Source organism: Bacillus cereus group sp. BfR-BA-01522 (genome assembly GCF_022662635.1).
Taxonomy (GTDB): domain Bacteria; phylum Bacillota; class Bacilli; order Bacillales; family Bacillaceae_G; genus Bacillus_A; species Bacillus_A cytotoxicus.
In genome coordinates, this window is record NZ_JAKUDY010000001.1 from 173,015 (window position 1) to 230,685 (window position 57,671).

Below are 57,671 nucleotides of genomic sequence, written 5' to 3' on the forward strand. Positions count from 1 at the left end.
TCCAATATTCCAATAAGACCAAGAAATGAGAGAAGCGCTAATCCATTAATAAAAGCAGTTGTCATCCAAGCAATGCTTTTAATCAGCTTTCCATTTTCATTTATGTAAGGACGATATAATATCGTACGTACACCAGCTCCAACTAGACCACCAAAGCCAAGAAATCCATTTAAAGTGTTAGCAGTCCAAGAAACACGAAAGATTTTTTTGACAGGTATATCTGTTTTCAAGTGCCGGAGCATAACGAAGTCATAAAAGAACATTGTTGATACAGCTAATGCACCAAGTGTAATCGCTAAAAAGACCCCTCCCGTTGGGATGTTTTTAATTGTTTCGATTGCGTCGCGAAATGAAATCCCCGCTAGTTCTTTCCGTGCTTGAAAGAAAACAATTGTCAGTACAACAAACGGGAAAATAAATTTTCCAATTTGTAATAAACGTTTCCATGAAAACGACATAAATACAACTCTCCTTGTTTAAGAAAACTGAGACAACAATATACTTTATTATGACAAACTTCAAAGAAAATAAAAAGGTGAATTCCAAAATAGTGCAGTGGTTTTTTCTATTTTTCATTTAATATTGATTCAGAATGTTTTTTTTATTCTGGAAATAAGTTAAACTAAAGCAAAAAGAAGGAAGAGGGGCCGGAGATGATTATAACAGGTTATGCAGGATGGGAATTAGAAAAAGCGCAACCGAATACGTCTGAGGATTTTTTCAATAGATCTGAGTTTACATATATATGTAATGGGAAGGAAAAAACATTTTCTATATTATATGTCCGATACTTTGAAGAAATTTTGCATGAAATTACCCCCTTTGAAGGAAAGCCAGTTTTTAAAATAGAAGGAAAAGACATATATTTACGCGATATCGCTGCTCTTGCATATTTTCTCAAAAATCCAGATATATATAGACAAAAACGCGTGTATATCAATAGAATAGAGGATTTTCAAGACATTTTTGATGAAAGTGTAGTGGGAAAAGTACAAGAGATTTTGGTTGAACTACATGAGAAGAAACAAGTAGAGATTGTGTAAAATGGCAAAGGGGAGAAAAGGGTATGTCTAATTCAATGGTTGAGAATCAAACAGAACAGGTTTCAGCATTTTTAGAGGAAGTAATTGCTCTGATGACAAACTATGTGAACTATCATTCGCTACCTTCTTTATTAAAAGAGGCACCAACAGGTGATAAAAATTACTATGAAGGATTACTAGCAGCTGTAAGAAGATTACTTGTTTTTTGTGAAGAAGGATTAGATGCATGTCTCATTTTGCTAAATAGTCAACCATTTCGAAAAACAGCCGCTGAAAAAACATTGTACAAAATTTATCATCAAGTTATTGCTGAATTTTTTTCACCAAAAAATGATCAGTGGTATGAAAATAGTCGATCAGCATACACTGGAAAAAATTCGATTGTATTTCAACGAACACCACCTTCTTCTATGGTAAAGGTGATGAAAGAATTAGAAGGGAAATTCCAGACAATGCGTGAGGAATTAGAATATTATGAAACAGATTATCAGACTAAAATGCTGCACAAATATTAATATGGGATGCCAAAGGATAGAAACAAGGAAAAGAAGCTAGAAGAAACCTAGCTTCTTTTCCTTGTTTAGACGGTATATAAGAGAATGATGGTGAATATAGTTAAAGTGGATAGCATCGAGGAGGTGTGACATGAGCCAACAAGGTGTATTTACCGATTACTTTCATGAAGTAGAGAGCTGGTGTGAAAGTGTTCTAGATGTATTAGATAGCCGTGCAATGGAAGTATACGATGTCCATATGCTTGCTTATAAAATTCAAAGCTTGTTAGAACGTATGAAAGAAAATGAATACGAGACAGACGCAGAATTTCTATATGAAATTAGCGAGGATGTAGAACATATACAACATCATTTACAAGAAGTATTTATGCAAGAAGAGGAACAATGTGAATTATATGAACGAACGTATTTAGATAGATCGGTTCCAATTGGAGGACATACATTGCCTCCATTACCGTATCCATATCATGATTTGGAACCTTATATTTCCAGAGAGGTTATGATGTTGCATCATGATAAGCATCATCGTAGTTATGTAGAAGGGTTAAATAAAGCGGAGAAAATGATGGAGGAAGCACGGAGGACAAATAAATTTGATTTAATTAAACATTGGGAAAGAGAAGCTGCCTTTCATGGTTCAGGGCATTATTTACACACGATATTTTGGAATAATATGAAAAAAGATGGCGGCGGGAGTCCAAGGGGGGAATTATCAGAAGAAATCGAAAAAAATTTCGGGAGCTTTTTACGTTTTCAAAAGCATTTTACAGAAGCTGCATCAAAAGTAGAAGGGGCTGGTTGGGCGATTCTTGTTTGGGTCCCGCGTTCAGGAAGGTTAGAGATTCTACAGAGTACATTGCATCAATTATTTACCCAGTGGGATACAGTACCATTACTGGTGCTTGATGTATGGGAACATGCTTATTATTTACAATACAAAAATAAAAAAGAAGAATATATTAAAAATTGGTGGAATGTTGTAAATTGGCCAGATGTACAAAAGAGATTTGAGCAAGCGAAACAATTGGAATGGATTCCGTATTAGACGCATGTTTGTGCGTCTTTTCTTGTGGTGGCAGAAAGAATATTTTATTCATATTTTAAAAGGCCAAGCATACACTTGTACAAAAAAGTGCCAAAAGGACGTGGGGGAAGTATGAAACGAGCTTGGGTGATAGTTGCACTTCTTATTATGTGTATGCATACGATGCCTAATTCTACATATGCACAAATGAACAATGTGAGTGCCCATAATGCTGTATTAATGGAAGAACATTCAGGGCGTGTTTTATATGGGAAACGTGAACATGAACCACAAAAAATTGCTAGTATTACAAAAATCATGACAGCGTTACTAGCTGCTGAATCGGGAAAAATGAAGGAAATGGTCTCTATTAGTAACAAGGCAGTTCGTGTAGAAGGCTCAGCGATTTATTTAAAACCTGGACAAAAAGTGAAATTAGAGGACTTAGTTTATGGTTTAATGCTTCGATCTGGTAATGATGCAGCGCAAGCGATTGCTGAAAAAGTTGGTGGAAGTATAGAGGGATTTGTGTATTTAATGAATGAAAAAGCAAAAGAAATTGGAATGAAAGATACTCACTTTTCGAACCCACATGGTTTAGATGGTGATGGCACGCATTATTCTTCTGCTTATGACATGGCACTTTTAACAAAGTATGCAATGGGAAATGAAACATTTCGAAAGATTTTTGGGACAAAAACATACCAATCGGAATCGTGGGATTACCCATGGAAAAATAAACATAAGCTTGTTACGTCATATTATGAATTTGCAACTGGAGGGAAAACAGGATTTACAAAAAAAGCAGGGCGTACCCTTGTAACGACAGCATCAAAAAATGGTTTGGATTTCATTGTAGTAACGCTAAAAGCCTCGAGTGATTGGGATGATCATATGTATTTATTTGATCAAGGATTTAAACGATATAAGTTAACAAAAGTGTTAGCACAAGGGGCATTTCCGGAATTGAAAGAAAAGAAGTATGCTCATCATGTTTATACAAAGAATGGTTTTGCAGTGCCGTTAGCAAGTGATGAAAAAAATAAAGTTTTATTAAGAGTCGAATTGGATAAACGTGCAAATTTAAAAGATGGAAACAAAGTAGGGAAAATAGTTATTTATGTAGGAAATGAAAAAGTAGGGGAACGAAATTTATTTTATAGTAAGAGGAAATTAGTAGCTACAACAGGGGCGTACTGGAATAATGTGAGAGAAATTTTTTCTCATATGATAGGTGTGAACGGCGATGGTTAATCTTGTATGGGTGGCAATGGCAGTTATTGGAATTGTATATGCGATGGTAAATGGAACGATGGAAGAAGTAAATAAAGCTGTTTTTGCAGGGGCAAAAGATGCTGTAACAATTTGTATAGGGTTAATAAGTGTTTTAGTATTTTGGTTAGGTTTAATGAAGATTGCAGAAGAAGCAGGTTTGTTAAAAAAGTTAGTTTCGTTATTTATGCCAATTGCAAAAAGACTATTCCCGGAAATACCAAAAAATCATCCGTCAATGGGGTTCATCTTATCCAATATGATGGCAAACTTTTTTGGATTAGGAAATGCAGCGACACCGCTTGGGATTAAAGCAATGGAGCAGTTAAAAGAATTGAACGGCGGGAAAGATTCTGCGAGCCGCTCTATGGTAACATTTTTAGCGCTAAATACTTCTGCCATTACACTAATTCCAACGACTGTCATTTCAATTCGAATGACATATGAATCGGCGAACCCAACTGAAATTGTAGGGGTAACATTTATAGCACAAGTCATTTCTATGATTGGAGCAATTTGGATTGACCGCTATTTTTACCGAAGAAGAAGTAGGAAGGGGCGGAAAAAGTGAGTATTGTTAACACTATATCACTATGGATTATTCCATGTGTGATCGGATTTATATTATTATATGGGACAATCAAAAAGGTTCCGACCTATGAATCATTTGTAGAAGGTGGAAAAGAAGGAATTCAAATTGCGATTTCTATTTTACCATTTATGGTAGGGATGCTTGTATCTATTTCCATTTTTAGAGCATCAGGCGCGCTAGATGCGATGATATCGGTTATGAAGCCCGCATTAGATATAATTCATGTACCTGCAGAGATTGTTCCGCTTGCGCTTATACGCCCGATTTCTGGATCGGCAGGTTTGAGCATTACGACCGATTTAATTGCTACATATGGACCGGATTCTTTTATTGGTAGATTAGCGTCTACGATGCAAGGAAGTACAGATACGACATTTTATATTTTAACAGTGTACTTTGGTGCTGTCGGAATTCGGAAAATGGGGGATGCACTAAAGGTTGGTTTGTTTGCTGATTTAATTGGGATTATTTGTTCGATTGTATTTGTTTCATTATTATTTCATTAAAGTTATTCATTTTTTTCTCCTATTCACTTATAATACGTATACAGCCGCTATTAAGGTGTCGCTTAATAGCGTTTTTTTTATGCGGTAAATTTGACAAAATAATGAACTTTTGTTGTAAACAACTAGTAGAACATCAATAATAATAAAGGGGAAAATTTGCTATTGACCCTTTGAAGTTTACACTATACCTATGTTGTTTGGAGAAAACTAGAGTAAATCGCTACAAGACTTGGGCGGTTGCCAAGTGTTTCTAATGAAGGTAAGATAAATTTGAGGTGAAAAAAGGAAATGGAACGACTACAAAAAGTGATTGCACAAGCAGGTATTGCATCAAGAAGAAAGGCTGAGGAGCTTATTCAACAAGGGAAAGTGAAAGTTAACGGAAAAATTGTGACCGAATTAGGCACAAAGGTAACTCCTCAAGATAAAGTAGAAGTAAATCATATTCCTCTTGAGAAAGAAGAGCCTGTTTATTTCTTATTATATAAACCGACAGGAGTTATTTCGAGTGTATCAGATGATAAAGGACGAAAGGTTGTTACAGACTTTTTCCAAGATATCCCGCAACGTCTATTTCCGATTGGGCGTTTAGACTATGATACATCCGGTGTGTTATTGATGACAAATGATGGTGACTTTGCAAATATATTAATGCATCCAAAGTACAAGGTGGAAAAAACATATGTTGCAAAGGTAAAAGGTCCGCTGACAGGCGAAAAGATTCGCATGTTGGAAAAAGGCGTTATATTAGAAGATGGAAAAACATCACCGGCACGTGTGAAAATTATTTCTTGGGATAAGCGTAAAGAAATGTCAATTGTACAATTGACAATTCATGAAGGACGCAATCGTCAAGTTCGCCGTATGTTTGAGGCGATTGGCTGTAAAGTCATGAAGTTAAAGCGTGAACGATACGCTTTCTTAGAAGTAGGTAGCTTGCGCCCTGGTGACGCACGAGAATTGACGCCGCATGAAGTGAAACAACTGCGTGCATTGGCATCTACAAAGCCAAGATAACGAATCACCAGTGGATTGTTCCACTGGTGATTCGTTACATGAGACCATTTTGTGAAAATAAGTGGGAGCCTTACTGACCATAACAACCCGATTGGCGAGGGCTCATAATGAGTGAGGGATGAAGAAAACCTCACTGATTAACGGTTCACTTTATGTGATTTTGTACCTATATAGATATGAACTAGAGAGAGGAGTGGGGAGATGAAAAAGAATCGTTTACTATTTCGCGTTCTGATCTTACTGATTTTAAGCGTGGCAGTTGGTTTTACATTATATCAAAACTTTTTTGCAGATAAAGAAAAAATGCAAGTTGGAAAAGTTGCACCTAATTTCGTTGTGACAACTTTAGACGGAAAGAAAATAGAACGAAAAGACTTAAAAGGAAAAGGAATATTTTTAAACTTTTGGGGAACATGGTGTAAGCCTTGTGAAAAAGAGATGCCTTATATGAATGAGCTATATCCGAAGTATAAAGAAAAAGGTGTAGAAATCATTGCGTTAGATGCAGATGAAACAGAAATCGCGGTGAAAAATTTTGTAAATCAATATGGATTAAAGTTCCCTGTTGCAATTGATAAAGGATCAGAAGTTATTAATACATATGGAGTCGGTCCACTACCAACTACGTTTTTAATTGATAAAGAAGGAAAGGTAATCCAAATGATTACGGGGACACAAACAAAAGAACAAATGGAAGAATATTTAAAGAAGATTACTCCATAATTGGGTAAGCCTTTACATATTTAGCGAGGTACTATAAGTATAGTACCTAAGTTGAAAATTCTGAGTATTGCGTGAAATTTGTTTCAGATTATACAATAGTGATAGAAACAAGAGGCGGTGAAAGTGTTGGAACAGGTGAAATGTGAATGCGGACATGTGAATCCGATAGGAACTATTTTTTGTGAATCTTGTGGTAAGCCTTTTGAAAACAATGAAAGTGCCAAGCTATTAGATATGCGTTACGAGGGAAGTGCAAGGCGCTCTATTACACAAACGAAAACGATTGTTGATAAGATTTGGAGTTTCTTTTCTTCTGTCAAAGTCGGAGTATGGCTCATTGTGATTACGCTATTAGCGTCTGCTATAGGGACAATATTCCCGCAAGAAATGTATATTCCTTCAGGTGTAACACCGAGTGAATATTATGAACAAGAGTATGGTTTTTTAGGAAAATTATATTATCAATTAGGTTTTAATCACTTATATAGTTCATGGTGGTACATAATTTTAATTGCGTCAATTGGAGTTTCGCTTGTGATATGTAGTTTAGACCGAGTGATTCCACTTTATAAAGCTTTAAAGAAACAAGGGGTCAAAAGACATCCGAGTTTTTTAAAAAGACAGCGATTATATGGAACGGCTTCACCGAAAGAAGGAGAATTGGACACGATTCAAGCGAATTTAAAAAAAAGAAATTATAATGTAAGAGTCGACGGTGAAAACATTTTAGCGGAAAAAGGACGTTTTTCCCGTTGGGGACCATATGTGAATCATGTTGGTCTTATCATTTTTTTATTCGGAGCAATGCTTCGTGTCCTTCCTAGTATGTATGTAGATGAATCCGTTTGGATAAGGGATGGAGAAACGAAGGAAATCCCGGGAACAAACGGGGAGTATTACTTAAAAAATGAGAAATTTATAAAAGAAGTTTATGATAAAGAAAATGAGGAAGATAAGAAATTTGATACCGCTATTGATCGAATCGGAGATAAAATGATTGCGAAAAACTATCAAACGAATGCTATTTTATATAAAGCGGTTGGGAAAAAAGTGGCAGGACAAAAACCAAAATTAGAAAAAGTAAAAGAAGCGAAAATCCGCGTAAATGAACCGCTTAAATTTAATCATTTCGCCCTTTATCAATATTCTTATAAAGAAAGTGAATTTCGGAGTATGTCCTTCCATTTACAGAATAAAGAAACAAAGCAAAAATGGGGACCGATTAAGGTTGATTTAAACCATCCTAAGGAATCATATGACTTAGGAAATGGATATTCTCTTACACTACTAAGCTATTTCCCAGATTTTTATTTTGATGAGAGCGGTAAACCGAATACAAAAACGAAGCTTCCCAATAATCCGGCGTTTGTGTTTAAAATGTTTACACCTGAAACACCCCAAGGAGAAATTAGTTTCGTTGGAATTCAACAAAATATAGAGCCAGAAGGAAATAATAAATATAAACTGGCATTTGCAGGAGTAGAAATGCAAAACGCAACAGCACTCGTTGTTCGAAAAGATTTAACGTTATGGATTCTTGGAGTTGGAGGATTTATATTTATGGTTGGTGTTATTCAAGGGATGTATTGGAATCATCGCCGTATTTGGATACAACGCGTAAAAGATGAATGGTGGATTGCTGGTCATACGAATAAAAACTGGTTTGGTTTACGTAAAGATATTGAAAGAGTACTAGAAGGGACATCTATTCCGCAACCATACGATAAAGTGAATGATAAAAAAATTAGCTAAGGTGGGGAGAATATATGGTGCAAATAAGCAGTAATTTCTTATTTATCGCTTTTATTTTATATTTAATCGCAACGCTTTTTTTTGGAGGAGCAATAAAAGAAAAAGGCCGAAAGTGGGCAAATATAGGGATAGCGATAACAATTTTAGGATTTGCCTCACAAACAGTATATTTTGTAACAAGGTGGATTGCTTCTGGACATGCGCCAGTGAGTAACTTCTTTGAATTCGGTACATTTTTTGGCATGATGCTTGTTGGTGCATTTATTATTATGTACTTTATGTATCGCATAAGTATAGTTGGCTTATTTGCCTTACCGGTAGCGTTATTATTAATTGCCTATGCCAGTATGTTTCCGAGGGAAATTTCACCGCTTATCCCATCTTTGAAAAGTAATTGGTTACATATTCATGTGACAACAGCGGCAGCTGGACAAGCTATTTTAGCGATTAGCTTTATTACAGGAGTTATGTATTTACTGAAAAATGTCGATCAATCTAGGAGCACAAAGCGAACATTTTGGCTAGAAACCGTTGTATTTACACTTGTTTGTGCTGTTGGATTTATAGCGGTAACAACAACTTATTCTGCAATGAAATATGAAGCGAAGTTTCAGTGGGTGGATAAGAACAAACAAAAGGCTGAAATGGAGTATCATTTACCTGCTTTAGTTGGGCCGAATGAAGGAAAATTAATAACAGATGGAAAGTTTGAGCCGGTCATAGATATGCCAGCGCTAATAAATGCAAAAAAATTAAATACGGTAATTTGGTCATTTCTTATTGGAACAGGATTGTATGTCATAGCAAGGCTTGTATTACGAAAAAGAATATCAGCAGCCCTTCAACCGATTTTAAAAAATGCTAACAGTGATTTGCTTGATGAAATTGGGTACCGTTCGATTGCGATAGGTTTTCCGGTTTTTACTCTAGGTGCGCTAATTTTTGCAATGATTTGGGCGCAAATTGCGTGGACGCGTTTTTGGGGATGGGATCCAAAAGAGGTTTGGGCACTTATTACATGGCTTTTTTATGCAGCAGTTTTACATTTACGCTTATCGAAAGGATGGCATGGTGAGAAGTCTGCATGGCTCGCAGTAATCGGTTTTGCGATTATTATGTTTAATTTTATTGCCGTAAATTTAATTATTGCCGGGCTGCATTCTTACGCATAACGTACCTTTTTATTATAAGGAAAATAGAATCAGTCGTATAAGAGAAAAAGTTTTAATAGTAGCTAGTAGGAAAGTGAGCGTCACTTTCCTACTATATTTTTATCAAATGTTTTTCTTTTTTGAGAAAAACATGACAAAGTACAGGTCAATTTTGTAAAATAATGTCGAGGCCGAAATGCTTGTTCAAGAAAAATACATAGTTTTAGAAAAATAATGAACAAACTTTATTATTCTTGTGAAGTATAATATTTAAAGTGAAGAATGGATCATTTTAGCATGATTCCTTATGAAATGAGAATAAGCATAGGATTATATTGGAGAAAGGTAGGTGTGAACCGCAGCGGTCATTTTGAAACATAAGCCGCAGCGGGTAGCAATGGAAAACGAACCAAGAATTTTAGTTGTAGATGATGAGGATCGAATTCGTCGTTTATTAAAAATGTATTTAGAAAGAGAGAACTACGTAATTGATGAAGCTGACAATGGTGATACAGCTTTAGAAAAGGCACTGCAAAATGATTATGATTTAATTCTATTAGATATTATGATGCCTGGAAAAGATGGAATAGAAGTTTGTAAAGGAATTCGTGAGAAAAAAGCAACACCAGTTATTATGCTGACAGCTAAAGGTGAGGAAGTAAATAGAGTACAAGGATTTGAAGTTGGATCTGATGATTATATTGTAAAACCATTTAGTCCGCGCGAAGTTGTTCTTCGTGTGAAAGCTGTATTGCGCCGTTCTGTATCGACAACATTCTTTACACAAGATACAACCACGAAAGATGTAATTGTATTCCCGCATCTAACAATTGATAATGATGCTCATCGCATTACAGCAGATGGACAGGAAGTAAATTTAACACCGAAAGAGTATGAATTGTTACTATTCTTAGCGAAGTCTCCAGATAAAGTGTTTGATCGTGAACAATTATTAAAAGAAGTGTGGCAATATGAATTCTTTGGAGACTTACGTACAGTGGATACACATGTGAAGCGTTTACGCGAGAAGCTCAGTAAAAAATCACCTAATGCAGCGAAGATGATTGTAACTGTATGGGGCGTGGGTTATAAGTTTGAGGTTGTGAACGACTGATGCTTTGGCGGAGTGTAGTAGGTAAGTTATGGATGACCATATTACTGCTTGTTTCGTTTGTTCTTGGCTTTGTAGCGATTTTACTTTCCCAGTTTTTTAGAACGTATTATGTCGATTTGAGTGAGACTAGACTGACGAAAGTAGCTCAAAGTGTCACAGAGCTTGTTGAAGAAGGTGCGGATGTAAAAACGATTGAGAATATCGCATATAAGTTTAGTGACCCGCTTTCACGCATTATTATTGTGAAAGATGGTAAGGAATTCTCTGCTTCTCCGAAACAAGAAGGATTGGTCACACTTACGATAGACGATTTAAAAGCAGATAAAGAATTAGCAGCTGTTTTTATCAACCAGAAAGAAAATAAAAATAAAATTAGACAATTTCCTGATGGGAAAACAAAACAAAGTTCCGAAAATGATATTATGATTGTCGGTAAGCCGTTGAAAGGAACAAAGAATAGCGCGGTATTTGTATATGAATCATTACAAGTTCCAATAAAAGGTATGGAAAAGGCAACGGATTTTATTTTTCTATCAGCCGGAATTGCGATTATTTTAACAACATTCTTTGCTTTCTTCTTATCAACACGAATTACAGCGCCGCTCCGTAAGATGCGTGAAGTAGCATTTGAAGTAGCGCGCGGTAAATTTGATGCGAAAGTGCCGATGGTTTCCCAAGATGAAATTGGAGAGTTAGCTACAGCTTTAAACCAAATGGGAAAGCAATTGAAGTTTAATATGAATGCGCTGCAACAAGAAAAAGAACAGCTATCGAGCATTTTAAGTAGTATGGCTGATGGTGTAATTACGCTAAATCAAGAAGGGGAAGTTGTTGTCATTAATCCGCCAGCGGAACATTTCTTGCAAGTATGGCAAGAAGAAAACGACCTGGAGTTAAGTAGAAACTTGCCGCCTGAGCTTGTGGAACAGTTCCATTTTGTTGCTGAGAGTGAACAACAGCAAGTCATTGAAATGAATCTCCAAAAGGGAAATTATGTTGTTTTAATGACGCCTCTTTATAATCAAACGAAAATTCGTGGAGCAGTGGCTGTACTTCGAGATATGACAGAAGAGCGCCGCTTAGAAAAAATGCGAAAGGATTTTATCGCGAATGTATCACATGAACTACGCACGCCGATGGTGATGCTACAAGGATACAGTGAGGCAATCTTAGATGATGTTGTTCAAACAAAAGAAGAAATAAACGAATTTGTACAAATTATCTACGATGAATCTGTTCGTTTAGGGCGTCTTGTAAATGAACTTTTAGATTTGGCTCGAATGGAAAGTGGACATGTGGAATTGCATATGTCTGAAGTGGAGATTCACCCGTTTGTTGAGAAAATCGGACGTAAATTCCAAGGGATTGCACAGGATAAAGGGGTCAAGTTAACTGTTGATTTTCGCACGGAGGTTACAGAGCATACTTTTGATCCAGATCGACTAGAGCAAGTGTTGACGAATTTGATTGATAATGCAATTAGACATACAAGTGCTGATGGGCATGTGAAACTTGTTATTGACAAGAAGGATGCTGGAATTGTATTTGAAGTGCAAGATACGGGTGCAGGTATTCCTGAAGAAGATATTCCATTTTTATTTGATCGATTCTATAAAGCGGATAAAGCAAGAACGAGAGGAAAAACAGGTGGTACTGGTTTAGGTCTTGCGATTGCGAAAAATATTGTTCAAAGTCATGATGGAAAAATCTCGGTATCAAGTGTTGTTGGAGAAGGAACAACCTTCTTTGTATACTTACCAAATCATGCGTTGTAATATATATAACATGGGCATTATATAAGGAATAAGGATAACAGTTCTACTATTTTATTTATTCATTTTGAAGATTGTTTCTCGATTGAATAAAGGATAGTAGAACTTTTTATCCCGCTATTTTAGGGTAGTAAGACTCCATCTTAAGATTCAGAAAGAAGAAAGGAAGATAGGTGGGAGTAGGGCTACCCGTAACAGCCCGATTGGTGAGGGCTCATAATCAGTGGGGGATGAAGAAAACTCCACTGATTAAAGTTTCACTGTATTGAAGAGAGGATGAGCTGAACTGAGACTGTACACTAAAACGGGAGATAAAGGACAAACAAGTGTTGTTGGTGGACGAGTGGATAAAGATCATTATCGTGTGGAAGCATATGGTACGATTGATGAAGTGAACTCTCATATTGGATATGCTATGACTTTCTTACAAGATGGAAAATTTCAAGACATTTATCAGGAATGTGAAAATATTCAACATGAATTATTCGATTGTGGAGGAGATTTGGCCATTGTTGGGCAGAAAGTACCTTATAAAGTGACAGATGAGATGGTGGAATATTTAGAAGAACGTATTGATCAATATATAGAGGAAGCTCCTCCGTTAGAACGTTTTATTTTGCCGGGGGGAAGCAAAGCGGCTGCTGCGATTCATATTGCTCGAACAGTAACGCGAAGAGCGGAACGAGCGATTGTATCATTAAGAAAGCAAGAAGAAATAAATGAAGTTGTTCTGCGTTATGTGAACAGGTTATCTGATTATTTATTTGCGATTGCGAGAGTAGTGAATGCACGTTTGCAAATTGCTGATGTTGAATATAATCGAAGTGCGATTGTGTTTCGGAATAACGGAAAAAAGGAAGTGGACTAAATCACTTTCTTTTTTTTGTATACTTTTTTCCGTATTATACCACAATAGAGAAAGGATAACGGCTAATAGAAAGCGGAGGATACATATGAAAGTTTTTAAAATTGGTATCATCATAACAGGATTATTCTTTTGTTCCCAATTATATGTTTATGCTGATGAAAATCAGTGGACATGGCCTGTCGACGGTAGAATTAGTGACTACTTTGGGACTAGACATGGAAAACATTATGGGATTGATATTGCCGCTCAAGTTGGAACTCCTGTTGTAGCGATTCGAGATGGCATCGTAACAAAATCGTACTTTTCCAATAGTTATGGACATGTTGTATTTGTAAAACATGGGAAATATGAAGCTGTTTATGCTCATTTAAATAAGCGATATGTTATTCAAGGAGATCGCGTTCGAAACGGTGAAGTCATCGGTGAGGTTGGAAATACAGGTGAATCGAGAGGAGCGCACTTACACCTAGAAATTCATCAAGGAAATTGGACAATTGAAAAAAGAAATGCAATGAATCCATTACTTGTTTTAGATGAAAAGTGGGATCAAGTCGTTTCATCGTCTTTATATGTTGTCCAAAAGGGGGATACGCTCGTTAAAATTGCACATAAGTTTGGGACTACGGTAGACAAAATAAAAAAGAAAAATGCACTGCGGCAAGATCAAATTTATCCAAATCAAAGATTATATATTAATTAAAACAAGAGCTAGCTTCAGCTAGCTCTTGTTTTACCAAAAAATAAAGACACATATAAATCCGGAAATAGCTAAATAGCTATAATAATAAAAGACTTTTGCTCTTGTTTTTTCTTTCGTTCGAAATAAAACAATCGTCGGTTCAATTAAACCGATTGTAAGGCATAACAAACCGAGAAGCATGCACCCAATTGAAAAAGAGTACAGGGCAATTTGTACTTGAAATGGGATAAGCCATTTTAATAAAAATGCAATAAGTGCGGTATAACAAATACTGCCGATGTATTGATTTAATGTTACATTCGAACGAAAGCCTGGTAGTTTTTTTAAAAAAGAACGAGAAACAACCTCTGTTTGTAGAGAGGTATGTTCTTCTATTATTTTTTGAGCATCTTTTCCTTTATGGAACAGAGAAAGAATCCAATTTCGTTTCCCTTGGAAGATGAATCGTGAAGTAGTTAAGTAATGATCGATTTTCACTTTTCTCCAATTGCTCCATGCATGGCGCTCGCATAGCTTTAGTTTACTTTCCGCACTTTTATCATATTGATAAATACTAATTCCTTCTTTATCAAAGGTAGCGTAGTATGTTTCTGTCGAAAATGTGCCTAGGTCAATTGGACAATAGAAAAGCAATTCTTTTTTTAAATAAAAGTATTCTTTTCTTAAGTTTTTTTTCATCGTTTCGCGAATTGAGTGTCTTTTCTCTTTTTTCATGACATTTCCTCCATATTAAGAAAATGCTCTTATCTTAACACTTCAACATCTTATCACTTTTCTGTATGGATAGCTAGAGAATTGAGCTGGAAAATATGAAATAATTGGTTTGAATTGTAAAGTAATAGGTGGTAGAAGATGTGGATTAAAAATAAATAACTTATTTTTAATAAGTTACAATCTTTTTATTCACAACAGCCACATGTTGTTGTATAATGAAGAAGAAAATAGAATATCGGTCTATCTTCGGGGCAGGGTGAAAATCCCGACCGGCGGTAATGAATGAGTATATGAATATGTGAGTTCTAAGCCCGCGAGCCGTTAAGGCAGGATTTGGTGCGATTCCAAAGCCGACAGTACAGTCTGGATGGGAGAAGATGGAGGTTCAAGCGTTCAAAAAAGATTAGTATTTGGACGTCTGTTTGAGGTGCCTAAAATTTCTCCCTTTGTGTAAAACGCAAAGGGTTTTTTTATGATAGGAAAAGCAGGCATAGCAGAACCTTTCTACTTTCCATGAGATGATCGATGGAAAAGGAGAGAGCAGGATGAAACAAAAAAACAGTGTAGTACAAATGGTGAGTGTGGCAATGCTTAGTAGTATTGCGTATCTACTTATGATGTTGGATTTCCCATTCCCAGGATTTCCACCTTTTTTAAAAATTGACTTTAGCGATATACCGGCATTAATTGCAGCGATTGTTTTTAGTCCGATTGCAGGTGTAGTTGTAGAAGGAATCAAAAACATTCTGTATTATGGAGTTCAAGGGAGTTTGACCGGGGTTCCAATTGGAGAAATCGCAAACTTTATTGCGGGATGCTTATTTATTGGACCAGCGGCGTTCCTATTCCGAAAACACCGTACAATCAAAAGTTTAACAACGGGTTTGATGCTAGGAACAATTATGATGGCTCTTATCATGAGTGTGTTAAATTACTTCATCATTTTACCAGCGTACACGTGGTTTTTAAATTCGCCAGCTATGTCGAGCGGTGCTATGCGACAAATGATTGTAACGGCGATACTGCCATTTAATTTAGTAAAAGGAATTGCTGTAACAGTTGTATTTGTAGCATTGTTCTCACGTTTGAAAGTATGGGTATTTGCGAAAATGAAAAATGCATAAAAAGTCATGAGTGGTGAAGATACCGCTCATGACTTTTTAGTATCCACCTATTGATGAGAAGCTAGATGGAAGAGGTTCGTGGATAAATTGAAACTTTAATTAGCAGAGAGGCTTTTTTGTCTTATGCTGAATTGAGCTGCATCACAAAAAATCCCCCTCATTTCCATGAGGGGGATTTTTTGAAGTTAATAAACGGACTATTCGAATTTAAGAGCGTCTCCATCAAATGTTTCATCAGCAACTTTAATGGAATCAGTAGGACAACCTTCAAATGCATCCATCATATCTTCGATTAATACATCTGGCACTTCAACGATTCCTTGGTTATCATCTAATGTTACAAAGGCAATACCTTCATCATCATAGTCATAAATGTCTGGTGCAGCAGCTCCGCAAGCTCCGCATGCGATACAAGTGTCTTTATCAACGATTGTATATTTTGCCATCTTTTTTCCCTCCTGATAATATGTATGTGAAACATTCGCTATAAAAATTATAATCCTATTGTAAAACGGTTCTTCAAACTTTTCAACATAAAATTATAATGATAATGCTTATCAATTAGGGTGTCAACTTATTTTTTAGTTATTTCATAAGATTTTCAAAATGCCTAAATGCTAAGCAGTTTGATACAATAGGAAATAGAAGATAAAAGTTTAGCGGTAGATAAATGTTATTGATAGTGTATTCAATCTTTTTCTATTATTTCCTTCTGAAAAAATTTGCGCGTAGGAAGTTTCATCCATAAAGCTTTTGATTTATTTCTGGAGCCAAGTGTCTAGGAAGGAAAAATATATCGAGAGGTGGAAGCGGTAATGCAATTTCAATACACTATATTATATTGTTTAAAACAATTGAATGGTGAACGAACCGTTTCTTCCATTTATTATTTGTTGAAGGGAAAACGTTCCTCCCAAACGTTACAGGATGGAAAAATATTTCGGATTTCATTTCTTTTTGGTGTATATAAATCGTTGACAAGATCTAATTATGAGCAAGAAATCGAACGTATTTTAGCTTCGGAATGGATTGAAGTTAAGCACGAAAATACATATGTACTAACGGATCGTGGTGAAAAGCAATTAGAGACTTTGGAAAAGACAATGGCTTTCCCAAAGCACTTAGATGGATTGAATTACGGGGATCTTGGCGAAGTTTTTTGGAAAAGGTTATCATTAACGATTCAAACAGTATCGAACTTACAACAGAAAAACACAAAGTTTATTCCTATTCAACAAGATCCAGAAGTAACTCGGTGGGTAAAAGAATTTCTGATTGGGTTACCATATGTAAGAAGTGAATTAGCAACAAGACTATGGGAAGAAATGTACAATATTTTAAAGAATATGGATGAAATAGAAGCGACGATTTTGACATATCGTTTAACAGGGTATGAACGAATTGGTTATACGCTGCAACAGCTTGCTGAAATAATAAATGAAGATGTATTTCGAGTTTATTTGTTATTTTGGAGCACGATTCATTATATGATTCAAGTTGTTTGTCAAAGAGAGAAAGAGTTTCCTTTATTAACGAAAATTGTATCTTATCCGAATGAAAGAGAAGATTTGTTTAGTTTATCAACAAAAAAAACATATAGACTATGGAAACAAGGATACTCATTAGAAGAAATTGCAGTGATTAGAAATTTAAAACTTGCCACAATAGAAGATCATTTTGTAGAAATTGCATTAAGAGAAAAAGCTTTTTCGATTGAAATGTTTATTGAAAAGAATAAGATAAAACGCGTGAAACAAGTGATTGAAACGTTACAAACAAGGAAGCTACGTGCATTAAAACAAGCGGTAGGAGAGGAGATTTCTTATTTTGAAATTCGCCTAGTATTAGCACAACTGGAGGGAACAAATGAAACTTGAAGAGCATTTAAATAAATGGTTTGGATACAAGGAGTTTCGCCAAGGACAGAAAGAGGTTATTACAGACTTACTGCAAGGGAAAGATGTCGTAGCAATGCTTCCAACAGGACAAGGAAAGTCTATGTGCTATCAACTTCCGGGTTTGTTGCAAGGAGGAACGGTATTGATTGTCTCTCCGCTTCTATCTTTAATGGAAGATCAAGTTACACAGCTGAAATATGTTGTGAAAAATCGTGTCATTGCATTTAATAGTTTTCGTACATTAAGTGAGAAAAGAAAAGCGATTAAGCAGTTAGCATGGTATAAATTTGTCTTCGTTTCACCTGAAATGTTGCAATCTGAATTATTAATGAAAGAATTGAAAAAAATTCCTATTTCTTTGTTTGTTGTAGATGAGGCTCACTGCATTTCACAATGGGGATATGATTTTCGAACAGATTATAAAAAATTGGATCAAGTAATTATGCGCATTGGCCGTCCCCCAGTACTAGCATTAACGGCGACGGCTACAAAGGAAGTATTGCAAGATATTATAGTAAGTTTAGGCTTGAAGAATGTCTCCCAGCATGTGTATTCAATTGATCGACCGAATATCGCTATAGAAGTACAGTTTTTAGAAACGATAGAGGAAAAAAAAGAAGCGCTTCTTTCGCATGTTTCTTACTTGCAAGGGCCAGGAATTATTTATTGCTCCAGCAGAGCTTGGACAGAGCGGTTAACGGAGTATTTAAGGAGTAAAGGAATAATAGATGTTGCTTTTTATCATGGTGGAATGGATCATGAAGAAAGGATGTTAATTCAGCAGCAATTTATGAATGACCAACTGCAACTTGTTATTTGCACAAGTGCTTTTGGAATGGGAGTTAACAAACCGAATACAAGGTATATTATTCATTTTCATTATCCTACGAATATTGCTTCCTATTTGCAAGAAATAGGAAGAGCAGGTCGTGATGGAGAGGCGAGTATAGCGATTTTATTATGTAGTCCACTCGATCATGATTTACCTATTTCTATTATTGAAGATGAATTGCCTAATAAAAAGCAAATTCAATTTTTATTTGCTTTATTACAAGAAAAATTACTTCAAACGAAAAGATTACCGATAGAAGATGTGGCAGAAATTTGTTATCATACTGCAGGATTAAATGAACAACATTGGCGTTTTCTTAAGTATCATTTAGAAAAAATGGAAATCGTACAACAAAATATGCTTATATTAGAAGACTTGTCAGATGAAACGATGCAAAAATTAATATTAGAGGTGGAGAAACGCCTTTATAATAAATATAATCAATTAGAAAAGATGAAATCGTGGTTACAAATTCAAGGTTGTAAACGAGAACAATTATTACAGCTGTTCGGGTATGAAAAGGAAGATAAGATAAAAAATTGTTGTGACTACTGCGGTATTATAAAAGAAGAGTATAAAAAAAGACGAGCAAGGCAGTCAGTTTTCGACTATAATTGGGAAACAGAGTTACAATTGCTCTTTGGTATGGGAGAACGGAGGAATGATGAATATTCAAAGGCGTAGCGTTGAAGATATGAGTCCGAAAGAGATACGACTTAACCTCTATATCACACAACTGATTATAATAAGTATTGGATGTTTGCTAGCATATATATTATTTCCAGGAAAAGAAGAATTTTCCAATTTATGGAAATGGGAACCGTTTTCTATTCTTTTCATAGGCGGCGGGATTGCCTGTGGGATTGTGCTAGTAGATTATCTTGCAATGCAAATCTTGCCGGAGTCATGGTTTGATGATGGTGGTATTAATGATCGCATGTTCCGAGGAATGTCAGTGATGCAATTACTAGTTGTGACTTTTTTTATCGGATTTGCTGAAGAACTTTTATTCCGGGGTGTTTTGCAAACACATTTTGGACTTATACTTGCGAGCCTTATCTTTGCCATTTTACATATCCGGTATATTACGAAGCCATTTTTATTCTCTTTTGTTTGTATTATAAGTTTTATTTTCGGATATGTATTTCAATGGACGGGGAATTTGCTTATAACAATTTTCGCCCACTTTCTTGTTGATTTTATAATGGGGCTTCAATTGAGGAAATAAATGAAAGGTGGTGGTGACCAACGTGAGAAGGAAAATTCCTGATTTTGAGGAAGAATTACAAGAAGAACAGGAACAAGAGCAGGTAGAGGAAGGTTTACCGCCGCGTAGCGAGGTTCATAGAGATAAAAAGAAGAAATTTAAAATTAATCATTTCTTTGTTAGAGTATTAACGTTCTTATTTATCTTGTTACCAATATGTATTTTATGGTATACAGATCAATATATTGAAGTGCAAAGTTCAAAAGGAGAGAATGAGACCAATAGAGGAGCATTTGAAGTTATCTTTTTTGATTCGAATAAATCAGTGGAGCAGAAAAAAATAGAGAAACCTAAAATTCACATTGTAAAAGAAGGGGAAACTTTAGAGAGCATTGGCGAGAAATACTTTCCTGGAGAAAATGGAGCTGAAAAGATAGAGGAATATAATCATTTGCAAAATCGTGAGTTAGAAGTAGGACAAAAATTGAAAATACCTATTACGAATCATGAGAAGAAGAATGAATAAGAGAAATGTATATCATGTATTTTTGTTAGACAAAATGAAGTGAATAAAAGAATTATATTCTACTAAGGGAGAAGTTGAGACGAATATATGCTATGGATCATATTAGGTAGTGTCTTTATATGTCTCGGGTTTATTTTTTTCTTTATCATGTATAGGGAAGCGATGCGTGATACAGTATTAGAACATACTTTAACCTTCAAAGACTTTCCGAAAAGCTTTCAAAAGGTGAGAATTTTCTTCATTTCTGATATTCATAGGAGGATTGTGTCCCGCACATTAATCGAAAGAGTGAAGGGACAAGTAGATCTTGTAATTATTGGTGGCGATTTGGCAGAAAAAGGTGTATCTTTAGCGCAAATCGCTTTCAATATTAAGCAGTTAAGGGAAATAGGCCCTGTATATTTTGTGTGGGGAAATAATGATTATGAAATTGAATACCATGAACTAGATGCTCTATTGTTAGAACATGGTGTAAAAGTTTTAGATAATACACGAGTGATATTTGAATCAGGTGCTGGAGAGAAGCTTTGTTTGCTCGGTGTAGATGATGTAGGGTTAGAGCGCGATCGTTTAGATTTAGCATTAGCTGATTGCCAAGAAGATGGTTTTCGAATTTTGATTAGTCACAATCCTGCTATTATAGACAAAATGTCTGGGGAAGAAGGAATTTCTCTTATACTAAGTGGACATACTCATGGAGGACAAATTCGTTTATTCCATTTTAAAAAATATTTAAAGGGTGGCGTATATTATTATTCGAATATGACACTTTTTGTTAGTAATGGATATGGAACGACACTTGTCCCGCTTCGTTTCCGAGCACCTGCTCAAACCCATATCATTACTTTAAAGCAAAAGGAATAGGAGATTTTTAATTTTTAAGGTGGGGGAAATGATGCCAACTTTAAAAGGAAAATATAATATAAAAGCAGTTTCAAAGATGCTTGGGATTCAACCGAGTACACTTAGAGCGTGGGAAAGACGCTATCATATTGTTGCCCCAAAACGAAATGATGCGGGGCATCGATTATATACAGAGGAACATATACAAATCTTAAAATGGTTAATAGACCAGGTGAATAAAGGGATTGCAATTGGACAAGCTGTGCAAATATTAGAGAGAAATCGGTTGCAAAATCACAATGAAATAGAAATGGCATATAATAAAGAAATGCTTTTAGTAGACGATATCCTACATTCTTTGCTAAAATTTGATGAAGTAAAAGCTTCTGCATTCGTAAATGAGGCATTTAGTATATATCCAATTGAAAAGGTGATTACACACATATTTCTCGAAATTACAAAACAGTTGGAGAAGTTAGAAGGAACAAATCAAGTTACAATGGTACAAATGCAATATGTAGAATCATTTTTAGGCACGCGTATAGGTATGATTTATCATAACGCGTATGTACCGAAGTCCTCAGCTTTACAAAGTGTTTTCGCATTTTGTGGACTGGGAGAAGTTCAGGCATTACAGCTGTTTATTTTAACAGTCTATTTACGATTGAAAGGTTACCAAACTATATATATTGGGACAGGCTTGCAAGAAGAAAAAATCAATGAAACGATTGTACAATTGGAACCGGATTATGTAGTGATATCTTGTTTACAAATGAAACATGTGCAAGATACGATGCATTTAGCTCAAAGCTTGCAAACTCAGCATGAAAAGCTTAGTATAGCTCTTCTTGGATCAGCCATCACACATATTTCAACAGACCAGCCATTTGAGAGTGAGTATGTATTTATAGGAAGTACAAAAGAAGAGTGGGATGAATGGTTAAAAATGTCAGAATAGTTGTTCGAAAAGAACCATCTATTTCTCATTTCATATAATAAAAATTAGAAGCGATGGTTTTACGTAAGGAGGTTATAAGATGAGGTTGGAACGCTTGAATTATAATAAAATAAAAATTTTCCTAACATTTGATGATTTATCAGAACGTGGATTGACCAAGGAAGATTTATGGAGAAACGCACCGAAAGTGCAGCAATTATTCCGTGATATGATGCAAGAAGCGAATAAAGAACTTGGATTTGAAGCAAATGGCCCAGTTGCTGTTGAAGTATTTTCCTTACAAGCGCAAGGGATGGTTGTAATTGTAACAAAAGAAAATCATGATATGGAGATAGAAGATGATTTTCGCGATGAGTTTATTGAGATGCAAGTAACTCTAGATGAGAGTGAGCATATATTATATGAATTTGCTACATTAGAGGATGTAATCAATTTATCAGAACGCTTATATAACTTAGGAGTTACTGGCGGAAAGTTGTACACATGGGATGGACGTTTTTATCTCTGGATGGAGGAAGAAACAAAGCTTTTAAAAGCGGATTTTATCGCGATTTTAGCGGAGTATGGTAATCCGGCAACAGTAACGATTTACCGTATTATGGAGTATGGTAAATCGCTAATGGATTCTCAGGCGATTCAACAAATACATCATTATTTTATTTTAAAAGGAAACCTCAGCTAATTAGCAATAGCTTGAGGTTTTTGTTATGACCATATTTTGATTGTTGGATAGGGTGAGATAAAGTGAAACTTTAATCAGTGAGGTTTTTTCATCTCCCGTTGATTATGAGCCCTCATCAATCGGGCTGTTACGGATATCTTCTTTGATTCTCTCTAAATTGTGAGATGAAGCCTTATTGCCCTAAAATGAGATAAAAAGCATTTAAATATTTGAGTATTTTACTTTTCTAAAAGCAATAAAAGGACTATAATAATAGTGAAAACGCTTGCAACAAAAAATAGTTTGCATATATTTGTTAGCGTTTTCTATTGCATTCAAAATTTAACGGTGTATACTAGGCAATGAAGGTTTACTAAACAAGTGAAATTACAGGGGGTTTACTTACTATGGTAGCCGAAAAGGGAACTCAAACACAAACACAACAGAGGGAACAACATTTTGAATTGTTGAATTCAACACAAATTGTTATTAATGAAGCATTAGAAAAATTGGGTTATCCAAACGAAGTATATGAATTACTAAAAGAGCCGGTTCGTATGATGACAGTAAAAATTCCAGTTCGTATGGACGATGGGACTGTTAAAATATTTACAGGGTATCGTGCGCAGCACAATGACGCTGTTGGTCCAACGAAAGGTGGAATCCGCTTCCATCCAAATGTAACAGAAAATGAAGTGAAAGCACTTTCAATCTGGATGAGCTTAAAATGTGGTATCGTTGATTTACCATATGGTGGAGGAAAAGGCGGAATCGTTTGTGATCCGCGTGAGATGTCTTTCCGTGAATTAGAAAGATTAAGTCGTGGATATGTACGAGCAATTAGCCAAATTGTTGGCCCAACAAAAGACATTCCTGCTCCAGACGTATTTACAAACTCACAAATTATGGCATGGATGATGGATGAATATAGCCGTATTGATGAATTTAATTCACCAGGATTCATTACTGGTAAGCCGCTTGTGTTAGGTGGTTCCCATGGACGTGAAACAGCGACTGCAAAAGGTGTAACGATTTGTATTCGTGAAGCTGCGAAAAAACGCGGTATTGATATTAAGGGAGCTCGTGTTGTTGTTCAAGGATTTGGTAACGCTGGTAGTTTCTTAGCTAAGTTTATGCATGATGCGGGTGCAAAAGTAATTGCCATTTCAGATGCTTATGGTGCACTGCACGATCCAAATGGATTGGACATTGATTATTTATTAGATCGTCGCGATAGCTTTGGTACCGTAACAAAATTGTTTAACAATACAATTACAAATAAAGAATTGTTAGAACTGGAATGTGATATTTTAGTTCCAGCTGCAATTGAAAATCAAATAACAGAAAAAAATGCCGCTGATATTAAAGCGAAAATTGTAGTAGAAGCAGCGAATGGCCCAACTACATTAGAAGCAACAAAAATTTTAACAGATCGCGGTATTCTTCTTGTTCCTGACGTACTAGCAAGTGCTGGTGGAGTTACAGTATCTTACTTTGAGTGGGTACAAAATAATCAAGGTTATTATTGGTCAGAAGAAGAAGTTGAAGAGCGTTTAGAAAAAGTAATGGTAAAATCATTTGAGTCTATTTATGAAACATCTCAAGTTCGTAAAGTGAATATGCGTTTAGCAGCTTATATGGTTGGTGTGCGTAAAATGGCAGAAGCTAGCCGCTTTAGAGGTTGGGTATAATAGAATAGAGTATTTGAAAAGCGTGGTTTCCTCAAAAGGAAACCACGCTTTTTTTAGGTGCAAAATGAAGTGAATATAGCTAGTTGAGAAGTTAGAAAGGAGTAAGAATGAAAAATAAGCTGTAATAGAATTTTGGGGAAGAGCTTCTATTCTTTACTTTTAGAGCAAACATTATGGAACTTATAGTTATTGTATGTTAGATGATGATATGGTCTTTTAAAAAAAGATAAAAAAGAACACTTGTTCCAAGCGAACGTTTGTGCTATACTTCTCTTAGATAAACAAAGCGGATATAAAATAAGGAGAGATGAGAGAAATGAAGATGACAGCAGAACAAAGATTTATGATGCCAGCGGACGTTATGGAGCGAGTGGAAGTTTTACGAAATAAACATAGTAAGCGTGGATCTTTATTAAAATCAGTACATACTTTTTTTGGTTTACATACGAAAGAAGATCGTATTTGGTTTTACGGTTTTTATGGAATCGCTGTAAGTATTGTATTATTTATGGTATTTACTTCTAACATTTTTGATTTACTCTTTAAATAAGAAATATGCCATATGGACATAGCGTTTGAATACATATATAGAAGAATGGTAATTTTTTAGAGCGGAGTTGATTAAAATGGCTACGTTCCCAATAGAGCGAAATTATATTGAATATGGAAGTTCGAGACCCGGAATTCGTCTTTCAAAGGTAAGGTTTATTGTGAGTCATGATACGGGGAATCCTGGTAGTAATGCGATAGGTAATAGAGATTATTTTCATGAAATACAGCCGAAAGCTTCGGCGCATACATTTGTAGATGATAAAACGATATTAGAAATTATCCCAATTGATGAAGTCGCTTATCATGTAAGATACAATGTTCCGACAGATAATGAACGATATGGTTATGATGCGAATAAAGCAGCTATCGGAGTTGAACTTTGCTATGGAGGAAATATGAATTTTTGGGATGCGTATACACGTTTTACTTGGTACCATGCATATTTATGCCACTATTTTGGCTTGAATCCGAAAACAGATATTGTATCTCATAAGATGCTGGATCCAGCTCGGAAAATTGATCCTGAAAATGTACTAGGACAACAAGGGATTCGATTTCAGCAATTTTTAGCAGATGTCTATCGAATGTATGTCTCGTTTAGATGACAAATATATGAAAAAAGAATACAATAAAGATAGGTACCTACTGCTGAAAGTAGGTTTTTTCTTGTTTTATAAATAGAGTTTGAGGTAGAAGACTAGGAGTGAACCGAGTATGCAAAAAGAAGCAGCGATTATCATCGGGGGCGGACCTTGTGGGTTGGCAGCGGCAATTTCTTTGCAGGAAGCTGGAATCAACGCGTTAGTAATTGAAAAAGGGAATATCGTAAATGCAATTTATCATTATCCAACTCATCAAACATTCTTTTCATCTAGTGAAAAATTAGAAATTGGTGATGTAGCTTTTATTACAGAAAATCGGAAACCAGTGCGTAATCAAGCGCTTGCCTATTATCGTGAAGTAGTGAAACGAAAAGGTGTGCGTGTACATGCATTTGAGCGTGTTGAACAAGTACAAAAAGATGGAGAGTTCTTTGTTGTTCATACGAAAAAACGAGATGGAAATGAAGAAACATATAAAGCAAAGTATGTGATTGTTGCAACAGGGTATTATGATAATCCAAATTATATGAACGTTCCAGGTGAAGAACTTGACAAAGTATCTCATTATTTTAAAGAGGCACATCCTTATTTTGATCGAGATGTAGTTGTAATAGGTGGAAAGAATTCCAGTGTAGACGCTGCGCTAGAACTTGTAAAAGCTGGAGCACGTGTAACAGTATTGTATCGTGGCGGGGAATATTCACCGAGCATTAAACCATGGATTTTGCCGGAATTTGAAGCGCTCGTACGCAATGGTACGATTCAAATGCATTTTCATGCTCATGTGGAGAGAATTACGGAGCATACGTTAACGTATACAATTGATGGGAAATCCTTTACAATTCAAAATGATTTTGTATTCGCAATGACAGGATACCATCCAGATCATAGCTTCTTGACGAAAATGGGAGTGGAGATTGATAATGAAACGGGACGCCCACTTTACAATGAAGAAACGATGGAAACAAATGTGGAGAACATCTTTATTGCGGGTGTGATTGCAGCTGGTAATAATGCAAATGAAATTTTTATTGAAAATGGACGATTTCATGGTGGAGCAATTGCACAAGCAATTGTATCAAGAGAATCAAAATAAGCTGTCGAATTTCGACAGCTTATTTTTTAATCATGCATAAATATTTTTTGGATTTTTTCTTGCGAATGAGCACATTCTAAAGCAACAAGCAATTTAATACGAGCTTTTTGTGCGTTTAAACCGTATGTGAATACAATCCCCATATCTTTTAATTGTTTTCCGCCACCTTCATAAGAATATACATCTTGAACGATGCCGTTGAAGCAACGGGAAACGAGGATAATCGGGATTCCTTTATGAATTAAACGTTGTAAGCTAGGCAACGTCCTTGGAGGTAAATTACCTTGTCCGAGTGCTTCAATGACGATTCCGTCCACTGGTAAAGTTTCGATTGCAGCTAATAATGTATCATCCATTCCAGCATATGCTTTTAATATAACAACATTTTTTGAAATTTGTTTAACCGTATAGGTCTCGTGATGGACTAAAGCATGATGGAATACGACGCCGCGTTTTGTTACCATACCAATTGGTCCGTACTGAGGACTTTGGAATGTAGCAACATTACTCGTATGTGTTTTCGTTACATTTGTAGCACAGTGAATTTCGTCATTTAATACAACTAAAACACCTTTTCCAATTGCTTCGTCACTGCTTGCGACTTTGACTGCGGATAAGAAGTTATATAGGCCATCAGCACCTAATTCATTGCTAGAACGCATTGCGCCTGTTACAACGATTGGGATATTTGCTTGTACGGTTAAATCAAGAAAATAGGCCGTTTCTTCTAAGGTATCTGTACCATGTGTAATGACTACACCATGAATATTTTCATGCTTGACTCTTTCATCAATGATGACTTGCAATTGCAACATTTCACTCGGTGTCATATGAGGAGACGGAAGATGGAATACATCTTCAACAATTAAATCAAGATCATCTTCTAAATCAGGTATAAATTTCAAAAGAGGATTTTGTTTTCCTGGTTGTACAACCCCAGTTTCTTTATCTTCCTCCATTGCAATTGTTCCACCTGTGTGTAAAACTAGGATTTTCTTCAATGATTATACCCCTTTCGGTTGAAAATACATTTAGAACATATCATGATTTTAGCAAATTCGACAATGAAAATGTATAAAAGTTTAGAGGGAAAATGAGAATAAAATAAGATTGGATTATACCTTTCTATGTAGTAAAGATAGAGAGAAGGGATCACGAAAACATAAAATGATAAAGAGGGGCAATTTTGTTGAAAAAAGTGGAGAAGTTCATCATACATATACTGATTGTCCAGTTTATTTGCATATGTCTGACGCAGCTGCTGCTTATGCAGGGGTCTTCCATTAAATATTTATCGAAAATCGTTTATTATGAAGGAGTCATGCTTAAAACGAAGACAGATATTTTAGAGGTGAATAAGTAGTTTTCATTTTCTTCTTATGAGGATTATGCTACAATAATGAAGGATGAAAAGGATTAAAACTGACAGAGGGAAGCAGGGGGACATACCTGCTTTTCATTTTGTTTTATAAGTGAAAAATGAGGTGTTACAAATGGATAAACGAATTTCAATTGCGATAGATGGTCCAGCAGCGGCTGGGAAAAGTACGGTTGCAAAAGTTGTAGCAAAACAACTTTCTTATGTATATATTGATACAGGTGCAATGTATCGTACGCTTACATATGCTGCTCTTGAGCAAAATATTGATATTGAAAATGAAGAAAAGTTAATGGAAGTTTTGCAAAGTATACGTATTGAATTTCAACAAGGAAAAGATACACAACAAGTCTTTTTAAATGGACAAGATGTATCTGAAGTGATTCGTACACCAGATGTAACAAATCGTGTATCAATTGTGGCAAAGCATCGTCTTGTTAGAGAAGAGATGGTACGCCGTCAACAGGAGTTAGCGGCACAAGGTGGCGTTGTAATGGATGGACGTGACATTGGCACGCATGTACTTCCTAATGCTGAGGTGAAAATTTTTATGCTCGCTTCTGTTGAAGAAAGAGCGGAACGCAGACATTTAGAGAATATGAGGAAAGGTTTTTCCTCTAATTTAGAACAATTGAAAAAAGAAATTGCTCAGCGTGATAAGCTAGACTCAGAACGTGAAGTATCTCCGCTGAAAAAAGCTGAAGATGCGTTTGAATTAGATACAACTTCTTTATCCATTGAAGAAGTTGTTCGAAACATTATGGCCATCGTCTCTGAAGCATTGCAAAAATAGAGAAAGGGGAATCGTCCTCTTTCTTTTTTTATAGAAGTAATGATACGGTAGAGGACACTTTTCTTGACAAATATATGAATTTATAAGAAGTTAGTTAAAGAGGGATGGAACTGTCAGAATATATTCGCTATTATATTTCAAAACATACTTTATTCAAAACGATTTTGCTGTATACTATTTATAGGGAGAGTTAAAACCGCTTTCTACAAAATGTATTGTAATGGAATATATGTTATAATTTCTTATTAACATGCAAATGAAAGCATTTGTTTTCATTTCGTATATACATAAAAGCTTTGTCAATTCTGTAGGGAGGTATTTCCATGGTAGAGAAAATGAATGAAGAAGTTGTGGATTCAAAAGTACTACAAGTAGGTGATATTGTTACAGGTTCTGTAATAAAAGTGGAAGAAAAACAAGTACTTGTAAATGTTGGATACAAAACAGATGGTGTAATTCCAATTAGTGAATTAGCTAATGTTCATATTGAAAAAGCAAGCGATGTTGTAGAGGTGGACCAAACTCTTGAATTAAAAGTAATTAAATTAGAAGAGGATGATCTTGTGTTATCAAAACGTGCTGTTGATGCAGAAAAAGCATGGGTAGAATTACAAGAGAAATTCACTTCTGGTGAAGTGTTTGATGTTACAGTGAATGATATTGTGAATGGTGGTTTAGTTGTGGATTTAGGTGTCCGCGGATTTATTCCAGCTTCACTTGTCGAAGTGCATTATGTAGAAGATTTTACTGAATATAAAGGGAAAACATTAGCTGTAAAAATTGTAGAATTAGATCGCGAAAAAAATCGTGTGATTCTTTCTCATAAAGCAGTTGTAGAACAAGAGTTAGATTCTAAGAAAAAAGAAGCGATTTCCTCTTTAAAAGAAGGCGAGATTGTGGAAGGAACAGTGCAACGCTTAACAGACTTTGGTGCTTTTGTAAATGTTGGTGGGGTAGATGGATTAGTTCATATTTCACAAATTTCTCATGAGCGCGTGGGACAACCGTCTGATGTGTTAGAACAAGGACAAAAGGTGAAAGTGAAAGTATTATCTGTTGATGCAGATACACAACGTATTTCGCTATCAATTAAAGCAGCAGCACCAGGGCCTTGGGAACATGTCGCTGATGAAATCAAAGTAGGCGATGTTCGTGAAGGCACAGTGAACCGCATTGTTACATTTGGTGCTTTTGTTGAGATTTTACCAGGTGTCGAAGGACTTGTGCATGTGTCACAAATTGCCAATCGTCACGTAAAAAATCCAAATGAAGTATTAGAAATTGGGCAAGAAGTGAAAGTGAAAGTGCTTGAAGTGAATGCAGCAGAAAAGCGTATTTCTTTAAGTATAAAAGAAGCTCTTGAAGAAAATAATGTCACAGAAGATTATAGTCAATATGAGCCAACTTCTGAGTCTGCAACTTTCCAATTTAGTGATATTATTGGAGAACAATTGAAAAAATTAAAGAAATAAAGAGGGATATAAGTGGCAAGAGAGAAACGTAAATTAGAACATATTGAATACGCTCTTTCCACTGGACAGTCTCGTACACATGGCTTTTGTGATATTGAATTCGTCCATAAAAGCTTACCAAATTCAAGTTTTGAAAGTGTTACATGTGAAACTAAAATCGGCGAACTTTCACTAAGTTCGCCGATTTTTATCAATGCGATGACTGGTGGTGGAGGAGAGCGTACATTACACATTAATGAACAACTGGCCTATGTAGCAAAACATCATCACCTTGCGATGGCCGTCGGTTCCCAAATGGCAGCGTTAAAAGAGAAAAGAGAAGTAGACTCGTATCGAATTGTAAGAAGAGTAAACCCGAATGGTATTGTGTTTGCAAACTTAGGAAGCGAAGCAACAGTTGAACAGGCAAAATGTGCTGTTGATATGATTGAAGCGAATGCTTTGCAGATTCATTTAAATGTGATTCAAGAATTAACGATGCCAGAAGGAGATCGAGATTTTAAAGGTGTATTAAAACGAATTGAAAACATTGTCCTTACTTCTGAAGTTCCTGTTATTGTGAAGGAAGTAGGATTTGGGATGAGTAAAGAAACGGTTCAGCAGTTAGCTAACATAGGTGTAACAGCGATAGATATTGGTGGTCAAGGCGGTACAAACTTTGCTGCTGTAGAAAATGAAAGAAGAAACCGTATGCTCTCTTACTTTAATGATTGGGGCATTCAAACAGCTTCTTCTATAATAGAAGCATCCTCTACAAACAATACCCTCTCTCTCATTGCATCAGGTGGAATCCAAACGGCACTTGATGTAGCCAAAGCGATTGCTTTAGGAGCACAGGCAACGGCTTTTGCGGGCTATTTTTTGCGGATATTGATGAATGAAGGCATGGATACATTAATCGAAGAAGTAGAATTGTTACATACCGATTTACGATTTATCATGACAGCTCTTGGGGCGAAGAACATTTTAGAACTCCAGCAAGTTCCTCTTGTTGTGAAAGGTGATACATATCATTGGTTAACGCAGCGTGGCATTGATACGATGTATTATAGTCAGAGGTAACAGGGAATCTTTTTAATCTTTTATCCCGCTATTTTCGGGCAGTAAGACTCCCACCTCAAGATGCAGAAAGAAGCAAGGAAGATAGGTGGGAGTAGGGCTGCCCGTAACAGCCCGATTGGTGAGGGCTTACAAATAAGGAAATAGGAAAAGAACGTTGTATTTCTATTTCCATAGCGAAAACACATGTTATTAATATATACGAATATAAAAGTTTCCAATCGTGTAGAAGCAGTAAAGAAAGCGTTAGAACTTGGGGTTATCACGAAGAAGAACTGAAAAAACAGCTAGTATGAGCTGCTTTTTCAGTTCTTTTTTAATGCTGATTTTGCTTGCGAGCTTGCTCCGGTGTATCAAGCCCTGTGGCACCTGGATATTGAAGTGACTGATCACGATCGGATTCAACGCGGCGCGATTGTTTTAGTTTCTTTTCTTGGCGATCTTTTCCCATTGCTGCACCTCCTTATTACAAAGTGTTGCTGATATACGAAAAACTATACTGAAAGAAGAAAGAGATTAATTTTTATAAAAAGCTCCCATAATGGAAATGATAGGAGGGAAAAATATGGATGGAGGTTATTTTTATTTTTTGGCATGGATGGGCTGGATTATTACTACGTTTTTTATGAAAAAAGAATCCATTAGGTGGAAAATGAGTGCTTTTATTTTATTCCTGATTATTTGCTCGCAATTTACATTTTCCATCGCGTCTTTCTCAATCTCGATGAACGCCCTTTTTATTAGCATCATTGCTTTCGGAATCGTTGGAATATATTCGGTATGGAAAAAGTTGTACACGCTGTTTTCAGCTCTTATTGTTGCGATGCTATATACGAGTTTTCATTTATTAGAAGTGTATGACCCAATTTGGATTATAATCAACCGAACCTTGATGTTAAGCGCAGCTCTTGTATATGCATCTGTGTTATTGCATCGAGATCGCTTATTACGTCTTTGTACTTTATATATAGGAATGATACAGGGAGAAATCTTAGTAGCGTTTATCTTTCGTAAGCTGCATTTTCCGTATGAACTTGGCAGTTTGCTGTTTTTTGATAGTATCGCTGTTTCTACGCTATTTGTAGCTATTTTATTTTTGATTACGAAAGTCTCTGCCCTTACTGGGCAATTTAGAAAAAAACATGTAAAAGAAAGGCAAGGATAATACATGACTGAATATACACCAGCCATTTTGTGTGGCGTTATTGCGGGAACAATCACAAGAATCTTTATGCTTCGTACAGATACGAGGCAATATCCTACTCGTCTGCATGGGAAAATTATTCACATTGCGATGGGGTTAATTGCAGCCGCTCTTGGGGCGATTGCGATTCCATCTATTTTGAAGAAAGATTTTTCAGCAATTACATTTCTAACATTAGCGGCATCACAATTTCGAGACGTGCGAAATATGGAACGAAATACATTGCAACAATTAGATGGATATGAGCTTGTACCGCGCGGGCATACGTATATCGAAGGGATTGCGTTAGTATTTGAAAGCCGCAATTATTTAGCGATGTTAACATCGTTTGTAACAACCCTCACTTATATCGGATTTCGTTCATGGGTAGCTGGCATCATCGCTGGTATCGTGTGTTTCTTTATTGCTAAAATATTAATGTCAGGCAAAAGGTTGCGTGATCTTGTCGAGATTGAGCATGTGCCACTTCGATTTGAAGGGGTGGGACTGTATATCGATAACATTTATATGATGAATATTGGGTTGCCAGCGAGGCAAGAAGAAATTATGAAGTATGGAATGGGGTTTATTTTAAAGCCAAAATCGATTGATGCAAGAGTTACAATTTCTAATCTTGGACAAAGGCAAGCGATATTACATGACGTTTCGGTAGCGCTAGGTATATTTAGAGATTCCGGAACGCCTGCTTTAGTGCCATTGGCAAAACGTGATTTGGAAGATGGAAGAGTAGGGATATTTGTGCTTCCCCAAGATCAAGATGTGGAAAAAGCCATCGCCGTTATAGGGAATGTCCCAACATTAGAAAGTGCGGTTCATATGTCATCTGAAGCTCCAAAAAGAAGGAGAGATGTGAGATGATTTTGGAAAGTTATATTCTTGCTGTTATTACAACAACGCCAGAAAAATTTGCTGGAGGAGCGCCGCTATTTGTTTGTGAATCGAAAGAAGAAATGGAGTTTGTTGCAAACAATTTAGAAGCCATTTTAGATGGAATTGCTCATCGCTTACAAGAGAATGTATATATTATTGTGAAACATTAGTAACGTATGATATAATATGAGATGTTTTGATATAATGAGACATATTCTGGAATGCAAATCCCTTCTTGCACAAAGAAGGGTTTTTTACATAATAAACAGAAGCAAGTTGAAAGGATGAGAGCATATGCCAAAACCAGTAGTGGCAATAGTGGGACGCCCGAACGTAGGGAAATCCACTATTTTTAATAGAATTGTTGGAGAAAGAATTTCTATTGTTGAAGATATTCCGGGAGTAACACGAGATCGTATTTATAGTGCCGGAGAATGGTTAAATCATGAATTTAACATTATTGATACAGGTGGAATTGATATTGGAGACGAGCCATTTTTGACACAAATTCGTCAACAAGCAGAAGTAGCGATTGACGAAGCGGACGTTATCATTTTTATGACAAATGGCCGCGACGGTGTAACGGCAGCTGATGAGGAAGTAGCGAAAATTTTATACCGCTCTAATAAACCTGTTGTACTTGCGGTAAATAAAGTAGATAATCCAGAGATGCGCAATGAAATTTATGACTTTTATGCATTAGGATTTGGAGAGCCGTTCCCAATTTCAGGTACACATGGGTTAGGGCTAGGGGATTTACTTGATGAAGTAGCGCAGCATTTTCCTAAAGTAGAGGAAGAAGAATATGATGATGAAACGATCCGTTTCTGTCTCATTGGTCGTCCAAATGTAGGGAAATCATCACTTGTCAATGCGCTTCTTGGTCAAGAACGTGTTATTGTAAGTAATGTGGCAGGAACAACGCGTGATGCTGTCGATACGCCATATACGAAAGATGGCCAAGATTATGTCATTATTGATACAGCTGGAATGCGTAAAAAAGGGAAAGTGTATGAGAGCACCGAAAAGTATAGTGTACTTCGTGCATTACGAGCAATTGAACGCTCTGATGTTGTCTTAGTCGTATTAGACGGCGAAGAAGGAATTATTGAACAAGATAAAAAGATTGCTGGATATGCGCATGATTCAGGACGAGCTGTTGTGATCGTTGTGAACAAGTGGGATGCAGTGAAAAAAGATGAGAAGACAATGAAGGCGTTTGAAGATAATATTCGTGCTCATTTCCAATTCTTAGATTACGCTCCGATTGTATTTTTATCTGCAAAAACGAAAAAGCGTACGCAAACATTGCTGCCAGTTATTAATCAGGTGAGCGAGAGCCATAACATCCGTGTACAAACGAATGTATTAAATGATGTCATTATGGATGCGGTAGCGATGAACCCAACGCCAACACATAACGGTAGCCGATTGAAAATTTTCTATGCAACACAAGTAGCGGTGAAACCACCAACATTTGTTGTGTTTGTAAATGATCCAGAATTAATGCACTTTTCATATGAGCGTTTCTTGAAGAACCGTCTTCGCGAATCGTTCGGATTTGTAGGAACGCCAATTCGAATTATTGCTAGAGCAAGAGACTAATGGAGAGGATGTGATTTTATGACAAAAATCACAGTAATAGGAGCAGGTAGCTGGGGGACAGCGTTAGCGATGGCATTAGCTGACAATGGTCATGATGTACGAATTTGGGGGAATCGTCCTGAGCTTATGGATGAAATAAATACAAAGCACGAGAATAAACGATATCTTCCGGGGATTACATTGCCAAGCACAATCGTAGCCTACTCTTCTTTAGAAGAAGCGTTAGTGGATGTAAGTACGGTACTTTTAGTTGTACCAACGAAAGCGTACCGAGAAGTACTGCAAGATATGAAAAAAGTGATTTCAGGACCAATGACTTGGATTCATGCAAGTAAAGGAATTGAACCTGGAACATCAAAACGAATTTCAGAGATGATTGAAGAAGAAATTCCAGAACATCTTATTCGAGATGTTGTTGTGTTATCAGGGCCAAGCCATGCGGAGGAAGTTGCTCTTCGCCAAGCGACAACAGTTACTTCGGCTGCGAAGCGGATGGAAGCAGCTGAAGAAGTACAAGATTTATTTATGAACCATTATTTTCGAGTATATACGAACCCGGATATTATCGGAGTAGAACTTGGTGGAGCGTTAAAGAATATTATTGCGCTAGCTGCTGGGATTACAGATGGACTTGGGTTAGGTGATAATGCGAAGGCAGCTTTAATGACACGCGGATTAACGGAAATTGCCCGTCTAGGAAGAAAGATGGGCGGGAATCCTTTAACATTTGCAGGCTTAACAGGAATGGGTGACTTAATTGTGACTTGTACAAGTGTGCATAGCCGCAACTGGCGAGCTGGAAATATGCTCGGTAAAGGACATTCTTTAGAGGAAGTACTCGATAGTATGGGAATGGTCGTTGAAGGGGTTAGAACGACAAAAGCTGCTTATGAATTAGCAGAAAAAATGGAAGTTGAAATGCCAATTACAGCGGCTTTATATGATGTATTATTTAATGGGAAAAACGTGAAAGATGCAGTTGGTTCATTAATGGGCCGTGTTCGTAAGCATGAAGTTGAAGCGATACCTGATTTATCTCGCTAAGTCTCTCGCTTCAAGAATGAGGAACAGTCCGATTGGTGAAGGTTAATAATCAGCGGGGACACTGATTCAAGTTCAAGTGTCACTCTATCTTAAAAAAAGCGACAAAAGTGCAAATACACTTTTGTCGCTTTTTTTATAGGTTCTTTCACCATTTTTTCTTTTTTGCATAGGATAAAGAGTAACTTGAGGAGAGGGTGAAGGAAAATGGATCATAACATTTTCAATAACATTGAGAAAGAAGCGAAAGTGAACAAAGAAGATATTTTTAAATTAGCATCATCTGTGCAAAATGCCAATTTACGAGATGAGAAAGTGCTGCGTCAATTAATTCATCAAGTGGGAGCAATAGCAGGGCGCGAAGTACCAAAAGAACAGGAAGATCAAATTGTAAAAGCGATTATTAATAATAATATGCCAACAGACTTTAACTCGCTAAGCAAAATGTTTAAAAAATAAAGGATAGGAAACACAGTGTTTATCGATTGCATATAATAGTTTTGAAAAATGGGAATAGAGGGCTGTTTGGGGCGTATTTGGTCAACCGAAGTGAATCCGTTCACTTCGGTTTTATAGTGTTATTTTTTGAAAAACATGTTATAGAAATGAAAATAAAAGGTTAGGAAGAGCAATTGGTAATAAAAAAATATATTTGTTTAAATTTTTTAATTTGTTAAAATAATATAAAAACCATTAATGAATAAAGAGGTGTGTATATGTCTGAGGGGCTTATGAAAATGTGGTTTTCTTTGGGGGCAATGGGGTTTATGTTCATTGCAGTTATCTTTATTTTGCTGAGTCGGCATAAAATAAAGAATAAATTTTTGAAAGGGGTTACAGCTAGTATTGCGTATACACTTATGATTGTATCTGGCATTGTTATTTTTCTTGTTGTGTTTAGCGGACCGGTGGAGCAATAAAGAGAACATTATTTTTTAATAGGTGCTCACCAATCCTACGTAATAATATAGCGACTTTCGAAAGGATAACGATGAAGAAAAGAAGGTTAGCAAGGGCATAAAGGGTGAATGTTTCATGAAAAAAATTTATATTATTTTAATATTTTGCTGTACAAGCATGTTAGTTGGATGTATGTACCCGCGAGAAAATATGAAGCGAAACGAAGTTCCTTATGAAGATCAATTACAAATGGTTCAAAAGGCAGTTGATACATATAAGGAACAAAATAATGGGCTACTTCCTATTAAGACGCGTGACATGAATACACCACTATATCAGAAATATCCTATTGATTTTCAAAAAATAGCACCGCGTTATATACCGGAGGCACCGGGAAATGCTTATGAAAGCGGTGGTGTATATCAATATGTATTGGTGGATGTTGAAACAAATCCAATGGTAAAATTAATTGATGTAAGAATGGCAGAGAAAATTCGTGATATTACGCTAAAATTGCGGATGTATCGTGATGAACATCAGTATCCTCCTTATAAAAAAGTGATTGCTGATGGAGTATATGAACTTGACTTTAAGAAGATGGGGTATAAAGATGTACCACAGGTAACGAGTCCTTACTCTGGAAAAGGGTTACCGCTTGTCATCAATGAAAAAGGACAAATATTTGTCGATTATCGAATGGATTTATATGAAATGCTGCAAAAAAATAAAGGGACTGCTAAGGAGGGAGACGATATTCGAAATATGCTATTTAAGGATTCGCCGTTTGTACCTGCTTATTCTCTACCTTATACAGTAAAAGATGGAGAACCAATTTTTTTTTAATGATAAGTCATGAACCTTTCTTTTGGCGAATAAGTTCTAAAAGAAAGGTTTTTTCATGTAATCCAACTTATGATATAAACAAAAAGTTTTTTTTAAATAGTCATATGAAATTAGGACAAAATCATATGATATATTATCCGAATCTCTATAATATCTAAGATATTCATAGAGAACAGCATATGCATGGTTCGTTCATGGAAAATGAATTATTCCCAAAAATCTTGAGGGAGGGAATCACTTGGAAAAGGTAGATATTTTTAAAGACATTGCTGAGCGCACAGGCGGTGATATTTATTTTGGGGTGGTAGGAGCTGTTCGAACTGGAAAATCAACGTTTATTAAGAAATTTATGGAGTTAGTTGTTATTCCAAACATTGAAAATGAATCTGATCGTCAACGTGCACAAGATGAATTACCCCAAAGTGCTGCTGGACGTACCATTATGACAACTGAACCAAAATTTGTTCCAAACCAAGCGGTTTCCATACAAGTTGATGACGGTCTTGAGGTAAACGTTCGGTTAGTAGATTGTGTGGGATATACAGTTCCTGGAGCGAAAGGCTATGAGGATGAGAATGGTCCGCGCATGATTCATACACCTTGGTATGAAGAACCGATTCCATTTCATGAAGCTGCAGAAATTGGAACGCGTAAAGTGATTCAGGAACATTCTACTATTGGGGTTGTCATTACAACTGATGGAACGATTGGTGAAATTCCAAGGCGCGACTATATAGAAGCAGAAGAACGAGTTGTAAATGAGTTAAAAGAAGTTGGAAAACCATTTATCATGATTATTAATACAGTACAGCCATATCATCCAGATACAGAGCAGTTACGACAAAGCTTATCTGAAGAATATGATATTCCCGTTATTGCGATGAGTGTGGAGAGTTTAAGAGAAACAGATGTATATAATGTACTTCGTGAAGCACTATTTGAATTTCCTGTCTTAGAGGTGAATGTTAATCTTCCAAGCTGGGTGATGGTATTAAATGAGGGGCATTGGTTACGAAAAAGTTATCAAGAGGCTGTTCAAGAAACGGTAAAAGATATAAAACGACTTCGTGATGTAGATCGTGTCGTTTGGCAGTTTAGTCAATACGAATTCATTGATCGAGCAAGTTTAGCAGGAATTGATATGGGGCAAGGGGTAGCAGAAATTGATTTATATGCACCAGATGAATTATATGATCAAATTCTAAAGGAAGTTGTAGGAGTAGAAATTAGAGGGAAAGATCATTTATTAAAGCTCATGCTAGACTTCTCTCATGCCAAAACAGAATATGACCAGGTGTCAGATGCTTTACGAATGGTAAAGCAAACGGGTTATGGTGTGGCGGCTCCAGCTTTAACAGATATGAGCTTAGATGAACCGGAAATCATTCGCCACGGTTCACGATTTGGTGTTAAGTTAAAGGCTGTTGCGCCATCTATTCATATGATTAAAGTGGATGTTGAATCTACATTTGAGCCCATTATCGGTACAGAGAAGCAAAGTGAAGAACTTGTGCGTTATTTAATGCAAGATTTTGAGGATGATCCGCTATCAATATGGAATTCTGATATTTTTGGGCGTTCACTTAGCTCGATTGTTCGTGAAGGAATTCAAGCAAAATTATCATTAATGCCAGAAAATGCCCGCTATAAATTGAAAGAAACATTAGAGAGAATTATTAACGAAGGATCTGGTGGATTAATTGCGATTATATTATAATGAAAATCCCTCTGCGTGCAGAGGGATTTTACACTTTGGTAGAGTATATACTTGAAAAATAAATAGTCATTATCTAATACTTTATTGTATATTGTCAAGTTTCAACAGATTTTCGCATTTTCAGAGCAACAAATTCCTTAAAAATATTGAATTATAAAGAAGAATCGTATAATATAGGCGTTGATAATGATTTATCTACGTCTTTGTAGTATAGAATTTGTAAAAATTGCCTACAAATGAAAGTAAGACTCATTTTATGATCATTATACAGTCTTATCTTTGGGAGGAGGTGAATGGCATGAACAAGACAGATTTAATCAATGCTGTTGCAGAAGCAAGTTCCCTTTCTAAAAAGGACGCAACAAAAGCAGTTGACGCTGTTTTTGATTCTATCTTAGAAGCTTTAAAACAAGGTGACAAAGTACAATTGATCGGATTTGGTAATTTCGAAGTTCGTGAGCGTGCGGCTCGTAAAGGTCGCAATCCACAAACTGGTGAGGAAATTGAAATCGCGGCAAGTAAAGTACCTGCATTTAAACCTGGTAAAGCGTTAAAAGATGCGGTTAAATAATCCTTACATATTACAGGGAAGAAGAGTTTCCTTTTAGGAGGCTCTTCTTTTTGCTTTTAAAAACATAAATATGCTAGAATGTGTTCGTATCATTTTTAGGTTTCTTGGGAGGGCTAGCGGATGGCAAAAGTTAACTTAGAGCAAATTGAACATGCAGTGCGCCTTATTTTAGAGGCGATTGGTGATGATCCAAATCGTGAGGGAGTACTGGATACACCAAGACGAGTTGCAAAGATGTATGCAGAAGTATTTTCAGGAATGCATGAGGACCCAAAAGAACATTTACATAAAGTATTTGGGGAAGATCATGAAGAACTGGTATTAGTAAAAGATATTCCATTTTACTCAATGTGTGAGCATCACCTTGTTCCGTTTTATGGAGTTGCGCATGTGGCATATATCCCACGTGGCGGAAAAGTAACGGGCTTAAGTAAGTTAGCTCGTACTGTAGACACGATTGCGCGCCGTCCACAGCTGCAAGAGCGTATTACATCAACAGTAGCAGACTCTATCATGGAAGTGTTAGAACCGCATGGTGTTATGGTCGTGGTGGAAGCAGAACATATGTGTATGACAATGCGCGGTGTGAAAAAGCCGGGTGCTAAAACAGTAACCACAGCTGTACGTGGTGTATTAGAAAACGATGCAGCAGCACGCAGTGAAATTTTGTCTTTTATTAAGTCTAAGTAAAGAAAAGCGGGAAACTGCTTTTCTTTTTTATTTATGAGTAGTGGAAATTAGTGAGGAATGAAGAACAACGTACATGAATGAATGCTTCACTTTATTTGAGACAACCAAGTTTTCATTATAGAAAATCAAATGTATGTGTTATAATAGGTTTTATGAATTAGAAAACAAGGGTGATTTTTTGTGTGTGACATCTACAGAGGATATGCGGATATAAAGGAGCAGTTGTTAGAAAAACTGCGCCATCCTTATTTTATAAATTATATTGAGGAACCATTTATTGATGAAGAAAAGGTAGTACTTTTATACACCGCTTTAAAGAATGCAAATTTACATAAAGAACAAATTGAACATTATGTAGTAACAATCATGCTTGTACAAATTGCGCTTGATACACATGAAAAAGTATCGAATAAGGCAGATCAAGAAGCAAGTGAATCTCATAAGTGTCGTCAACTTACAGTTCTTGCAGGAGATTATTATAGTGGTTTGTATTACTATTTATTGTCAATGAATTGTGATATTGTTTTAATTCGTGCACTTGCAGAAGGTATTAAAGAAATTAATGAGCATAAAATCATGCTGTATCAGAAGGCATATCACACAGTAGATGAAATCATTGAAAGTGTTATGACAATCGAATCGGCGCTTTTACAAAAAACGTGTGATCATTTTCAAATATCACATTGGAAACTGTTTGTAGCACATGTATTAGGGAAAAATCGTCTTCAAAAAGAGTATCGATTGCATGCTGAAAAACAAAATGCACCTGTTTTTGAAGCGGTTCGAGCCATTTTATTAAATGATGATGAAAAAAATGTGAAGACCGTCTTTGAGGATTGGTTAGAAAAATTGAACAAGCAGAAACAAATATTTTTGAAAAATCATAAAGAATTTGGAGATATCGTTTCTACTTTAAAAGGCAAATTGAACACTTAAGCAATTTTATATTGGAAGAAGGGTAAGAGCATGCAGCAATCAAAAGAAGAAAGAGTACATGATGTCTTTGAGAAAATCTCTGATAAATATGATGTAATGAATTCAGTAATTAGTTTTCAAAGACATAAAGCGTGGCGCAAAGAAACAATGCGCATTATGGATGTTAAACCTGGTAGTAAAGCATTAGATGTATGCTGTGGAACCGCAGATTGGACGATTGCACTTGCGAATGCAGTAGGGCCAAATGGTGAGGTGAAAGGTTTAGACTTCAGCGAAAATATGCTAGCTGTTGGGAAAGAAAAGGTGAAGGCTTTAGGATTAGAGCAAGTAGAACTTATGCATGGGAATGCGATGGAACTTCCATTTGAGGATCATACATTTGATTACGTAACAATTGGATTTGGTTTGCGGAATGTTCCAGATTATATGCACGTATTGAAAGAAATGACACGAGTAGTCAAACCTGGTGGAAAAGTCATTTGTTTGGAGACATCACAACCAACGATGATTGGTTTTCGTCAAATATATATCTTATATTTCAAATATATAATGCCGTTATTTGGAAAAATATTTGCGAAAAGTTATAAGGAATACTCCTGGCTTCAAGAGTCAGCAAGTACATTTCCAGGAATGAAGGAATTAGCAAGAATGTTTGAAGATGCTGGACTTGAGCGAATACAAGTAAAACCATTTACCTTTGGAGTAGCTGCTATGCATTTAGGGGTTAAGCCAGAATCAGAGTAGAAAAAAGATGTTTTAGGTTAAGGTGAACAATATGAAGTTACAACTTATGTACTCTTTTTTACGATCAGATATTAATGTGATAGAAAAAGAATTAAAAAAGACGGTTGCTTCTGAGCAACCGTTAGTGGAAGAAGCAGCATTGCAACTGATTGAAGCTGGTGGGAAACGAATTCGTCCTGTATTTGTACTTCTTGCAGGGAAATTTGGGGAATATAAATTAGATGCGATTAAGCATGTAGCGGTTGCATTAGAACTTATTCATATGGCATCCCTTGTTCATGATGATGTGATTGACGCTGCTCTATTGCGACGTGGCAGTGCAACAGTGAATGCAAACTGGGGAGATCGTATTGCGATGTATACGGGAGATTATTTATTTGCAAAATCTCTTGAATGCATTACGAATCTAGAGGTTCCAGAAGCTCATCAAGCCTTGTCTTATACAATTTTAGAAGTATGTAAAGGTGAGATTGAACAAATTAAAGACAAGTATAATTATGATCAAAACTTACGAACATATTTGCGTAGAATTAAGAGAAAAACGGCGCTACTCATTGCCGCGAGTTGTCAGTTAGGTGCAATTGCTTCTGGGGCAAGTCGCGATACGGTAAATCGCTTGTTTTGGTATGGGTATTTTGTCGGCATGTCGTATCAAATTATCGATGATATTTTAGATTTTGTTTCGACAGAAGAGAAACTTGGCAAACCTGCTGGTGGAGATTTATTACAGGGGAATGTTACACTTCCAGCTTTGTATGCGATGGAAGATTCGAAGCTTCGAGAGAAAATTGTATCTGTTCATGAAAATACAACAGCAAGCGAAATGAAGGAAATAATCCATGCTATTAAAATGAGTCCGGCAATTGATCGAGCATTTGCATTTAGTGAACGTTATTTACATAAAGCTTTAGAAGTGATTAAACCATTGCCTAGAGGACAGGCGAAATATGCTTTGCAAAATGTAGCAAAGTATATTGGAAAAAGAAAATTTTAATATTTTTTCTAAAAAACAAAAAAATCTCTCTATTTCAAAACTATTGCACAATTACGATAAGGGTGTTAATATGTGTGTGGGGATATACAATTACATACATAATTCAGAAGTGGAGAGATTTTTTTATGGAAAAAACATTTCTAATGGTAAAACCAGACGGCGTACAACGTGCCTTCATTGGGGAAATTGTAGCTCGTTTTGAGAAAAAGGGCTTTCAATTGGTTGGTGCGAAATTAATGCAAGTTACTCCAGAAATTGCAAAGCAACATTATGCTGAGCATGTGGAAAAGCCTTTCTTTGGTGAATTAGTAGATTTTATTACATCTGGACCGGTGTTTGCAATGGTATGGCAAGGAGAAGGTGTAGTAAATACTGCTCGTAACATGATGGGGAAAACAAGACCACATGAAGCGGCACCAGGTACAATTCGTGGCGATTTCGGTTTAACAGTTGAGAAAAATGTAATCCACGGTTCTGATTCTTTAGAAAGTGCTGAACGTGAGATTGGTATTTTCTTCAAAGAAGAAGAGTTAGTAGATTATTCAAAACTAATGAATCAATGGATTTATTAATTATTTTAAAATAATTTGTAAACGCTTTAATCACTGTGATAATAGTGAAAAGTGCAAGAGGATGATGATTTCCTTCTTGCACTTTTTTCGTTTCTAATAGTTACGAAGCTAAGTTTAGTGTGATATATTGATACATAAAGTAAACGTTCGATTCATAAAGAGCTTTCCTTTTGACAATTAACGGAATCGAAAATTATATTTAAACAAATAGCGTGTTCTACCATGCGATTTCCGTTTTTTAGCATGGCGCGTGGAACATTGCTAGAACATGAAATACATATAAGAAAAGAGGAATAACCGATGAGATATATAACAGCTGGTGAGTCACATGGTCCGCAACTGACAACGATTTTGGAAGGGATTCCGGCAGGTTTACCTCTAGTCGCGGATGATATAAATGCCGAGTTAGCGAGACGACAAAAAGGGTACGGCCGAGGAAGACGCATGCAAATTGAAAAGGATCAAGTTCAAATTGTAAGTGGTGTCAGACATGGTCAAACAATTGGAGCACCCATTGCACTTATTGTAGAAAATAAGGATTTTGCCCATTGGACGAAAATTATGGGAGCAGCCCCTTTAACTGAGCAAGAAAAAAAGGAAATGAAACGACAAATTACAAGACCAAGACCAGGGCATGCCGATTTAAATGGTGCCATTAAATATGGTCATCGAGATATGAGAAACGTACTTGAGCGTTCTTCCGCACGTGAAACAACAGTGCGAGTAGCGGCAGGCGCTGTGGCAAAGAAAGTGTTAGCAGAGCTTGGCATTAAAGTGGCAGGACATGTCATCGAAATTGGTGGTGTGCGCGCTGAACAAACGACTTACGAAACGATTGAACAACTGCAAGAAATTACCGAAGCATCTCCTGTTCGTTGTTTAGATGGAGAAGCTGGGAAAAAGATGATGCAAGCGATAGATGATGCGAAAGCAAGTGGCGATTCTATTGGTGGTATTGTAGAAGTTATTGTTGAAGGCATGCCAATTGGAGTTGGCAGCTATGTGCATTATGATAGAAAGCTTGATGCGAAATTAGCAGCAGCAGTTATGAGCATTAATGCCTTTAAAGGTGTGGAAATTGGTATTGGATTTGAAGCAGCTCATCGTCCAGGAAGTCAAGTTCATGATGAGATTCTTTGGAACGAAGAAGAAGGGTACACGAGAAGAACGAATCATGCTGGCGGTCTAGAAGGTGGTATGACAACGGGCATGCCAGTTGTTGTTCGCGGGGTTATGAAACCTATTCCAACATTATATAAACCCCTCCAAAGTGTTGATATTGAAACGAAAGAGTCTTTCTCAGCAAGCATTGAGCGCTCTGATAGTTGTGCTGTACCAGCGGCAAGTGTTGTAGCGGAAGCAGTTGTTGCATGGGAGCTAGCTACAGCTTTAGTGGAGCAATTTGGAGCAGATCGAATGGATTGTATTCGTGAAAATATTGAGCGACATAATGAATACGCGAGGGAATTTTAATGGAAAGTATACACATTCAAACAACATCCAAAAAATATGATGTATATGTTGGCAAACATGTCCTATCCTCTTTAACAGAGGTTGTTCAACGTATGAAACCAGCTGTTTCAAATGTTATGATCATTTCTGATGAATCTGTTGCAACCTTGCATTTACAAAAAGTAAAAGAGGCTTTGCAAATAAAGCAAGATGTGTTTTCATTTGTTATTCCAAGTGGAGAAAAAGAAAAGTCATTTGAAAATTTCTATGCAGTCCATACAGCGGCACTTGAGAACAAGCTCGATCGTAATTCATTAATAATTGCACTAGGTGGCGGAATGATTGGCGATTTAGCAGGATTTGTAGCAGCTACATTTATGCGGGGGATTCGCTTTGTTCAAGTACCCACAACACTGTTGGCACATGATAGTGCAGTGGGCGGGAAGGTGGCCATTAACCATCCTTTAGGGAAAAACATGATCGGGGCGTTTCATCAGCCAGAAGCGGTGTTATACCATACGCCATTTCTAGATTCATTACCTGAAAAAGAATGGCGCTCTGGCTTTGCTGAAGTAATCAAACACGCTTTAATCGGAGATGTAGAATTATATCATTGGTTAAAAAACAATGTGACAACATTGGCGGATTTACGAGATGATAAATTAGTTTATGTATTAAAACGTGCAATCCCTGTCAAAGCGAAGATTGTAGCGCAAGATGAGACAGAAAAAGGGGTGCGTGCACATTTGAACTTTGGGCATACATTAGGACATGCCTTAGAAAAAGAATCGGGATATGGCAATATCACGCATGGTGACGGTGTTGCAATCGGCATGTTATTTGCCATATTTTTAAGTGAACAAATGTATAAGATTGACCTCAGGTATAAAGAATTAAAACAGTGGTTTTTGCAGTATGGTTACCCGAGCATACCAAGGCATTTGAAGGTGGATCGTCTTGTAAATGTTATGAAACAAGATAAAAAAGCAAATGCTGGAACAATTCGTATGGTACTTATGCAGGAATATGGGGGCGTACATGTCGTATCTATTTCAGATAAGACCGTTCACACTTCATTAGAAGCATTTCAAAAAGATATGGTACTAGGTGAAGAAATGAATTTTGAATGATGGTGACGGTTGGAAAAGAGTATGTAGTATAAGAAACGGCTTCTTATATTGCCGCTGATTAAACAAAATGACTGGGGGAAGAAAAATGAAAGTGAAAGAGCAGTTGTTCAGTTTAAATGCGTATGTACCTGGCAAAAACATTGAAGAAGTAAAGAGGGAGTATGGACTATCGAAAATTGTTAAGCTAGCATCGAATGAAAATCCATTTGGTTGTTCGAAACGTGTAAAAGAAGCACTTGCTTTATTAAATGAGCAATATGCACTATATCCAGATGGCGCTGCATTTGAACTTCGTCAAAAGGTAGCAAATCATCTGAAAGTGCAACCAGAGCAACTTCTATTTGGTAGCGGATTGGATGAGGTTATTCAGATGATTAGTCGTGCTTTATTACATAAAGGCACAAATGTTGTGATGGCGAGGCCAACTTTTTCTCAATATCGTCATCATGCTATCATCGAAGGGGCTGAAGTTCGTGAAGTACCGTTAAAAGATGGGGTTCATGACTTAGATGCTATGCTTGAACAAGTAGATTACAATACGCGCATTGTCTGGGTCTGTAATCCGAATAATCCGACTGGTACATATGTAGAAAAGCAGAAATTACTTTCATTTTTAGAGAATGTTCCAAAGTCATCGCTCGTTATTATGGATGAAGCATACTATGAATATGCAGGTGCTGAAGATTACCCGCAAACATTACCACTTCTTGAAAAATATGAAAACCTTATGGTGTTACGTACATTTTCGAAAGCTTACGGATTAGCTGCTTTTCGGATTGGATATGCTGTAGGATACGCGGAGTTAATAAAGAAGTTGGAAGTAGCAAGATTGCCATTTAATACATCGACTGTTGCGCAAGTCGTGGCATCAGTGGCAATAGACGATCAATCATTTCTACAAGAATGTGTGAAAAAGAATGCGGAAGGTTTAGAACAATATTATCAATTTTGTAAAGAATATGATGTGTTTTATTATCCATCTCAAACGAATTTCATTTTCCTAAAGATTGGTCTTCCGGGTAACGAAGTGTTTGAGAGATTAATGAAAAAAGGATATATTGTTCGATCAGGTGCACCGTTTGGTTTATTGGATGGTATTCGTATTACAGTTGGTTTAAAAGAAGAGAACGCTGAGATTATTGCGTTGCTTGCGAATCTCGTAAAAGAACATGTGAAGAAAGAAGAAACATACTCTTAATTGATTATAGCGGCCTCCTATAAGGGGAGCCGTTTATTTTATTCCGCTATTTTAGGGGAATAAGACTCTCGCTACGTGATTTAGGAAGAAACAATTGAATTGGTGCAAGCGAATATCGATACTTGTAGCCCGATATGTAATGTATGAAACGATGTTGTGAAAAGTTTCGTTTTATGTGTTTGCACGGCAGAGAAAGAAAGCTGTACAATAAAGATAGATAATACATATATAAGTAAGTACACATATAGGAGGGCAAAGGATGGCAAATATAAGGCGAGAAAAAGGGTTAAATGGAACGATTACGATACCTGGAGATAAATCGATTTCACATCGCGCTGTCATGTTTGGAGCGATAGCGGAAGGTACAACAAAAGTTTCAAATTTTTTATTAGGAGAAGATTGTTTAAGTACCATTGCATGTTTTCGAAAACTCGGTGTGAAAATTGATCAAAGTGGAAATGATGTCACGATATATGGAAAAGGATTAACTGGATTGCAAGAGCCCAAAGAGGTATTAGATGTGGGAAATTCGGGAACGACCATTCGCCTTATGCTCGGTATTTTAGCAAATGTACCTTTCCATTGTACAATCATAGGCGACGATTCTATTGGAAAACGTCCTATGAAACGTGTTACAGATCCTCTTCGTGAAATGAATGCACAAATAGATGGTCGAGAAGATGGACAATATACGCCATTATCGATTCGAGGCGGGAATATAAAAGGGATACATTATGATTCTCCTGTTGCAAGTGCACAAGTAAAATCAGCAATTTTACTTGCTGGATTAAAAGGAGAGGGCGTTACAACAGTAACGGAACCACTACAATCACGCGATCATACTGAGCGTATGCTCCGTGCATTTGGCTGTACAGTGGAAGTAACGGGCCAAACAGTTTCACTGCGAGGAGGACAATCCCTCATAGGGACGGAGATTGAAGTGCCTGGTGATATTTCTTCAGCAGCCTTTTTCTTAGTTGCAGGTGCGATTGTTCCGAATAGTAAAATCGTCTTGAAAAATGTTGGCTTAAATCCAACGAGAACAGGGATTATAGACGTTTTACAAAAAATGGGGGCAATTCTTTCGGTTGATCATGTACGAAATGAAGAATTTGAGCCATGTGGAGATATTACAATTGAAACTTCAAAATTACAAGGAATCGAAATTGGAGGCTCGTTAATTCCAAGATTAATTGATGAAATTCCTATTATTGCTTTACTAGCGACACAGGCAACTGGCACAACCGTTATTAAAGATGCTGAAGAATTAAAGGTAAAAGAAACAAATCGTATTGATACAGTTGTACAAGAACTAAAAAAGCTAGGAGTAAAAATTGAAGCGACATCAGATGGTATGATTATATATGGAAATCAGAAGCTACAAGGAGGGATTGTTGATAGTCATGGGGATCATCGCATTGGGATGATGCTTGCGATTGCTTCTTGTATCGCTGATGGCGAGGTTGAAATACAAAGAAGTGATGCGGTTTCTGTATCTTATCCAAACTTTTTTGATCAGTTGGCATCTTTGTAAAGAAAAGGAAGGCACTTTCTTTGAGAAAATTCTTTTCCATTTCTTTTAGTTGCTTAGTAGTCAACTGTTGTTTATGATTAAGTGAATAGATGAGAATATTTTTAGGTTAAAGGAGATATATATGCAAAAGTTTGAACAAGCTGTTTCCTATATTGAAAATGGAGAGGTAGAAAAAGGTTTACAGCAATTAAAAGAACAGGTGAAGCAAGGGACGGACGAGGAGAAATACGATATTGCTCGCTATTATCATACACTTGGGTTTGTAGATGAAGCGCTCGCGATTGCAGAGGATTTACACCTTCTATATCCTGAAGAAAGTGAATTTACAATATTTTTAGCAGAGCTATATATTGATTTAGATAAAGAAGATGAAGCAATTGAGGTACTTCATGATATTCCTGAAGATGACGATTTTTATGTACAATCTTTATTACTTGTTGCGGATTTATTCCAAATGCAAGGATTTGATGATGTTGCCGAACAAAAACTATTAAAGGCGAAAGAAATCATGCCAGAAGAGCCTGTCATTATATTTGGTCTTGCTGAATTGTATAGCAGTAAAGGAGAAGAGAAAAAGGCGATTCAGTATTATCAATCATTACTTGCCGAACATAAAGTAATGGGAGGCGTTATTATCGCTCTTCGCCTTGCAGAAACGTTAAGTGCGGTTGGAAATTGGGAAGAAGCAATCCCTTATTATGAAGAAGGATTAGAAGAACAGAAAGATATTCATTCTTTATTCGGATATGCATTTACTCTTTATCAAGGAGAAGAATATCAACGAGCGATTAGTGTTTGGCAAGAATTGAAGGAATTAGATCCAGAATATGCATCATTATATATGTATTTGGCGAAATGCTACGAAAAAGAAGGGATGCTTCAAGAAAGCTATGAAACACTTCACGATGGTATTAAAGTCGATGAGTTATCTGTGCCGCTTTATGTAGAATTGGCAAATATTGCAGCGAAGCTAGGAAAGATGGCGGAAGCAGAGGAAGTTCTTCAAAAGGCTCTGCGATTAGATCCAGGACATTTAGGAGCAATATTAAAATATGTCTATATCTTAAAAGGGCAAGAAAAATACGAAGAATTAATTCGTGTTGTAGAAAATGCAAGAGAAAGTGGAGAGCAGGATGCGCAATTACTTTGGGATCTTGCATTTGCTAAAAAACAATTAGAAATGTATTCGGATGCATTAAAACACTATGAAAGTGCATATACTTCTTTTAAGAATCATCCCGATTTCTTGGAAGAGTACGGTTACTTCTTATTAGAAGAAGGGATGCGAAAAGAGGCGAAAGAAGTATTTACACGCTTAATACAACTAGATCCGACACAAATTCATATTGAGGAATTGTTATATAATTTAGAGGATTTTTCATAAGTTGGAAGGAAACTGAATGCTACTTCTTGAATCTAAATAAAAAAAAGAAAGACAGAGGAGGGACTTAGGCGCTATGAATACCCCTGTTTCTGTAAACGAGAAGAAGGATTTTGTGAAATGGTTTTTAAATAATTACCAACTGAAACAGCGTGAATGTGTATGGATTTTAAATTATTTAATGAGTCATGATCAATTAATGCATAAAGTTCACTTTGTAGAACATGCAAAATATTGTCCGCGTGGCTTGATCATGTCAGCTAATTGCGTGAAAGAAACTCCGTTTCATTTTTTTAAACAAAATGTAATGACAACGGATGCGGAAAAATCTTTTCATGACATTCGTCTCAATCGGGATGAAGATATTTATATTCAACTTAATTTTAAATCGTCGTTTCAAAACCCAAATTATGTGGCGGTATTGGAGGAAAATCCATATTTACCAAAGCATATTGAAGTAAACGAGAAGGATCGTTTACTTGCAGAACGCTTTTTAGAAGAAAGTGTTTTTTCATTCCGAAGAAATCGTCTTTTAAAGCAAATTGACGAGGCGTTAGACAATCATGATCAAGAAGCTTTTCAGAGACTAACAGCTGAATTGAAAACTTTATAACTGTTTGTGCTGCTTATTCCGTATTTTATGGGAAGCGAGACTCCGCCTTAAGACGTAAGCGATAAAAAAGAGGGTAAGAAATAGGCGTAGGGATGAAGAAAACTTCTGGTGATTAAAATTTTATTTTTGATAACTTTCCGACTATTCTAAGAAAAACTACCTATATTGGGTAGTTTTTCTTTTTTTACCTGTTTTAGTATGGTTTAATATATATAAAGTGAAAGTTCTGTCATTTGTGTAGAGATTTAGGAGAAGGAGGGATGAAAGTTGAGATGGGCTGTAAAAGATGCAGAACAGTTTGTACAAGCAAGGGAATATGTAGATACATGTATTATACCTCTTCTCTCAATTTCAGTAGCGAAAGAGATGAAGGCGCTTGTAGAACAAGGGGAATTTATTGAGGTTTTGAGTATGGAATTAGAAAGAGAATATAAAGGCAGAGTCTTGTTATTACCGGCCTTTACTTACTTAGCGGAAAATCAAGAAAAAGAGAAAGAAAGATTGGAAGGATGGACGAATCATTTACAAGAGCAAGGGATACAGCATATTGTGTATGTGACAAGTGACTTCGCTTGGAAACAAGCTAATGTATTACAAGGACAATTATTTTGGTTGCCGGCTATATCATTCGATCAACTTAGTGATCAAGCAAAAAGAGAAGTCATTCATGCTCATATTAAAAATATAATGGAATTATTAACTGAAAAATGGAAAAATATAAAATAAATATATATTTCTTATTATTGGGAGAAGTGTGATATTGACCTGCGAATGTGGGTATTATATCATGATAGTGTCCTAGTTTTTATTTTTATACGGTTTTGTCACGAGGGGACAATTTCTGATAGAGGGGGGAATTTTTCGTGAGTGAGAAAGAGCATCGTGTATCAAGAAGACAGTTTTTGAACTACACACTTACAGGTGTGGGAGGGTTTATGGCAGCTGGAATTTTCATGCCGATGACACGCTTTGCACTTGATCCAGTATTAAGAAAAGAAGATGGGGGAGAACTGGTTGCTGTTGCACAAGTAAAAGAGGTTACGACAGAGCCAAAACGTTTTGACTTCAAGGTAAAACAAGTTGATGGATGGTACAAGTCTGAGGAGCCTAAATCTGCATGGGTGTATAAAGATGAAAGCGGAGACATTGTTGCACTTTCCCCAGTTTGTAAGCATTTAGGATGTACAGTAAACTGGAATTCTGACAAGGCACATCCAAATCAATTTTATTGCCCGTGTCATGCTGGACGGTACACAAAAGATGGCGTCAATATTAAAGGTACACCGCCTCTTGCTCCGTTAGATGTGTACGAATCAAAAGTAAAAAATGGAACACTTTATTTAGGAAAAGCTAAGCCACGAGGGGGTGCGAAATAGATGTTAAATAAAATTTATGATTGGGTAGACGAGCGGCTCGATATTACACCGATTTGGCGTGATATTGCTGATCACGAAGTGCCTGAACATGTCAATCCAGCACATCATTTCTCAGCATTCGTTTACTGCTTCGGAGGACTTACGTTTTTTGTAACAGTTATTCAAATTTTATCAGGAATGTTTTTAACCATGTACTATGTACCAGATATAAAAAATGCTTGGGAGTCAGTGTATTATTTACAAAATGAAGTTGCATATGGACAAATTGTTCGCGGTATGCATCATTGGGGCGCTAGTCTTGTAATTGTAATGATGTTTTTACATACACTTAGAGTTTTCTTTCAAGGCGCTTATAAAAAGCCTCGTGAACTCAATTGGATCGTTGGTGTTCTTATTTTCTTTGTTATGCTAGGTCTTGGTTTTACCGGATATTTATTACCGTGGGATATGAAAGCGTTATTTGCAACAAAAGTAGGGATTCAAATTGCTGAGCAAACACCGCTCATTGGTCCTTATATTAAAACTTTACTTGCTGGTCATTCCGAAATTGTTGGTGCTCAAACATTAACTCGCTTCTTCGCTATTCACGTCTTCTTCTTACCAGCAGCACTTCTAGGCTTAATGGCCTTCCACTTCATCATGATTCGCAAACAAGGTATTTCCGGTCCACTATAAGAATTACAAAATTAAAGGGGAAAAGAAATGAAGGAGGGAGATTATGCATCGCGGCAAAGGGATGAAGTTTGTAGGAGATTCGCGGGTACCTGTAGTTAGAAAACAAAATATTCCGAAAGATTATTCCGAATATCCGGGCAAAACGGAAGCGTTTTGGCCAAACTTCTTGTTAAAAGAATGGATGGTTGGGGCCGTTTTTTTAATCGGCTATTTGTGTTTAACAGTGGCCCATCCATCACCACTTGAGAGAATGGCAGATCCCACAGATGCAGGATATATACCATTGCCAGACTGGTATTTCTTATTTTTGTATCAGCTCTTAAAATATTCATACGCTTCAGGCTCATTTACTGTAATAGGAGCGTTTATTATGCCAGGTATCGCTTTTGGAGCATTAATGTTAGCGCCATTTCTTGATCGTGGCCCTGAACGACGCCCGTTGAAGCGTCCAGTAGCAACTGGATTTATGATGTTAGCAATTGCATCTATTGTTTACTTAACTTGGGAGTCTGTAGCACATCATGATTGGGAAGCTGCTAAAAAACAAGGTGAAATTGTTAAGACGGTACAAGTTGATAAAAACGATGAAGGCTATAAATTATTGGAAAAGAATACATGTTTAACATGTCACGGCGATAATTTACAAGGTGGAGCAGCAGCGCCAGCACTGCAAAACTTAACTTTAAAGCCAGAAGAAATTGCTAAGATTGCAAAAGAGGGAAAAGGGGCAATGCCGAAAGGGGTATTTAAAGGAACAGATGAAGAATTGAAGAAACTTTCGGAATTTATCGCGAAATATAATGAAAAATAAGACGGAAGCCGACTGCAAATTTGTAGTCGGCTTTGTTAATGAAAAGAAAAATTTTGTTATAATAGAGTAGATTTTTTCTTTATTATTTGTGCGTAACAAGATTTTATGTTGTGTGAAAGGTGTTGTACAGAGAGAGTGACGTATTTATATGCAATGTTAAGACAACGTTCTGTTTTATGGTTGTTGCTGATTGTTAATATATTGGGAACAATTTATGGATTTATTTGGTATGAAGAGCAATTGAGAGAGACTTCGTATTTATTTTGGCCTTTTGTTCCAGATAGTCCGATGGCAAGTCTCTTTTTTGTATTTGTTTTGATCGCGTTTTTGCAAAAGAAAAATTGGGGGTTAATAGAGGCTTTAGCAATTGTTACTTTAATGAAATATGGCATTTGGGCTGTGGTGGTGAATGGTATTATGTTTGCGATCAAGGAGCCGCTTGGAATGATGAGTTATATGCTCGTTTTGTCGCATCTTGCAATGGCCATGCAAGGACTATTATATGCGCCATATACCCGCATGAAAAAATGGCATCTTATTGTTGCAGGACTATGGATTTTACATAATGATGCGATTGATTATTTATTTTGGCAAATGCCACGGTATGGCATTATGCATTTGTTCGTAGATAAAATTGGCTATTTTACATTTTGGCTCAGTATAGCTGTATTAGGAATTACTTATTATTATTGTTTCAGTAGCAGGCGAAAACAATTTTCATTATGAAATGAATAAAGGATTGGGGAAAGCAAATGAATAAAAATAAGATAGGAATCAGGTTACTAAATCGCTTCATAAATTTAATCGTCTCGTATTGCATTGCATTTTCTATTTTTGCGATTGCGACGGTACTCGTTGTCTATGGAAAATGGTTATATTATGCGGATATACATCTTTTAAATATACCAGATTTAGCAAATATGACTGAGTCGGAAATTAAGAAGAATTATGATGTATTGATTACATATCTTTCCCCTTTTTATGAAGGATCATTACAGTTTCCGACATTACATATGTCCGCAGAAGGAAGAATTCATTTTGTGGATGTGAAAAATATTTTAATACATATTCAATACGGAATGTGTGTAACGATTATAGTTGCTTTGCTAGGTGGAGGGTATATGTTACGTAAGCGACAAATTAAGTTTTTATTAAATGGTGCTATTTTAACGATTGCTATACCGGTTATATTGATAGTGCCGATTGCTATAGATTTTGAAAAGAGTTTTGTACTATTTCATAAACTTTTATTTCGTAATGATTATTGGCAATTTGATAGTGAAAAGGATCCGGTTATTAATATGTTACCAGAGACGTTCTTTATGCACGCAGCATGCGGGATATTATTGCTCATTTTAGGTGGAAGCCTACTATCTTATTGTTTATATAGATATGTAAAAAGAAAATTTGCTTAGCTTAGGAGAAATAATTTTCAGCTTCATTCTGTTCTATTCTTGTCCATCTCAACATATTTTGTACTAGTAGTTATAGGGGGGACAGGAATGAAGCGAGCATTGTTTGGAATGATAGCATTTCTGCTTATCATGTTTCCAGTACGTATATATGCTGAAGAATGGAATGAGTTAACAGGGCTGTTAGATGACTCTTTGCAACTTGTCAAACAAAAAGAGGATGAAAAAGCAATTCAAGTGTTACAATATTTTTCTAAGCAATTTGTACAAAGTGAATATGCAAAACAAAAAAAAGTGACACCTGCTCATTTTCGGATTATTTCGCTAGCATATGAGAAAGCGCAGAAATCTCTTGAGGAAAAGCATGTAGATAGACAAATTAAGATAAATGATACGTTAGCGCTTCAATTGGCAGTAGATGCTGAGGTGTCTAAATATCAACCGCTGTGGATGGAGCGAGAAGAGCCGGTGATGGGAGCCTTTGCAAAGATGGAAAAAGCCATGCAACAAGAAGATGAGGCTGATTTCCAACAATCATTAAATACATTTTTGTATGAATTTGATATTATTTATCCAAGTCTTATGATTGCGTTGCCAGAAAATCAAACGCAGCGTGTGAATGCTCATTTATCCTATTTGGATGAATTTCGAAATATGATGCTGAAACATAAAAGTGGTCAAACGCAATTAAGTATTATTAAAGGAGATTTGCAAAAAATATTTCAAACAGTAAAGAAAGATGGGGTAGATACATCTCTTATTTGGTTTATGACCATTACAGGCGGGATTATTTTATTTACATTAACATATGTTGGATGGAGAAAATATAAAGGCGAGAAGACGAAGCGTAAAAGTAACCTTACATCTAAAAATCGCTAATATTACGAATAAAGGTAAGGATTGTAAGGTTTCTTTATTGACAATGTTTCAAGAAAAAAATAGAATGAAAAGTACTAACAATTAAGACTTAGGTGGAGGTTCATGATGTTTTATTTAATTTACTTCGCAATCATTATGATCATACCGTTATATGCACAGTCTAAAGTACGCAGTGCTTATAGTAAGTATTCACAAGTATATTCTACATCAGGTATGACAGGAGCGGAAGTAGCTCGAAAAATATTAGATGAAAACGGTTTGTATAACGTTGCAGTCGAAGAAACGCCAGGGCATTTGTCAGATCACTATGATCCAACAGCAAAGACAGTTCGACTATCGACAGATAACTATTATGGACACTCTGTTGCAGGAACAGCTGTAGCAGCCCATGAAGTAGGACATGCGATTCAAGACGCAAAAGATTATAACTTTATGCGTGTTCGTCATTCTCTCGTTCCCGTTGCGAATTTTGGGTCAAATATGTCATGGGTTTTTGTTTTAATTGGCATATTTGCTCAAATGTCTAATTTATTGCTATTAGGAATCGTTTTAATGGCAGCAGGTGTACTTTTCCAGCTTGTTACTTTACCAGTTGAGTTTGATGCATCTAAACGTGCGATGCAACAAATTGAGGCGCTTGGGATTGTATCAACGGATGAGTACGGCCAAGCTCGTAAAGTATTGAATGCGGCGGCGTTAACATATGTAGCAGCAGCGGCTGTTGCGGTATTTGAGTTATTGCGTCTCGTATTGATTTATACAGGCATGCAGCGCAGTGATGATTAAAGGCTATCGATTTTGATAGTCTTTTTTACTTTCTATTCACGTGCGATAAAGTGAAACTTTAATCAGTGGGGGGTTCTTCATCCCAACTGATTATGAGCCCTCACCACTCCGGGCTGTTACGGGCAGCCCTACTCCCACCTATCTTTCTTGCTTTTCTCTGAATCTTGAGGCGGGAGTCTTACTGCCCTAAAATAGCGGGATAAAAAATTTCGATTCTCTAATTTGAGAGTACAAGTATAGGAAAACAACGTGGAGTGAAAGTATAAAAGTGAGAAACGAACA

Annotated in this window: 63 protein-coding genes, 1 pseudogene and 1 riboswitch (1 of these 65 cut by a window edge); of the genes and pseudogenes, 59 read left to right on the top strand and 5 right to left on the bottom strand. The window is 36.4% G+C overall.

Annotated features, from left to right (window positions below; all coding sequences use genetic code 11):
* Positions 1-458, bottom strand: the beginning of a protein-coding gene (mprF, locus tag MR059_RS00870) for a bifunctional lysylphosphatidylglycerol flippase/synthetase MprF (RefSeq protein ID WP_011984264.1). Its footprint begins 2,119 nt before the window's first position; the window shows 458 of its 2,577 coding nt (coding positions 1-458); its start codon is at positions 456-458; the stop codon falls past the left edge of the window.
* Between the two features lie 195 nt (positions 459-653).
* On the opposite strand from mprF, the gene MR059_RS00875 reads away from it, so the two are divergent.
* From MR059_RS00875 to MR059_RS00940, 14 genes are all read left to right on the top strand, one after another.
* Positions 654-1,043: a hypothetical protein gene (locus MR059_RS00875; RefSeq protein ID WP_011984265.1), complete on the top strand. Its 390-nt coding sequence runs from the start codon at positions 654-656 to the stop codon at positions 1,041-1,043.
* Positions 1,044-1,066: 23 nt separating this feature from the next.
* Positions 1,067-1,558 carry a YpuI family protein gene (locus MR059_RS00880; RefSeq protein WP_011984266.1) on the top strand — a complete coding sequence of 164 codons (492 nt, stop codon included), beginning with the start codon at positions 1,067-1,069 and terminating at the stop codon, positions 1,556-1,558.
* A 130-nt stretch (positions 1,559-1,688) separates the two neighbouring features.
* Positions 1,689-2,603 (top strand): superoxide dismutase, encoded by a 915-nt coding sequence (locus MR059_RS00885; protein WP_011984267.1) that lies wholly within the window; start codon positions 1,689-1,691, stop codon positions 2,601-2,603.
* 111 nt (positions 2,604-2,714) lie between these two features.
* The gene (locus MR059_RS00890) at positions 2,715-3,836 is read left to right on the top strand and encodes a D-alanyl-D-alanine carboxypeptidase family protein (protein ID WP_011984268.1); all 1,122 of its coding nucleotides are present in this window, start codon (positions 2,715-2,717) and stop codon (positions 3,834-3,836) included.
* Positions 3,829-4,425: a spore maturation protein SpmA gene (spmA, locus tag MR059_RS00895; RefSeq protein ID WP_011984269.1), complete on the top strand. Its 597-nt coding sequence runs from the start codon at positions 3,829-3,831 to the stop codon at positions 4,423-4,425. The genes MR059_RS00890 and spmA overlap by 8 nt, the downstream gene beginning before the upstream one ends.
* A complete protein-coding gene (gene spmB / locus MR059_RS00900; RefSeq protein ID WP_011984270.1) occupies positions 4,422-4,952 on the top strand; it encodes a spore maturation protein SpmB in 531 nt (176 codons plus the stop codon). Before spmA ends, spmB begins: the two co-directional genes overlap by 4 nt.
* A gap of 288 nt (positions 4,953-5,240) precedes the next feature.
* A complete protein-coding gene (gene rluB / locus MR059_RS00905; RefSeq protein WP_011984271.1) occupies positions 5,241-5,969 on the top strand; it encodes a 23S rRNA pseudouridine(2605) synthase RluB in 729 nt (242 codons plus the stop codon).
* 201 nt (positions 5,970-6,170) lie between these two features.
* Complete coding sequence (gene resA / locus MR059_RS00910; protein ID WP_011984272.1) at positions 6,171-6,692, top strand: thiol-disulfide oxidoreductase ResA; 522 nt, start codon at positions 6,171-6,173, stop codon at positions 6,690-6,692.
* Between the two features lie 123 nt (positions 6,693-6,815).
* Complete coding sequence (gene resB / locus MR059_RS00915; protein WP_011984273.1) at positions 6,816-8,444, top strand: cytochrome c biogenesis protein ResB; 1,629 nt, start codon at positions 6,816-6,818, stop codon at positions 8,442-8,444.
* Positions 8,445-8,458: 14 nt separating this feature from the next.
* Positions 8,459-9,616: a c-type cytochrome biogenesis protein CcsB gene (gene ccsB / locus MR059_RS00920; RefSeq protein WP_011984274.1), complete on the top strand. Its 1,158-nt coding sequence runs from the start codon at positions 8,459-8,461 to the stop codon at positions 9,614-9,616.
* Between the two features lie 376 nt (positions 9,617-9,992).
* Positions 9,993-10,709: a response regulator transcription factor gene (locus MR059_RS00925; protein WP_011984275.1), complete on the top strand. Its 717-nt coding sequence runs from the start codon at positions 9,993-9,995 to the stop codon at positions 10,707-10,709.
* Positions 10,709-12,484, top strand: coding sequence for an ATP-binding protein (locus MR059_RS00930; protein WP_011984276.1), 1,776 nt, complete (start codon positions 10,709-10,711; stop codon positions 12,482-12,484). The genes MR059_RS00925 and MR059_RS00930 overlap by 1 nt, the downstream gene beginning before the upstream one ends.
* Before the next feature lie 283 nt (positions 12,485-12,767).
* The gene (locus MR059_RS00935; protein ID WP_041809574.1) at positions 12,768-13,349 is read left to right on the top strand and encodes a cob(I)yrinic acid a,c-diamide adenosyltransferase; all 582 of its coding nucleotides are present in this window, start codon (positions 12,768-12,770) and stop codon (positions 13,347-13,349) included.
* Between the two features lie 85 nt (positions 13,350-13,434).
* Positions 13,435-14,049, top strand: a complete 615-nt coding sequence (locus tag MR059_RS00940; RefSeq protein ID WP_011984278.1) for a peptidoglycan DD-metalloendopeptidase family protein — start codon at positions 13,435-13,437, stop codon at positions 14,047-14,049.
* A gap of 30 nt (positions 14,050-14,079) precedes the next feature.
* Here MR059_RS00940 and MR059_RS00945 read toward each other — a convergent pair whose 3' ends face one another.
* Positions 14,080-14,763 carry a hypothetical protein gene (locus tag MR059_RS00945; protein ID WP_011984279.1) on the bottom strand — a complete coding sequence of 228 codons (684 nt, stop codon included), beginning with the start codon at positions 14,761-14,763 and terminating at the stop codon, positions 14,080-14,082.
* A gap of 238 nt (positions 14,764-15,001) precedes the next feature.
* Positions 15,002-15,146, top strand: a riboswitch (FMN riboswitch).
* Positions 15,147-15,308: 162 nt separating this feature from the next.
* On the opposite strand from MR059_RS00945, the gene MR059_RS00950 reads away from it, so the two are divergent.
* Positions 15,309-15,887: an ECF transporter S component gene (locus MR059_RS00950; RefSeq protein WP_011984280.1), complete on the top strand. Its 579-nt coding sequence runs from the start codon at positions 15,309-15,311 to the stop codon at positions 15,885-15,887.
* A gap of 197 nt (positions 15,888-16,084) precedes the next feature.
* Here MR059_RS00950 and MR059_RS00955 read toward each other — a convergent pair whose 3' ends face one another.
* Positions 16,085-16,333: a ferredoxin gene (locus MR059_RS00955; protein WP_011984281.1), complete on the bottom strand. Its 249-nt coding sequence runs from the start codon at positions 16,331-16,333 to the stop codon at positions 16,085-16,087.
* A gap of 369 nt (positions 16,334-16,702) precedes the next feature.
* On the opposite strand from MR059_RS00955, the gene MR059_RS00960 reads away from it, so the two are divergent.
* From MR059_RS00960 to MR059_RS01010, 11 genes are all read left to right on the top strand, one after another.
* Entirely contained in the window at positions 16,703-17,764 is a 1,062-nt protein-coding gene (locus MR059_RS00960; protein WP_011984282.1) for a YpbB family protein, read from the top strand.
* Positions 17,754-19,301, top strand: coding sequence for a RecQ family ATP-dependent DNA helicase (locus MR059_RS00965; protein ID WP_011984283.1), 1,548 nt, complete (start codon positions 17,754-17,756; stop codon positions 19,299-19,301). The genes MR059_RS00960 and MR059_RS00965 overlap by 11 nt, the downstream gene beginning before the upstream one ends.
* Complete coding sequence (locus MR059_RS00970; protein ID WP_041810299.1) at positions 19,282-19,845, top strand: CPBP family intramembrane glutamic endopeptidase; 564 nt, start codon at positions 19,282-19,284, stop codon at positions 19,843-19,845. The genes MR059_RS00965 and MR059_RS00970 overlap by 20 nt, the downstream gene beginning before the upstream one ends.
* A gap of 22 nt (positions 19,846-19,867) precedes the next feature.
* Complete coding sequence (locus tag MR059_RS00975) at positions 19,868-20,350, top strand: LysM peptidoglycan-binding domain-containing protein (RefSeq protein ID WP_011984285.1); 483 nt, start codon at positions 19,868-19,870, stop codon at positions 20,348-20,350.
* Positions 20,351-20,437: 87 nt separating this feature from the next.
* Positions 20,438-21,214 carry a metallophosphoesterase gene (locus tag MR059_RS00980; RefSeq protein WP_041809578.1) on the top strand — a complete coding sequence of 259 codons (777 nt, stop codon included), beginning with the start codon at positions 20,438-20,440 and terminating at the stop codon, positions 21,212-21,214.
* A 31-nt stretch (positions 21,215-21,245) separates the two neighbouring features.
* Positions 21,246-22,151: a MerR family transcriptional regulator gene (locus MR059_RS00985; protein WP_242161380.1), complete on the top strand. Its 906-nt coding sequence runs from the start codon at positions 21,246-21,248 to the stop codon at positions 22,149-22,151.
* Positions 22,152-22,230: 79 nt separating this feature from the next.
* Positions 22,231-22,833 carry a genetic competence negative regulator gene (locus tag MR059_RS00990; protein ID WP_011984288.1) on the top strand — a complete coding sequence of 201 codons (603 nt, stop codon included), beginning with the start codon at positions 22,231-22,233 and terminating at the stop codon, positions 22,831-22,833.
* A 386-nt stretch (positions 22,834-23,219) separates the two neighbouring features.
* Positions 23,220-24,503, top strand: a complete 1,284-nt coding sequence (gene gudB / locus MR059_RS00995) for an NAD-specific glutamate dehydrogenase (protein WP_011984289.1) — start codon at positions 23,220-23,222, stop codon at positions 24,501-24,503.
* Between the two features lie 316 nt (positions 24,504-24,819).
* Positions 24,820-25,053 (top strand): DUF3961 domain-containing protein, encoded by a 234-nt coding sequence (locus tag MR059_RS01000; protein WP_011984290.1) that lies wholly within the window; start codon positions 24,820-24,822, stop codon positions 25,051-25,053.
* Positions 25,054-25,129: 76 nt separating this feature from the next.
* Positions 25,130-25,660, top strand: coding sequence for a peptidoglycan recognition protein family protein (locus tag MR059_RS01005; protein ID WP_011984291.1), 531 nt, complete (start codon positions 25,130-25,132; stop codon positions 25,658-25,660).
* A gap of 109 nt (positions 25,661-25,769) precedes the next feature.
* Positions 25,770-26,753 carry a YpdA family putative bacillithiol disulfide reductase gene (locus MR059_RS01010; protein WP_011984292.1) on the top strand — a complete coding sequence of 328 codons (984 nt, stop codon included), beginning with the start codon at positions 25,770-25,772 and terminating at the stop codon, positions 26,751-26,753.
* A 26-nt stretch (positions 26,754-26,779) separates the two neighbouring features.
* Here MR059_RS01010 and MR059_RS01015 read toward each other — a convergent pair whose 3' ends face one another.
* Entirely contained in the window at positions 26,780-27,754 is a 975-nt protein-coding gene (locus MR059_RS01015) for an asparaginase (RefSeq protein ID WP_011984293.1), read from the bottom strand.
* Between the two features lie 188 nt (positions 27,755-27,942).
* On the opposite strand from MR059_RS01015, the gene MR059_RS01020 reads away from it, so the two are divergent.
* From MR059_RS01020 to fni, 4 genes are all read left to right on the top strand, one after another.
* Positions 27,943-28,116, top strand: a complete 174-nt coding sequence (locus tag MR059_RS01020) for a DUF5359 family protein (RefSeq protein ID WP_087098237.1) — start codon at positions 27,943-27,945, stop codon at positions 28,114-28,116.
* A gap of 130 nt (positions 28,117-28,246) precedes the next feature.
* Positions 28,247-28,924: a (d)CMP kinase gene (cmk, locus tag MR059_RS01025; protein WP_011984295.1), complete on the top strand. Its 678-nt coding sequence runs from the start codon at positions 28,247-28,249 to the stop codon at positions 28,922-28,924.
* 323 nt (positions 28,925-29,247) lie between these two features.
* Entirely contained in the window at positions 29,248-30,396 is a 1,149-nt protein-coding gene (gene rpsA / locus MR059_RS01030; RefSeq protein ID WP_011984296.1) for a 30S ribosomal protein S1, read from the top strand.
* A gap of 12 nt (positions 30,397-30,408) precedes the next feature.
* Positions 30,409-31,458, top strand: coding sequence for a type 2 isopentenyl-diphosphate Delta-isomerase (fni, locus tag MR059_RS01035; RefSeq protein WP_011984297.1), 1,050 nt, complete (start codon positions 30,409-30,411; stop codon positions 31,456-31,458).
* Between the two features lie 313 nt (positions 31,459-31,771).
* On the opposite strand, the gene MR059_RS01040 is transcribed toward fni, so the two are convergent.
* Positions 31,772-31,906 (bottom strand): YpzI family protein, encoded by a 135-nt coding sequence (locus MR059_RS01040; protein ID WP_003206535.1) that lies wholly within the window; start codon positions 31,904-31,906, stop codon positions 31,772-31,774.
* Between the two features lie 114 nt (positions 31,907-32,020).
* On the opposite strand from MR059_RS01040, the pseudogene MR059_RS01045 reads away from it, so the two are divergent.
* From MR059_RS01045 to MR059_RS01185, 29 genes and pseudogenes are all read left to right on the top strand, one after another.
* Positions 32,021-32,631 (top strand): annotated as a pseudogene (locus MR059_RS01045) (YphA family membrane protein).
* Positions 32,624-33,517 (top strand): YIEGIA family protein, encoded by an 894-nt coding sequence (locus MR059_RS01050; protein WP_011984299.1) that lies wholly within the window; start codon positions 32,624-32,626, stop codon positions 33,515-33,517. The pseudogene MR059_RS01045 and the gene MR059_RS01050 overlap by 8 nt, the downstream one beginning before the upstream one ends.
* The gene (locus tag MR059_RS01055) at positions 33,514-33,699 is read left to right on the top strand and encodes a capping complex subunit for YIEGIA (RefSeq protein WP_011984300.1); all 186 of its coding nucleotides are present in this window, start codon (positions 33,514-33,516) and stop codon (positions 33,697-33,699) included. Before MR059_RS01050 ends, MR059_RS01055 begins: the two co-directional genes overlap by 4 nt.
* Positions 33,700-33,823: 124 nt before the next feature.
* Complete coding sequence (gene der, locus MR059_RS01060) at positions 33,824-35,134, top strand: ribosome biogenesis GTPase Der (RefSeq protein ID WP_011984301.1); 1,311 nt, start codon at positions 33,824-33,826, stop codon at positions 35,132-35,134.
* An 18-nt stretch (positions 35,135-35,152) separates the two neighbouring features.
* Positions 35,153-36,178, top strand: a complete 1,026-nt coding sequence (locus tag MR059_RS01065) for an NAD(P)H-dependent glycerol-3-phosphate dehydrogenase (RefSeq protein ID WP_242161383.1) — start codon at positions 35,153-35,155, stop codon at positions 36,176-36,178.
* Positions 36,179-36,382: 204 nt separating this feature from the next.
* The gene (locus MR059_RS01070; protein ID WP_011984303.1) at positions 36,383-36,634 is read left to right on the top strand and encodes a stage VI sporulation protein F; all 252 of its coding nucleotides are present in this window, start codon (positions 36,383-36,385) and stop codon (positions 36,632-36,634) included.
* Positions 36,635-36,891: 257 nt separating this feature from the next.
* Positions 36,892-37,095 (top strand): DUF2768 domain-containing protein, encoded by a 204-nt coding sequence (locus MR059_RS01075; protein WP_011984304.1) that lies wholly within the window; start codon positions 36,892-36,894, stop codon positions 37,093-37,095.
* A gap of 115 nt (positions 37,096-37,210) precedes the next feature.
* The gene (locus MR059_RS01080) at positions 37,211-37,918 is read left to right on the top strand and encodes a hypothetical protein (protein ID WP_242161385.1); all 708 of its coding nucleotides are present in this window, start codon (positions 37,211-37,213) and stop codon (positions 37,916-37,918) included.
* A gap of 238 nt (positions 37,919-38,156) precedes the next feature.
* The gene (gene spoIVA / locus MR059_RS01085; protein WP_011984306.1) at positions 38,157-39,635 is read left to right on the top strand and encodes a stage IV sporulation protein A; all 1,479 of its coding nucleotides are present in this window, start codon (positions 38,157-38,159) and stop codon (positions 39,633-39,635) included.
* Between the two features lie 298 nt (positions 39,636-39,933).
* Positions 39,934-40,206, top strand: a complete 273-nt coding sequence (locus MR059_RS01090; RefSeq protein ID WP_001043860.1) for an HU family DNA-binding protein — start codon at positions 39,934-39,936, stop codon at positions 40,204-40,206.
* Positions 40,207-40,326: 120 nt separating this feature from the next.
* Positions 40,327-40,896 carry a GTP cyclohydrolase I FolE gene (gene folE / locus MR059_RS01095; RefSeq protein ID WP_011984307.1) on the top strand — a complete coding sequence of 190 codons (570 nt, stop codon included), beginning with the start codon at positions 40,327-40,329 and terminating at the stop codon, positions 40,894-40,896.
* A 180-nt stretch (positions 40,897-41,076) separates the two neighbouring features.
* Complete coding sequence (locus tag MR059_RS01100) at positions 41,077-41,832, top strand: heptaprenyl diphosphate synthase component 1 (RefSeq protein WP_011984308.1); 756 nt, start codon at positions 41,077-41,079, stop codon at positions 41,830-41,832.
* A gap of 30 nt (positions 41,833-41,862) precedes the next feature.
* A complete protein-coding gene (locus MR059_RS01105; protein ID WP_011984309.1) occupies positions 41,863-42,576 on the top strand; it encodes a demethylmenaquinone methyltransferase in 714 nt (237 codons plus the stop codon).
* A 31-nt stretch (positions 42,577-42,607) separates the two neighbouring features.
* Entirely contained in the window at positions 42,608-43,570 is a 963-nt protein-coding gene (gene hepT / locus MR059_RS01110; RefSeq protein ID WP_011984310.1) for a heptaprenyl diphosphate synthase component II, read from the top strand.
* Positions 43,571-43,695: 125 nt separating this feature from the next.
* Positions 43,696-44,142 (top strand): nucleoside-diphosphate kinase, encoded by a 447-nt coding sequence (ndk, locus tag MR059_RS01115; RefSeq protein WP_011984311.1) that lies wholly within the window; start codon positions 43,696-43,698, stop codon positions 44,140-44,142.
* Between the two features lie 300 nt (positions 44,143-44,442).
* Complete coding sequence (gene aroC, locus MR059_RS01120) at positions 44,443-45,615, top strand: chorismate synthase (protein ID WP_011984312.1); 1,173 nt, start codon at positions 44,443-44,445, stop codon at positions 45,613-45,615.
* Entirely contained in the window at positions 45,615-46,724 is a 1,110-nt protein-coding gene (gene aroB, locus MR059_RS01125) for a 3-dehydroquinate synthase (protein ID WP_011984313.1), read from the top strand. Before aroC ends, aroB begins: the two co-directional genes overlap by 1 nt.
* Positions 46,725-46,809: 85 nt before the next feature.
* Positions 46,810-47,922 carry a histidinol-phosphate transaminase gene (gene hisC, locus MR059_RS01130; RefSeq protein ID WP_242161387.1) on the top strand — a complete coding sequence of 371 codons (1,113 nt, stop codon included), beginning with the start codon at positions 46,810-46,812 and terminating at the stop codon, positions 47,920-47,922.
* Between the two features lie 259 nt (positions 47,923-48,181).
* Positions 48,182-49,456: a 3-phosphoshikimate 1-carboxyvinyltransferase gene (gene aroA, locus MR059_RS01135; RefSeq protein ID WP_242161389.1), complete on the top strand. Its 1,275-nt coding sequence runs from the start codon at positions 48,182-48,184 to the stop codon at positions 49,454-49,456.
* Positions 49,457-49,577: 121 nt separating this feature from the next.
* Positions 49,578-50,840, top strand: coding sequence for a tetratricopeptide repeat protein (locus MR059_RS01140; protein WP_048722573.1), 1,263 nt, complete (start codon positions 49,578-49,580; stop codon positions 50,838-50,840).
* 73 nt (positions 50,841-50,913) lie between these two features.
* A complete protein-coding gene (locus MR059_RS01145) occupies positions 50,914-51,450 on the top strand; it encodes a ReoY family proteolytic degradation factor (protein WP_011984317.1) in 537 nt (178 codons plus the stop codon).
* A gap of 267 nt (positions 51,451-51,717) precedes the next feature.
* On the top strand, positions 51,718-52,176 hold the full coding sequence (locus MR059_RS01150; protein WP_011984318.1) for a YpiF family protein: 459 nt from the start codon (positions 51,718-51,720) through the stop codon (positions 52,174-52,176).
* Positions 52,177-52,313: 137 nt separating this feature from the next.
* The gene (locus MR059_RS01155; protein ID WP_011984319.1) at positions 52,314-52,826 is read left to right on the top strand and encodes a QcrA and Rieske domain-containing protein; all 513 of its coding nucleotides are present in this window, start codon (positions 52,314-52,316) and stop codon (positions 52,824-52,826) included.
* Positions 52,827-53,501, top strand: coding sequence for a menaquinol-cytochrome c reductase cytochrome b subunit (gene qcrB / locus MR059_RS01160; RefSeq protein WP_000932700.1), 675 nt, complete (start codon positions 52,827-52,829; stop codon positions 53,499-53,501).
* Between the two features lie 43 nt (positions 53,502-53,544).
* On the top strand, positions 53,545-54,312 hold the full coding sequence (locus tag MR059_RS01165) for a menaquinol-cytochrome c reductase cytochrome b/c subunit (RefSeq protein ID WP_011984320.1): 768 nt from the start codon (positions 53,545-53,547) through the stop codon (positions 54,310-54,312).
* A 135-nt stretch (positions 54,313-54,447) separates the two neighbouring features.
* Positions 54,448-55,038 carry a lipoprotein heptaprenylglyceryl N-acetyltransferase LhaT gene (gene lhaT / locus MR059_RS01170; protein WP_041809587.1) on the top strand — a complete coding sequence of 197 codons (591 nt, stop codon included), beginning with the start codon at positions 54,448-54,450 and terminating at the stop codon, positions 55,036-55,038.
* A 26-nt stretch (positions 55,039-55,064) separates the two neighbouring features.
* Complete coding sequence (gene lit, locus MR059_RS01175) at positions 55,065-55,727, top strand: lipoprotein intramolecular transacylase Lit (RefSeq protein WP_011984322.1); 663 nt, start codon at positions 55,065-55,067, stop codon at positions 55,725-55,727.
* An 87-nt stretch (positions 55,728-55,814) separates the two neighbouring features.
* Positions 55,815-56,603: a sporulation protein YpjB gene (gene ypjB, locus MR059_RS01180; RefSeq protein ID WP_011984323.1), complete on the top strand. Its 789-nt coding sequence runs from the start codon at positions 55,815-55,817 to the stop codon at positions 56,601-56,603.
* A gap of 105 nt (positions 56,604-56,708) precedes the next feature.
* Positions 56,709-57,389 (top strand): zinc metallopeptidase, encoded by a 681-nt coding sequence (locus MR059_RS01185; protein WP_041810303.1) that lies wholly within the window; start codon positions 56,709-56,711, stop codon positions 57,387-57,389.
* Positions 57,390-57,671 lie beyond the last annotated feature (282 nt).

Excerpts from the sequence above, each read along its gene's own strand:
- MR059_RS00880 (WP_011984266.1), top strand. The coding sequence starts at position 1,067 with ATGTCTAATTCAATGGTTGAGAATCAAACAGAACAGGTTTCAGCATTT.
- MR059_RS01145 (WP_011984317.1), top strand. The coding sequence starts at position 50,914 with ATGAATACCCCTGTTTCTGTAAACGAGAAGAAGGATTTTGTGAAATGG.
- aroA (WP_242161389.1), top strand. The coding sequence starts at position 48,182 with ATGGCAAATATAAGGCGAGAAAAAGGGTTAAATGGAACGATTACGATA.
- MR059_RS01105 (WP_011984309.1), top strand. The coding sequence starts at position 41,863 with ATGCAGCAATCAAAAGAAGAAAGAGTACATGATGTCTTTGAGAAAATC.
- MR059_RS01000 (WP_011984290.1), top strand. The coding sequence starts at position 24,820 with ATGAAGATGACAGCAGAACAAAGATTTATGATGCCAGCGGACGTTATG.
- spmA (WP_011984269.1), top strand. The coding sequence starts at position 3,829 with ATGGTTAATCTTGTATGGGTGGCAATGGCAGTTATTGGAATTGTATAT.
- aroC (WP_011984312.1), top strand. The coding sequence starts at position 44,443 with ATGAGATATATAACAGCTGGTGAGTCACATGGTCCGCAACTGACAACG.
- MR059_RS01070 (WP_011984303.1), top strand. The coding sequence starts at position 36,383 with ATGGATCATAACATTTTCAATAACATTGAGAAAGAAGCGAAAGTGAAC.
- rpsA (WP_011984296.1), top strand. The coding sequence starts at position 29,248 with ATGGTAGAGAAAATGAATGAAGAAGTTGTGGATTCAAAAGTACTACAA.
- MR059_RS01010 (WP_011984292.1), top strand. The coding sequence starts at position 25,770 with ATGCAAAAAGAAGCAGCGATTATCATCGGGGGCGGACCTTGTGGGTTG.
- lit (WP_011984322.1), top strand. The coding sequence starts at position 55,065 with ATGAATAAAAATAAGATAGGAATCAGGTTACTAAATCGCTTCATAAAT.
- hepT (WP_011984310.1), top strand. The coding sequence starts at position 42,608 with ATGAAGTTACAACTTATGTACTCTTTTTTACGATCAGATATTAATGTG.
- MR059_RS01140 (WP_048722573.1), top strand. The coding sequence starts at position 49,578 with ATGCAAAAGTTTGAACAAGCTGTTTCCTATATTGAAAATGGAGAGGTA.
- MR059_RS00890 (WP_011984268.1), top strand. The coding sequence starts at position 2,715 with ATGAAACGAGCTTGGGTGATAGTTGCACTTCTTATTATGTGTATGCAT.
- MR059_RS00955 (WP_011984281.1), bottom strand. The coding sequence starts at position 16,333 with ATGGCAAAATATACAATCGTTGATAAAGACACTTGTATCGCATGCGGA.
- MR059_RS00970 (WP_041810299.1), top strand. The coding sequence starts at position 19,282 with ATGAATATTCAAAGGCGTAGCGTTGAAGATATGAGTCCGAAAGAGATA.
- MR059_RS00945 (WP_011984279.1), bottom strand. The coding sequence starts at position 14,763 with ATGAAAAAAGAGAAAAGACACTCAATTCGCGAAACGATGAAAAAAAAC.
- MR059_RS00965 (WP_011984283.1), top strand. The coding sequence starts at position 17,754 with ATGAAACTTGAAGAGCATTTAAATAAATGGTTTGGATACAAGGAGTTT.
- MR059_RS00990 (WP_011984288.1), top strand. The coding sequence starts at position 22,231 with ATGAGGTTGGAACGCTTGAATTATAATAAAATAAAAATTTTCCTAACA.
- cmk (WP_011984295.1), top strand. The coding sequence starts at position 28,247 with ATGGATAAACGAATTTCAATTGCGATAGATGGTCCAGCAGCGGCTGGG.
- qcrB (WP_000932700.1), top strand. The coding sequence starts at position 52,827 with ATGTTAAATAAAATTTATGATTGGGTAGACGAGCGGCTCGATATTACA.
- MR059_RS01165 (WP_011984320.1), top strand. The coding sequence starts at position 53,545 with ATGCATCGCGGCAAAGGGATGAAGTTTGTAGGAGATTCGCGGGTACCT.
- MR059_RS01185 (WP_041810303.1), top strand. The coding sequence starts at position 56,709 with ATGTTTTATTTAATTTACTTCGCAATCATTATGATCATACCGTTATAT.
- rluB (WP_011984271.1), top strand. The coding sequence starts at position 5,241 with ATGGAACGACTACAAAAAGTGATTGCACAAGCAGGTATTGCATCAAGA.
- MR059_RS01090 (WP_001043860.1), top strand. The coding sequence starts at position 39,934 with ATGAACAAGACAGATTTAATCAATGCTGTTGCAGAAGCAAGTTCCCTT.
- MR059_RS00875 (WP_011984265.1), top strand. The coding sequence starts at position 654 with ATGATTATAACAGGTTATGCAGGATGGGAATTAGAAAAAGCGCAACCG.
- hisC (WP_242161387.1), top strand. The coding sequence starts at position 46,810 with ATGAAAGTGAAAGAGCAGTTGTTCAGTTTAAATGCGTATGTACCTGGC.
- MR059_RS00940 (WP_011984278.1), top strand. The coding sequence starts at position 13,435 with ATGAAAGTTTTTAAAATTGGTATCATCATAACAGGATTATTCTTTTGT.
- MR059_RS01065 (WP_242161383.1), top strand. The coding sequence starts at position 35,153 with ATGACAAAAATCACAGTAATAGGAGCAGGTAGCTGGGGGACAGCGTTA.
- MR059_RS01080 (WP_242161385.1), top strand. The coding sequence starts at position 37,211 with ATGAAAAAAATTTATATTATTTTAATATTTTGCTGTACAAGCATGTTA.
- MR059_RS00950 (WP_011984280.1), top strand. The coding sequence starts at position 15,309 with ATGAAACAAAAAAACAGTGTAGTACAAATGGTGAGTGTGGCAATGCTT.
- MR059_RS00930 (WP_011984276.1), top strand. The coding sequence starts at position 10,709 with ATGCTTTGGCGGAGTGTAGTAGGTAAGTTATGGATGACCATATTACTG.
- MR059_RS00885 (WP_011984267.1), top strand. The coding sequence starts at position 1,689 with ATGAGCCAACAAGGTGTATTTACCGATTACTTTCATGAAGTAGAGAGC.
- ccsB (WP_011984274.1), top strand. The coding sequence starts at position 8,459 with ATGGTGCAAATAAGCAGTAATTTCTTATTTATCGCTTTTATTTTATAT.
- der (WP_011984301.1), top strand. The coding sequence starts at position 33,824 with ATGCCAAAACCAGTAGTGGCAATAGTGGGACGCCCGAACGTAGGGAAA.
- MR059_RS01005 (WP_011984291.1), top strand. The coding sequence starts at position 25,130 with ATGGCTACGTTCCCAATAGAGCGAAATTATATTGAATATGGAAGTTCG.
- aroB (WP_011984313.1), top strand. The coding sequence starts at position 45,615 with ATGGAAAGTATACACATTCAAACAACATCCAAAAAATATGATGTATAT.
- MR059_RS01075 (WP_011984304.1), top strand. The coding sequence starts at position 36,892 with ATGTCTGAGGGGCTTATGAAAATGTGGTTTTCTTTGGGGGCAATGGGG.
- ypjB (WP_011984323.1), top strand. The coding sequence starts at position 55,815 with ATGAAGCGAGCATTGTTTGGAATGATAGCATTTCTGCTTATCATGTTT.
- ndk (WP_011984311.1), top strand. The coding sequence starts at position 43,696 with ATGGAAAAAACATTTCTAATGGTAAAACCAGACGGCGTACAACGTGCC.
- MR059_RS00985 (WP_242161380.1), top strand. The coding sequence starts at position 21,246 with ATGCCAACTTTAAAAGGAAAATATAATATAAAAGCAGTTTCAAAGATG.
- MR059_RS01055 (WP_011984300.1), top strand. The coding sequence starts at position 33,514 with ATGATTTTGGAAAGTTATATTCTTGCTGTTATTACAACAACGCCAGAA.
- MR059_RS01050 (WP_011984299.1), top strand. The coding sequence starts at position 32,624 with ATGACTGAATATACACCAGCCATTTTGTGTGGCGTTATTGCGGGAACA.
- MR059_RS01040 (WP_003206535.1), bottom strand. The coding sequence starts at position 31,906 with ATGGGAAAAGATCGCCAAGAAAAGAAACTAAAACAATCGCGCCGCGTT.
- MR059_RS00925 (WP_011984275.1), top strand. The coding sequence starts at position 9,993 with ATGGAAAACGAACCAAGAATTTTAGTTGTAGATGATGAGGATCGAATT.
- resA (WP_011984272.1), top strand. The coding sequence starts at position 6,171 with ATGAAAAAGAATCGTTTACTATTTCGCGTTCTGATCTTACTGATTTTA.
- MR059_RS00960 (WP_011984282.1), top strand. The coding sequence starts at position 16,703 with ATGCAATTTCAATACACTATATTATATTGTTTAAAACAATTGAATGGT.
- MR059_RS00980 (WP_041809578.1), top strand. The coding sequence starts at position 20,438 with ATGCTATGGATCATATTAGGTAGTGTCTTTATATGTCTCGGGTTTATT.
- folE (WP_011984307.1), top strand. The coding sequence starts at position 40,327 with ATGGCAAAAGTTAACTTAGAGCAAATTGAACATGCAGTGCGCCTTATT.
- gudB (WP_011984289.1), top strand. The coding sequence starts at position 23,220 with ATGGTAGCCGAAAAGGGAACTCAAACACAAACACAACAGAGGGAACAA.